Annotated in this window: 54 protein-coding genes and 1 tRNA gene (1 of these 55 running past the window's edge); 23 read left to right on the forward strand and 32 right to left on the reverse strand. The window is 40.8% G+C overall.

Annotated elements, in window-relative coordinates; all coding sequences use genetic code 11:
* Positions 1-372: 372 nt before the first annotated feature.
* Complete coding sequence (locus G3T18_RS24660) at positions 373-516, forward strand: hypothetical protein (protein WP_224413242.1); 144 nt, start codon at positions 373-375, stop codon at positions 514-516.
* Positions 517-640: 124 nt separating this feature from the next.
* On the opposite strand, the gene G3T18_RS24665 is transcribed toward G3T18_RS24660, so the two are convergent.
* The 4 genes from G3T18_RS24665 to sufB form a co-directional block, all read right to left on the reverse strand.
* On the reverse strand, positions 641-1,903 hold the full coding sequence (locus tag G3T18_RS24665; protein WP_224413243.1) for a SufS family cysteine desulfurase: 1,263 nt from the start codon (positions 1,901-1,903) through the stop codon (positions 641-643).
* An 89-nt stretch (positions 1,904-1,992) separates the two neighbouring features.
* Positions 1,993-3,378, reverse strand: coding sequence for a Fe-S cluster assembly protein SufD (sufD, locus tag G3T18_RS24670; protein ID WP_224413244.1), 1,386 nt, complete (start codon positions 3,376-3,378; stop codon positions 1,993-1,995).
* Complete coding sequence (gene sufC / locus G3T18_RS24675) at positions 3,378-4,166, reverse strand: Fe-S cluster assembly ATPase SufC (protein WP_224413245.1); 789 nt, start codon at positions 4,164-4,166, stop codon at positions 3,378-3,380. The genes sufD and sufC overlap by 1 nt, the downstream gene beginning before the upstream one ends.
* A gap of 329 nt (positions 4,167-4,495) precedes the next feature.
* Complete coding sequence (gene sufB / locus G3T18_RS24680; protein WP_224413246.1) at positions 4,496-5,935, reverse strand: Fe-S cluster assembly protein SufB; 1,440 nt, start codon at positions 5,933-5,935, stop codon at positions 4,496-4,498.
* 281 nt (positions 5,936-6,216) lie between these two features.
* Between sufB and sufR the strand changes: the two genes are divergently transcribed.
* From sufR to G3T18_RS24705, 5 genes are all read left to right on the forward strand, one after another.
* Complete coding sequence (gene sufR, locus G3T18_RS24685; RefSeq protein ID WP_224413247.1) at positions 6,217-6,876, forward strand: iron-sulfur cluster biosynthesis transcriptional regulator SufR; 660 nt, start codon at positions 6,217-6,219, stop codon at positions 6,874-6,876.
* A 93-nt stretch (positions 6,877-6,969) separates the two neighbouring features.
* The gene (locus tag G3T18_RS24690; RefSeq protein WP_224413248.1) at positions 6,970-7,233 is read left to right on the forward strand and encodes a hypothetical protein; all 264 of its coding nucleotides are present in this window, start codon (positions 6,970-6,972) and stop codon (positions 7,231-7,233) included.
* Between the two features lie 197 nt (positions 7,234-7,430).
* Positions 7,431-7,622 (forward strand): heavy-metal-associated domain-containing protein, encoded by a 192-nt coding sequence (locus tag G3T18_RS24695; RefSeq protein ID WP_224413249.1) that lies wholly within the window; start codon positions 7,431-7,433, stop codon positions 7,620-7,622.
* Between the two features lie 536 nt (positions 7,623-8,158).
* Positions 8,159-9,196: a GGDEF domain-containing protein gene (locus tag G3T18_RS24700; protein WP_224413250.1), complete on the forward strand. Its 1,038-nt coding sequence runs from the start codon at positions 8,159-8,161 to the stop codon at positions 9,194-9,196.
* A gap of 40 nt (positions 9,197-9,236) precedes the next feature.
* Positions 9,237-9,473 carry a hypothetical protein gene (locus G3T18_RS24705; RefSeq protein WP_224413251.1) on the forward strand — a complete coding sequence of 79 codons (237 nt, stop codon included), beginning with the start codon at positions 9,237-9,239 and terminating at the stop codon, positions 9,471-9,473.
* A 49-nt stretch (positions 9,474-9,522) separates the two neighbouring features.
* Here G3T18_RS24705 and G3T18_RS24710 read toward each other — a convergent pair whose 3' ends face one another.
* Entirely contained in the window at positions 9,523-10,062 is a 540-nt protein-coding gene (locus G3T18_RS24710; protein WP_224413252.1) for a GIY-YIG nuclease family protein, read from the reverse strand.
* A gap of 142 nt (positions 10,063-10,204) precedes the next feature.
* Positions 10,205-10,528, reverse strand: coding sequence for a hypothetical protein (locus G3T18_RS24715; RefSeq protein ID WP_224413253.1), 324 nt, complete (start codon positions 10,526-10,528; stop codon positions 10,205-10,207).
* A 227-nt stretch (positions 10,529-10,755) separates the two neighbouring features.
* Between G3T18_RS24715 and G3T18_RS24720 the strand changes: the two genes are divergently transcribed.
* The 5 genes from G3T18_RS24720 (at position 10,756) to G3T18_RS24740 (ending at position 16,268) form a co-directional block, all read left to right on the forward strand.
* Entirely contained in the window at positions 10,756-11,136 is a 381-nt protein-coding gene (locus G3T18_RS24720; protein WP_224413254.1) for a hypothetical protein, read from the forward strand.
* Positions 11,137-11,292: 156 nt separating this feature from the next.
* Positions 11,293-13,707, forward strand: coding sequence for a GH116 family glycosyl hydrolase (locus G3T18_RS24725; protein ID WP_224413255.1), 2,415 nt, complete (start codon positions 11,293-11,295; stop codon positions 13,705-13,707).
* 45 nt (positions 13,708-13,752) lie between these two features.
* The gene (locus G3T18_RS24730) at positions 13,753-14,256 is read left to right on the forward strand and encodes a hypothetical protein (protein ID WP_224413256.1); all 504 of its coding nucleotides are present in this window, start codon (positions 13,753-13,755) and stop codon (positions 14,254-14,256) included.
* A 136-nt stretch (positions 14,257-14,392) separates the two neighbouring features.
* Complete coding sequence (locus G3T18_RS24735; protein WP_224413257.1) at positions 14,393-15,679, forward strand: AAA family ATPase; 1,287 nt, start codon at positions 14,393-14,395, stop codon at positions 15,677-15,679.
* On the forward strand, positions 15,672-16,268 hold the full coding sequence (locus G3T18_RS24740; protein ID WP_224413258.1) for an RloB family protein: 597 nt from the start codon (positions 15,672-15,674) through the stop codon (positions 16,266-16,268). The genes G3T18_RS24735 and G3T18_RS24740 overlap by 8 nt, the downstream gene beginning before the upstream one ends.
* A 109-nt stretch (positions 16,269-16,377) precedes the next feature.
* Here the strand turns inward: G3T18_RS24740 and G3T18_RS24745 are convergent, their stop codons facing one another.
* The 5 genes from G3T18_RS24745 to G3T18_RS24765 all read right to left on the reverse strand — a co-directional run bounded on the left by G3T18_RS24745 (position 16,378) and on the right by G3T18_RS24765 (position 19,269).
* Entirely contained in the window at positions 16,378-16,746 is a 369-nt protein-coding gene (locus G3T18_RS24745) for an aspartyl protease (protein WP_224413259.1), read from the reverse strand.
* Positions 16,743-17,060: a hypothetical protein gene (locus G3T18_RS24750; protein ID WP_224413260.1), complete on the reverse strand. Its 318-nt coding sequence runs from the start codon at positions 17,058-17,060 to the stop codon at positions 16,743-16,745. Before G3T18_RS24750 ends, G3T18_RS24745 begins: the two co-directional genes overlap by 4 nt.
* A gap of 82 nt (positions 17,061-17,142) precedes the next feature.
* Entirely contained in the window at positions 17,143-17,505 is a 363-nt protein-coding gene (locus G3T18_RS24755) for an aspartyl protease (RefSeq protein ID WP_224413261.1), read from the reverse strand.
* Complete coding sequence (locus G3T18_RS24760) at positions 17,502-17,819, reverse strand: hypothetical protein (protein WP_224413262.1); 318 nt, start codon at positions 17,817-17,819, stop codon at positions 17,502-17,504. Before G3T18_RS24760 ends, G3T18_RS24755 begins: the two co-directional genes overlap by 4 nt.
* Before the next feature lie 82 nt (positions 17,820-17,901).
* Positions 17,902-19,269 (reverse strand): aminopeptidase P family protein, encoded by a 1,368-nt coding sequence (locus tag G3T18_RS24765; protein ID WP_224413263.1) that lies wholly within the window; start codon positions 19,267-19,269, stop codon positions 17,902-17,904.
* Positions 19,270-19,345: 76 nt separating this feature from the next.
* Between G3T18_RS24765 and G3T18_RS24770 the strand changes: the two genes are divergently transcribed.
* The 3 genes from G3T18_RS24770 (at position 19,346) to G3T18_RS24780 (ending at position 20,503) form a co-directional block, all read left to right on the forward strand.
* Positions 19,346-19,759 carry a DUF4332 domain-containing protein gene (locus tag G3T18_RS24770; protein ID WP_224413264.1) on the forward strand — a complete coding sequence of 138 codons (414 nt, stop codon included), beginning with the start codon at positions 19,346-19,348 and terminating at the stop codon, positions 19,757-19,759.
* An 82-nt stretch (positions 19,760-19,841) separates the two neighbouring features.
* Positions 19,842-20,135, forward strand: a complete 294-nt coding sequence (locus tag G3T18_RS24775) for a DUF433 domain-containing protein (protein WP_224413265.1) — start codon at positions 19,842-19,844, stop codon at positions 20,133-20,135.
* The gene (locus G3T18_RS24780) at positions 20,132-20,503 is read left to right on the forward strand and encodes a DUF5615 family PIN-like protein (protein ID WP_224413266.1); all 372 of its coding nucleotides are present in this window, start codon (positions 20,132-20,134) and stop codon (positions 20,501-20,503) included. The genes G3T18_RS24775 and G3T18_RS24780 overlap by 4 nt, the downstream gene beginning before the upstream one ends.
* A 195-nt stretch (positions 20,504-20,698) precedes the next feature.
* On the opposite strand, the gene G3T18_RS24785 is transcribed toward G3T18_RS24780, so the two are convergent.
* The 3 genes from G3T18_RS24785 to G3T18_RS24795 all read right to left on the reverse strand — a co-directional run bounded on the left by G3T18_RS24785 (position 20,699) and on the right by G3T18_RS24795 (position 23,914).
* Entirely contained in the window at positions 20,699-22,003 is a 1,305-nt protein-coding gene (locus tag G3T18_RS24785) for a glutamate-5-semialdehyde dehydrogenase (RefSeq protein WP_224413267.1), read from the reverse strand.
* 155 nt (positions 22,004-22,158) lie between these two features.
* On the reverse strand, positions 22,159-23,013 hold the full coding sequence (mazG, locus tag G3T18_RS24790) for a nucleoside triphosphate pyrophosphohydrolase (RefSeq protein ID WP_224413268.1): 855 nt from the start codon (positions 23,011-23,013) through the stop codon (positions 22,159-22,161).
* A gap of 337 nt (positions 23,014-23,350) precedes the next feature.
* Positions 23,351-23,914 (reverse strand): metal-binding protein, encoded by a 564-nt coding sequence (locus G3T18_RS24795; protein ID WP_224413269.1) that lies wholly within the window; start codon positions 23,912-23,914, stop codon positions 23,351-23,353.
* A gap of 50 nt (positions 23,915-23,964) precedes the next feature.
* Here G3T18_RS24795 and G3T18_RS24800 point away from each other — a divergent pair.
* From G3T18_RS24800 to G3T18_RS24810, 3 genes are all read left to right on the forward strand, one after another.
* Positions 23,965-24,036 (forward strand) — tRNA-Val (locus tag G3T18_RS24800).
* Positions 24,037-24,232: 196 nt separating this feature from the next.
* The gene (locus G3T18_RS24805) at positions 24,233-24,562 is read left to right on the forward strand and encodes a hypothetical protein (RefSeq protein WP_224413270.1); all 330 of its coding nucleotides are present in this window, start codon (positions 24,233-24,235) and stop codon (positions 24,560-24,562) included.
* Complete coding sequence (locus tag G3T18_RS24810; RefSeq protein WP_224413271.1) at positions 24,559-26,049, forward strand: glycosyl hydrolase family 57; 1,491 nt, start codon at positions 24,559-24,561, stop codon at positions 26,047-26,049. The genes G3T18_RS24805 and G3T18_RS24810 overlap by 4 nt, the downstream gene beginning before the upstream one ends.
* Positions 26,050-26,088: 39 nt before the next feature.
* Here G3T18_RS24810 and obgE read toward each other — a convergent pair whose 3' ends face one another.
* The 7 genes from obgE to G3T18_RS24845 all read right to left on the reverse strand — a co-directional run bounded on the left by obgE (position 26,089) and on the right by G3T18_RS24845 (position 35,460).
* Positions 26,089-27,099, reverse strand: coding sequence for a GTPase ObgE (gene obgE / locus G3T18_RS24815; protein ID WP_224413272.1), 1,011 nt, complete (start codon positions 27,097-27,099; stop codon positions 26,089-26,091).
* Positions 27,100-27,190: 91 nt separating this feature from the next.
* Positions 27,191-27,889, reverse strand: coding sequence for a Mo-dependent nitrogenase C-terminal domain-containing protein (locus G3T18_RS24820; protein ID WP_224413384.1), 699 nt, complete (start codon positions 27,887-27,889; stop codon positions 27,191-27,193).
* Between the two features lie 233 nt (positions 27,890-28,122).
* A complete protein-coding gene (locus tag G3T18_RS24825; RefSeq protein WP_224413273.1) occupies positions 28,123-28,389 on the reverse strand; it encodes an IS1/IS1595 family N-terminal zinc-binding domain-containing protein in 267 nt (88 codons plus the stop codon).
* Between the two features lie 176 nt (positions 28,390-28,565).
* The gene (locus G3T18_RS24830; protein WP_224413274.1) at positions 28,566-29,525 is read right to left on the reverse strand and encodes a hypothetical protein; all 960 of its coding nucleotides are present in this window, start codon (positions 29,523-29,525) and stop codon (positions 28,566-28,568) included.
* Between the two features lie 245 nt (positions 29,526-29,770).
* Positions 29,771-31,258, reverse strand: a complete 1,488-nt coding sequence (gene purF, locus G3T18_RS24835; RefSeq protein ID WP_224413275.1) for an amidophosphoribosyltransferase — start codon at positions 31,256-31,258, stop codon at positions 29,771-29,773.
* A 259-nt stretch (positions 31,259-31,517) separates the two neighbouring features.
* Positions 31,518-33,842: a phosphoribosylformylglycinamidine synthase subunit PurL gene (gene purL, locus G3T18_RS24840; RefSeq protein WP_224413276.1), complete on the reverse strand. Its 2,325-nt coding sequence runs from the start codon at positions 33,840-33,842 to the stop codon at positions 31,518-31,520.
* Between the two features lie 73 nt (positions 33,843-33,915).
* On the reverse strand, positions 33,916-35,460 hold the full coding sequence (locus tag G3T18_RS24845; protein WP_224413277.1) for a response regulator: 1,545 nt from the start codon (positions 35,458-35,460) through the stop codon (positions 33,916-33,918).
* Positions 35,461-35,954: 494 nt separating this feature from the next.
* Here G3T18_RS24845 and G3T18_RS24850 point away from each other — a divergent pair, with 494 nt between their 5' ends.
* From G3T18_RS24850 to G3T18_RS24860, 3 genes are all read left to right on the forward strand, one after another.
* Positions 35,955-36,338, forward strand: a complete 384-nt coding sequence (locus tag G3T18_RS24850; protein WP_224413278.1) for a response regulator — start codon at positions 35,955-35,957, stop codon at positions 36,336-36,338.
* Between the two features lie 210 nt (positions 36,339-36,548).
* The gene (locus G3T18_RS24855) at positions 36,549-40,991 is read left to right on the forward strand and encodes a PAS domain S-box protein (protein WP_224413279.1); all 4,443 of its coding nucleotides are present in this window, start codon (positions 36,549-36,551) and stop codon (positions 40,989-40,991) included.
* Positions 40,992-41,001: 10 nt separating this feature from the next.
* Positions 41,002-42,363, forward strand: coding sequence for a response regulator (locus tag G3T18_RS24860; protein WP_224413280.1), 1,362 nt, complete (start codon positions 41,002-41,004; stop codon positions 42,361-42,363).
* An 88-nt stretch (positions 42,364-42,451) separates the two neighbouring features.
* Here G3T18_RS24860 and G3T18_RS24865 read toward each other — a convergent pair whose 3' ends face one another.
* The gene (locus tag G3T18_RS24865) at positions 42,452-43,339 is read right to left on the reverse strand and encodes a sulfotransferase family protein (RefSeq protein ID WP_224413281.1); all 888 of its coding nucleotides are present in this window, start codon (positions 43,337-43,339) and stop codon (positions 42,452-42,454) included.
* A gap of 204 nt (positions 43,340-43,543) precedes the next feature.
* On the opposite strand from G3T18_RS24865, the gene G3T18_RS24870 reads away from it, so the two are divergent.
* The gene (locus tag G3T18_RS24870; RefSeq protein ID WP_224413282.1) at positions 43,544-43,858 is read left to right on the forward strand and encodes a hypothetical protein; all 315 of its coding nucleotides are present in this window, start codon (positions 43,544-43,546) and stop codon (positions 43,856-43,858) included.
* A 10-nt stretch (positions 43,859-43,868) separates the two neighbouring features.
* Here G3T18_RS24870 and G3T18_RS24875 read toward each other — a convergent pair whose 3' ends face one another.
* The gene (locus tag G3T18_RS24875) at positions 43,869-44,345 is read right to left on the reverse strand and encodes a hypothetical protein (protein ID WP_224413283.1); all 477 of its coding nucleotides are present in this window, start codon (positions 44,343-44,345) and stop codon (positions 43,869-43,871) included.
* 59 nt (positions 44,346-44,404) lie between these two features.
* On the reverse strand, positions 44,405-45,097 hold the full coding sequence (locus G3T18_RS24880; RefSeq protein ID WP_224413284.1) for a hypothetical protein: 693 nt from the start codon (positions 45,095-45,097) through the stop codon (positions 44,405-44,407).
* Positions 45,098-45,457: 360 nt separating this feature from the next.
* Here G3T18_RS24880 and G3T18_RS24885 point away from each other — a divergent pair, with 360 nt between their 5' ends.
* The gene (locus tag G3T18_RS24885) at positions 45,458-45,784 is read left to right on the forward strand and encodes a hypothetical protein (RefSeq protein ID WP_224413285.1); all 327 of its coding nucleotides are present in this window, start codon (positions 45,458-45,460) and stop codon (positions 45,782-45,784) included.
* Between the two features lie 82 nt (positions 45,785-45,866).
* Here the strand turns inward: G3T18_RS24885 and G3T18_RS24890 are convergent, their stop codons facing one another.
* The 5 genes from G3T18_RS24890 to G3T18_RS24910 all read right to left on the reverse strand — a co-directional run bounded on the left by G3T18_RS24890 (position 45,867) and on the right by G3T18_RS24910 (position 51,564).
* Positions 45,867-47,384, reverse strand: a complete 1,518-nt coding sequence (locus G3T18_RS24890; protein ID WP_224413286.1) for a flotillin family protein — start codon at positions 47,382-47,384, stop codon at positions 45,867-45,869.
* 48 nt (positions 47,385-47,432) lie between these two features.
* Positions 47,433-48,815 (reverse strand): flotillin family protein, encoded by a 1,383-nt coding sequence (locus G3T18_RS24895; RefSeq protein ID WP_224413287.1) that lies wholly within the window; start codon positions 48,813-48,815, stop codon positions 47,433-47,435.
* 78 nt (positions 48,816-48,893) lie between these two features.
* Positions 48,894-49,487 carry an NfeD family protein gene (locus tag G3T18_RS24900; protein ID WP_224413288.1) on the reverse strand — a complete coding sequence of 198 codons (594 nt, stop codon included), beginning with the start codon at positions 49,485-49,487 and terminating at the stop codon, positions 48,894-48,896.
* 280 nt (positions 49,488-49,767) lie between these two features.
* Positions 49,768-50,742, reverse strand: coding sequence for a quinolinate synthase NadA (nadA, locus tag G3T18_RS24905; protein ID WP_224413289.1), 975 nt, complete (start codon positions 50,740-50,742; stop codon positions 49,768-49,770).
* Positions 50,743-50,898: 156 nt separating this feature from the next.
* A complete protein-coding gene (locus tag G3T18_RS24910; RefSeq protein ID WP_224413290.1) occupies positions 50,899-51,564 on the reverse strand; it encodes an HAD-IA family hydrolase in 666 nt (221 codons plus the stop codon).
* 362 nt (positions 51,565-51,926) lie between these two features.
* On the opposite strand from G3T18_RS24910, the gene G3T18_RS24915 reads away from it, so the two are divergent.
* Positions 51,927-53,825, forward strand: a complete 1,899-nt coding sequence (locus G3T18_RS24915; protein ID WP_224413291.1) for a hypothetical protein — start codon at positions 51,927-51,929, stop codon at positions 53,823-53,825.
* An 89-nt stretch (positions 53,826-53,914) separates the two neighbouring features.
* Here G3T18_RS24915 and G3T18_RS24920 read toward each other — a convergent pair whose 3' ends face one another.
* The 3 genes from G3T18_RS24920 to G3T18_RS24930 form a co-directional block, all read right to left on the reverse strand.
* Positions 53,915-56,665, reverse strand: a complete 2,751-nt coding sequence (locus tag G3T18_RS24920) for a GAF domain-containing protein (protein ID WP_224413292.1) — start codon at positions 56,663-56,665, stop codon at positions 53,915-53,917.
* Between the two features lie 240 nt (positions 56,666-56,905).
* Positions 56,906-57,370 (reverse strand): NADAR family protein, encoded by a 465-nt coding sequence (locus G3T18_RS24925; RefSeq protein WP_224413293.1) that lies wholly within the window; start codon positions 57,368-57,370, stop codon positions 56,906-56,908.
* Positions 57,371-57,486: 116 nt separating this feature from the next.
* Positions 57,487-57,671 carry the 3' portion of a Sll0314/Alr1548 family TPR repeat-containing protein gene (locus G3T18_RS24930; RefSeq protein WP_224413294.1) on the reverse strand. 721 nt of this gene lie beyond the right edge of the window, so only the last 185 of its 906 coding nucleotides appear in the window; its start codon lies off the right edge, out of view; it ends in the stop codon at positions 57,487-57,489.

A 57,671-nucleotide genomic window follows, 5' to 3' on the forward strand; every position in this document is an offset into this window, starting at 1 on the left:
GATCCAAGGTAAGTAGTAGGGGTCAAGCGAGGTCAATTCTTTAGCTATAGATTTAATATTATTAGTCATGTCTCTTCTCCCGATCGAGGCTAAAATCACAGTTCACGAACCTCCGATCGCCTTAATCCCGCATAGTCTTCGAGAATGATTTTTACCTGAGTTTCCTAGATCGCTACTTGTAATCGAAATCACTACGATTTCCACTTGTAATCACTGTAACAGGAGAACGGCGATCGCCACATTTTGTTGATAATTTTCACAATTTATTGACAAAATCAGTCACAGCGTTTACGAGCAAAAGACAGGATATTAAAGATAGCATCAAAGCTAATTTCCCAACATCTAGTCCCGTTGCTGTGGAGTTGAAAACCAATGACTTTACCAGAGAAGAAACTACTAGCAAAGATTATTATCTGGATTGTAGCAGAAATTTTGCTCAACCTCCTAGGCATGGACGACTTAGCAGACTATAGCGAGTACATCTTCGAGAAAGAAGTAATCGTTTTGAACGGCTAAACAAATTTTCCCAGATCTTAAATATAGCTTCCTAAAGGCAAAAACTTATTTTTTTTTCTATTACCTAAAAATTTAGTGGGCATTTGCTGATTATTTGCCCACTAATATATCTCTGGAAAATGTTTTACTCCATCATCCTGCTGAAGAAGTCAATTGTATCCTTTAAAGCGACAATGAAAGCATCAATTTCTTCGCGGGTATTGTAGAAGTATAAACTTGCTCTTGCTGTGCCGGAAACGCCTAAAATTCGGTGTAGGGGTTGGGTACAATGATGACCGGAACGAATTGCTACGCCTTCGTGGTCTAATAAGGTAGAAAGGTCGTTGGCATGAATATTTGGTATGGTAAATGAGGCTAGTGCAGCCCTACCTTTGCTGTCGGGAGTTAGTTGGGGTCCGTGGATTTTTATGTCGGGTATTTGCTTGAGTTTCTCGAACAAATAGGCGGTTAATTCTTCTTCGTAAGCATGAATTTTATCCATGCCGATATTACTAAGATAATCTACGGCTGCGCCGAGGGCGATCGCTTCGGCGATCGCTGGAGTCCCTGCTTCAAATTTGTGGGGTAGATCGGCGTAGGTGGAATAATCGAGAAATACTTCGGAAATCATCTCTCCCCCACCCAAAAATGGCGGCATTTCTCGCAATAAGTCTAGCTTTCCATACAAAAAACCAATCCCAGTTGGGGCGCACATTTTATGTCCTGATGCTACTAACCAGTCGCAATCCATTGCTCGAACATCTATAGGCATATGGGGGACACTTTGGCAAGCATCTATTAATATTTTGACATCTTTTTCTCGTGCCAATTTAATGATTTCTGAGACGGGATTTATACAACCGAGGGTATTAGAAACATGGACAACTGTAACCAGTTTGGTTTTGTCGGAAAGCAAAGATTTATAATGATCGAAATCAAATTCTTCACTCGCAGTTAATTGGACGTGCTTAATTACTGCACCTGTTTTTTGCGCTATGATTTGCCAGGGAACTAAATTACTGTGATGTTCCATTACTGTCGTAATAATTTCATCACCTGGTTTTAAACTATTTAATCCCCAACTATAAGCAACTAAATTAATTGCTTCGCTAGCATTGCGTGTAAAAACTATTTCATTTCGTGAAGCAGCATTGACAAAAGCAGCAACTTTATCTCTCGCTGCTTCATAACCTTCTGTTGCTCTAATGCTGAGAGCATGAGCGCCACGATGGACGTTAGCATTGTCATAATTGTAATAGTTACGCAACTTATCAACTACGGCTAAAGGCTTTTGAGAAGTTGCCGCATTATCAAAGTAAATTAACGGTTTGCCATGCACTTCCTGAGCTAAAATGGGGAAGTCAGCCCGAACTCGGTCAGCGATAGTTTTTTCTTGAATAAATGTCATTTTTATGGTAAAAATAAGCGATTGCTAAACCTGAAAAAAGTACAAAGAATGAAGTTAATTTTCAGACTTTGTACCTCATCTTTGCGACTTTAATCGGTTCTACAAGCGACGCATTGAGATAACCTATAACGCAAAGATTCAACGGGAATGCGCTCCAGAATTTCCGCAGCAAAAGCGTCAATTAATAAGTGACGCGCATCTGCTTCATTCAAGCCGCGACTGCGTAAATAAAAAACTTCTTCTGGTTCTAACTGACTAACAGTTGCACCGTGAGAACATTTTACATTATCGGCAGTAATTTGTAGCTCTGGTTTGGTATCAACGCGAGCTTTGTTAGATAAAAGTAAATTACGATTAAGTTGAGCTGCGTTTGTTTGTTGTGCTTCTCTGGGTACAAAAACTTTACCATTAAAGACAGCGCGGGAGCGATCGCCTAAAATACATTTATGCAGTTGATCTGTACTACCAAAAGGTTTAGTTAACGCGATCGCGCTATGAGTATCAGATAACTGCTCTCCATCCACCATTGTCAACCCATTAAGACGAGTTTCAGTTTGCTCGCCAGTCTGATAAACTTCCAGATTATGACGAGACAACTTTGCACCCAAATTAATCTCATTACAAGTGTAGCGACTAGCTCGTGCTTGGGCGATCGCTGTTTTCCCAATTTGAAATCCATCTCCCGACTCTCTTTGGTTGCGAGTATGATTCACCTCAGCATTTTCCTCTAGCCAAATTTCCGTCACTGCATTAGTAAAATAAGGACGATTTTGGGGAAAATCCGTGCAACCAGGTGTAGGAATTGCCGCATAATGTTCGACAATTTGTAAGCTAGAACTTTTTTCAGCTACTACCAAAGTCCGTGGTTGAGTTAAAATAGGATCCTTCTCAACCGCCGTTAAAAACAACAAATGGAGCGGCTTTTCTACAACTACATTTTCTCCAGCCCAAACAATCGCCACATCACCCAAACCAGCAGTATTTAACGCCGTAAAAACTTCTTTTGCTCCCTCTTGTTGTCCCAAATACTTAACAATTTCGTAACTTTGTTTTGTCGGCAAATCTGCTAAATTACCCACAAAAACACCTGTGGGCAATCCCGAAACATCCGACAACTCAGGAGCATAAAAGCCATTCACAAAGACTAACCGACTTTGCGCCGCTTCCGGCAATTGTAAACCCGCGATCGCTTCGGGATCGACACTTACTTTTCCAGCAGCTTGAAACTGAATTGCTAACAACTCCGACAAGTCAGTAAAGCGCCAATCCTCATCTTTTTTCTGAGGTAACTTTTGTTGCGCTACCCCATAAGCAGCAATTTGGCGCAACTCTTGCAACCAACCAGTAATTTCTGTTCTAAAAACCACTCTAGCCGCTTCACACTGCCTTAACAAATCACTCAGGTAACTATCAGCTTTCAACTCTTCTTGTGGTAGAGAAATCGGACTAGAAGTAGAAGGAACCGGAGTAGACATTAAACGCTTACCTCCGTAGCAAATTCTTCATCGATAAAATCATAGCCAGTGGTTTCTAATTCCAAAGCCAATTCTTTACCACCGCTCTTAACAATTCGTCCATCATACATCACATGAACAAAATCTGGCTCAATATAATTCAACATCCGTTGATAATGAGTAATTATCAGCATCGCATTATCCGGAGTTGCTAATTGATTCACACCATGAGAAACAATTTTTAGCGCATCGATATCCAAACCCGAATCAGTTTCATCTAAAATTGCTAAAGTTGGTTCGAGTAACGCCATCTGCAAAATCTCATTCCGCTTTTTCTCGCCACCAGAAAAACCTTCATTCAAACTACGCTCTAAAAAGCTGGGATTCATCTTCACCACATCCAGCTTTTCTTCGATCAAATCTTCAAAATCAAAAGCATCAAGTTCTTCTAAACCCTGATATTTCTGACGAGCATTATAAGCCACGCGCAGAAAATCTAAATTGCTCACTCCAGGAATTTCTATCGGATACTGAAAAGCCAAAAAAATACCTTTCAGCGCTCGTTCTTCTGGCTCCAATTCCAGGATATTCTCACCTTGATAAATTATCTCTCCACCTGTGACTTCGTAGTCAGGATGTCCAGCCAAAACCTTAGAAAAGGTACTTTTACCCGAACCATTACGCCCCATGATCGCGTGAATTTCCCCAGCTTTAATTTCCAGGTTGAAGCCTTTGAGGATTTTGTTTCCCTCAACTTCGGCGCTGAGATTTTTTACTGCTAAAATTACTTCGCTGTCTTCTCTAATCATTGGTTTTTGTTATTTCTCCATTCCCAAACATGAGCTTCACTCTTTGTCTTCTCAACAGTTCGTAGTGAGGACTTTAGTCCTCCTGCTTCGCGAGTTCGTAGTCAAGAATTTAGTCCTCTTTTTTAACAAGCTTGTAGTGAGAAATTTAGTCCTCCTGCTTCGCGAGTTCGTAGTCAAGAATTTAGTCATCCTTTTTTAACAAGCTTGTAGTGAGAAATTTAGTCCTCCTGCTTCGCGAGTTCGTAGTGAGGACTTCAGTCCTCATTCTCCAGCGCTATAGACGCGCAAAGCATGGCTTCAAAGCAGAGTAGCGCTGATTACAAATTGCCTTAGCCAACCGTATTTTCTAACTTCAAACTCAACAATTTATCCGCTTCGGCGGCGAATTCCATTGGTAATTCGTTGAGGACATCTTTACAGAAACCACTTACCAACATTGAAACCGCATCTTCTTCAGAAATACCTCTTTGAGCGAAGTAGAAAAGTTGATCTTCACCGATTTTAGCAGTAGAGGCTTCGTGTTCGACTTTTGCCGTATTATTATCTACTTGAATGTAAGGAAAGGTATTGGCTTCAGCAGTATCGCCAATTAGCATCGAGTCACACTGGGAGTAGTTGCGCGCACCTTTGGCTTTGGGTCCCATTTTCACCAAACCTCGGTAGCTATTTTGCGATTTTCCTGCCGAAATTCCTTTGGAAATAATCGTACTGCGGGTGTTTTTGCCGATGTGGATCATTTTGGTTCCAGTATCAGCTTGCTGTACGTTATTAGTCAACGCGATCGAGTAAAATTCACCGACAGAATTATCTCCTGCTAGGACGCAGCTTGGATATTTCCAGGTAATTGCCGAACCTGTTTCTACTTGCGTCCAAGAAATTTTCGAGTTTTTGCCTTTACACAAACCGCGCTTGGTGACAAAGTTGTAAATGCCACCTTTGCCGTTTTCGTCGCCAGCAAACCAGTTTTGTACTGTTGAATATTTAATTTCAGCGTTGTCGAGGGTGACTAATTCCACTACTGCCGCGTGTAACTGATTGGTATCGTACATTGGCGCGGTACAGCCTTCCAGATAGCTCACGGAGGAACCTTCTTCAGCGACAATTAAGGTACGCTCGAATTGTCCCGTGTCTCCAGAGTTGATGCGGAAGTAGGTAGATAATTCCATTGGACAGGTTACGCCTTTGGGAATGAAGACGAAGGAACCGTCGCTGAAGACTGCTGAGTTTAAGGCTGCAAAGTAGTTGTCTCCGACGGGAACTACGCTACCAAGGTATTTTTGCACCAGTTCGGGGTGTTCTTGTAAAGCTTCGGAGATCGAGCAAAAAATTACGCCTTCTTCGGCAAGTTTTTCTTTAAAGGTGGTGGCGATGGAAACGCTGTCGAAAATCGCATCGACGGCAACGTTACTCAGTCGCTTTTGTTCGGAGAGGGGAATACCTAATTTCTCGAAGGTTTCCAAGACTGCGGGATCGACTTCTTCGAGGCTATTAAGCTTTTCTTTCTGTTTTTTTGGCGCTGAGTAGTAGATAATATTCTGATAATCTATGGGAGGATAGTTAACGTGCGACCAGTTGGGTTCCTCCATTTTCAGCCATTGGCGATAAGCTTTCAGGCGGAACTCGAGCATGAATTCTGGCTCGTTTTTCTTGGCGGAAATTAAACGGATTACGTCCTCGTTTAGCCCGCGAGGAATGATGTCCGCTTCGATGTCGGTGACGAAGCCGTATTTATAGGGTTGATTGACTAAGGTTTTGACTGTAGAACTCATTTTAATCGCGTTCTCTGTTGTTGTTCTCTCTAAAGATGGCAGTTAGGTCTGTCAGACTACTATATAACTTAAACAACTTTTTTGTTGCTTAACTATATTTTACGTTACATTAACAACAAAGATGTTGTCAAAGTTAAGATCCTGGTAATTTCCCGAAACTTTTGCCAGCTATCCCCAATTAATTGACAAAATTTGTCTTTTATGGTAATAAATCTGGTTGGTTTATTGAGGAAATCCACCGATCTAGCTTTGACAGGAGTAGAACTACTCACACCCGAACGATGACAACTACAGAACATACTTCAACCAAACAAGATATCCTGCAATATTTACTCAAACGAGGTCAAGGGACGGCGGTTGAGTTAGCGGAGACTTTATCGATAACTCCTCAAGCTATTCGGCGTCATTTGAAAGATTTGGAGTTAGAAAATTTAATCGAATACGAGACAGTCCAGCAAGGGATGGGTCGTCCCCAACATATTTATCGGTTAAGTCGGACGGGACGCGATCGCTTTCCCAACCGCTATAGTGAATTTGCTGTTTCTTTTCTCGATACCCTTGCGGAAACCGCCGGAGAGGAACAGGTAAAAGCAGTTTTACGCAAGCAGTGGGAACGCAAAGCAGCTTATTACCGCGATCGTCTCGGTAAAGGTGGTTTAACACATCGTCTTGCTAACTTGGTCAAACTTAGGCAAGAAGAAGGCTATATGGCAGAATGGTTTCCGGTGGAAGCTAATGGATCTCGCGCTGCTGAAAAATATATCCTTTATGAGCATAATTGTGCTATTTCTGAGGTGGCGGAATCTTATCCTAGTGTCTGCGGACATGAGTTAGAAATGTTTGCCGCAGTTTTGCCTGATTGCCAAGTTGAACGGACTCAATGGCTTAATGAGGGAGAACATCACTGTGGCTATTTGATTCAAGCAAATCCCAGTAAATAATTTTAAGTATCATAAACAAGTAAATCTGTCAAGGAAAATTAAATTTCGATTTAAGCTACCAAAATCAAGAAGAAAACCTCGCGCACAAAGATTATGGCTCAACTACCACAACCAGGAAGCGAATTTTTAACTCCTGAAGAGTCAGCAGATGTAGACAAAGCGCTGCTGTCTTCTTCAGAAAAGTTTCTCACTCGTTTGACGATTTCTTCTTGGAGACTATTGAGAATCATTGCTGAAGATGCGGGTAAACCGATTGAAGAACTAACTTATCAGCAGATTATCGATTGGTTTGAGAAAGACGGAAAAGTACGCCGGGAACAAGGCGTTGATGCGGCTGTTCTCAAGTGGGAAGTGTAGGGGAGTGGGGATTTCAGTGAGCAGTTATCAGTGAACAGTTATCAGTTAGCAGTGAGCAGCTAGCAGTTAGCAGTTAGCGGTTAACAGTTATCAGTGAACCCAGTCCCCAATCACTCCACAGATATAAGCATAAATCCTCGTCCGAAAGGTATTATTATGACATTGGTATAATTATTGAAAGAAGTTCAATTTGGATAATGAAAATTAAGGTTCCGAGTATAGTTTGTCAGGGTTGTGTAGATACGATTACCAAAGAAATCAAGACTCACGAGCCAGAAGCTAAGGTAGAAGTAGATTTAGAAGGCAAAACTGTCACTGTTGATGAGACGAAAGCTTCGGAAGAGTCGATCAAACAGATGATTACCGCAGTTGGTCATACTGTGGAATAGGTTAAGAAAAAGACTACTTTTCCTGAAGTTGGCTGAGTAGCGTCGAAAAATTGGCTGGATTCTAGGAATTTTTCGGTTTAAAATGGGACTATACTAGAAATCCAGCCGTTTTGCTGGCTACGAGCAACTAGGTACTATTACCCAGTTTGCTTGAAGCGATCGTATTATTGAATAAAGAAGCTATATTATTCCTTCTCAAAGCCCTTTTAGCTCTTTATGGCGGCTACTCTGGGAAAAGGGTAGTCCAACAAGAAGATCTTAGAGTTTGGCAGTAATTTTGCCAGCACAATTAGCTCTATTAGCTTGATTTTGGTGCATCCTCCACAAATATTACGTTTATAGGTTTGAGTTTAGGTCGAACTTAAACCAAACTTATTGTTTAGAATTTCGATCTAAAACCAAGAGACAAATTTCACAAAATCTTTACTAAAAATTAACATTTTGTGAATTTTTAGTAAAGATGCCAGTAATTTATTTCTTTACTTGAGGAATTATCTTATTCCTAACTGTAGCAGCCGTAGAGGAGGAGTCAAAGGGTGAATTTAACCTGTTTTCAGGATGCTATCTTAAATAATTCCTCTCTGAAAGAGGAGAGTTTATATTTGTCCAGACTACAGGCAATAATGGACAATGTTTTGGTAATTGGAGGTGAGAATTTTCTCGCTACCCTTTGGCTTGAAAATATTCGTTATGCAAAAGTTGTAGCTACAGAGATAACTTACCGGGCGCAACTACTTGAATTTACTGAAATACATCAACCGAAAGTATTAATTATTGATGCTAGTTATCCGATTATTCTTGGTTGGTATAACGAGCTTAAACAATTTTCTCAGTTTCCGTACATTTATTGTCTGGCGATCGCTCAAGAAAATTCCGATTCGCCCAGGGAGATTGTCTCTCAACTATCCAGAGAGGCTGAAGCTTTGGAAAATGGTGCAGACGTTTATTTAAGACTAAAGCGATCTTCGGTGGCTACTGAAGCCCAAAGACGGCTTCTAGAAGCGCAAATTAAAGTGGGGTTGCGCCAGGTGGAAAAATATCGAGAACTTTTGCAGACAAATGATTATTTGTCGAGTATGGCTTTTGCCGATCCTTTGACGCAAATTAGTAATCGCCGTGCTTTAGAATGGGAGTTACCCCGACAAATCGAAAATGCTCGCAACCAACAGATTCCCTTAAGTTTGCTGATTTTAGATGTAGATTACTTTAAGTCGGTTAACGACAATCACGGTCATTTAGTTGGCGATCGCGTTCTTCAGTTACTGACTACTCGCCTGAAACATCATTTACGAGTTCAAGATACCATTTTTCGCTATGGAGGGGAAGAATTTGTCGTTTTGCTCAAACAAGCAGACGCACCTACAGCTTACGCGATCGCCGAACGCTTGCGTCAAGTTATCTGCGACCAAGCTTTTCAAATTGACCGAAATTTATCTCTTCTAGTTACTATCAGTATAGGAGTTTCTACCTTAACTGCGACAGACGATCCCGAAGGATTTGACTTACTCAAAAGAGCTGATGATAATCTTATTCGAGCCAAATCTACAGGTCGCAATCAGGCGATCGGTCAGTAAGTTAACCAGTTAATTGTCTCAATTGTACGGGGATTTATTTATGAATTCCAATTCCCAAAAAAAGCTACTTCAGGGAAAAGCAATTTACTATCGCAATTGGTTAATTAAAACTAAGGTGATTAATGGTAAACTGTGGTTACGCTGGCAGCATCCAGCCGAAAATTTTCCCCGTTATAGTTATCCGGTAGGCGAACGAGGACTTTCAGATACTATTCGTTACGTTCGCTTGCTAATTGACTTGGCAATTACCTTGGAACAAGGGGCAACTGATGACTAATTATACCACAATAATTGCTGTTTGACAACTTTTTTTTATCAACAAATTATTATTTTAGATCGAGTAAACCTTGTTCTTTTAGTTTCGGATTAAAACGAGTTTCCATTTGGACATTTCGAGACTTCAATTGTTCTAAAATCTCGGCTTCTAATCGTCGCGCAACGTTTTTCAATAACTTAATTTTTTTGATGTCTTCAGCTTGCTGATATGCTTCTTTTTCTTCCTCAGTCATGGTTACTTTAGCGTCAATTGGTTGATTCCAGTTTGCTTCGTCGCTACCATTACCAACAGGAAGAGAGTTATTTTCCGCAATCCAGCGATCGCGGATTTCTTCTAAAAATGTTCGACGCGGACGTTCAATTGTTAATATTTTCAGCCAATAGCATTTTTGAATTTGGCGCACCAAATGCTGTTTTAAACTAAGATAAATATCGCGAGAATAGCCTACATACTGTAAAATTTTGTTTTCATCAAAAATCGCATATACGCCAATTTTACCGGGCAATTCTTCAGAAATTTGACCATTTTCGTTCAAGTAAGGAAGATATTCTAAACTTGCTAGCGTAGGAATTTCCGTTTGAGTATTCATGGTAATCATTAATTAAAGATTGGGATTTTTTTGAGTTGATTTTTTAGTAATTTTTCTAGCTAAATCTGATAATTGACAAAATGACTAACTACAAAGCAAATTTTCGAGGATTTTGTTTTGTCAAGAAAACCAGAGATTTTAATTAAGCCAGTTTGCGATAAATAGCACAAAGACGACTAGGCTTAAATATTTTACATTGAAACATCAGATTTGGGGGCACATTCACGATCGCATAATCTTCATTATTGTAATAACTTTCCAATTCAGCAGGCATTCCTTTAGGAGTGCTAATACTGTAAGGAACAGGTTGAAAAAGTAATTCAGTAAATTCTAATTTTTCTGCCTTGACTTGCTGACAAATTTGCTGTATAAACTTCTCATTTTTCAAGAAAGTAAAAAGAGTTTCTTGAGTTTCTGAGGGAAGGGTAAAACTCCCATCAAAATTTTCAACAATTTTGAGAGCCATTGCTAATTTGGGAAATAAAGGACTAACTTTAGCAATGATACCTGAGAGAGTAGGGGATATTGAAACAACTAGAGCCAAATTTGTAAAAATATTTAATATTTATGACTTGCGATTGATGATTGAGTAGATCGAAGCCTTATTATAGTATGCGCTTTCGTATTTGTTAAATTTGGAAAAGTTTCTTTAGATAGACAGCGAGATCCCAAAATACCTTTAAAGTAAAAATTATGATTGAACTGACAACAATTTGGGAATTTTCCCGCAACCACTGCGCGGCAATTTGCGCTTTCCTCGTACCAGCAATACTGCTGGCAACTTTACAAACCTTAATCTTGCTCTTTCTCAAGCGAGATCCAACTCAAGTCCGTCTTTGTGCAACTTTAGCATCCGGCTTGGCTGTAGTAATGTATACTCACGTTGGAACTTGGTTAGCGATTGGGGTAGTGATGGCTCCTACCTTTATTTTGGTAGGATTAGCAACTGTAACTCTAGGAATCAATCTTTGGGCGAGTACCTATCCCGATAATGTAGTAGAGAAAAGTACCCAGATAATAGGTAACTTATCTACAGCCGTGATGTGCAGAGGAGGAAAGAGTATCATCAGGTAAAGCCAAACCTCATCGATGGTAGAAAGGAAAAATCAGCGATCGCGCCAGTTTCCTTAATCTACCTCACTCTAACTCAGTTTCTCAGTTTCTCTAGCAAAACAGAGAATTTTCTGCAAGTCCTAGTGTAAGTAGCAGGAAAACTTTACAATTTAAAGCATGAAGTACCAAATTCCTCGTCCTTTGATTCCTGCTTGCACTTGGAAGCGTCCCATCGGTCTTGGTTGGGACAAACCTTATACTGTACGCTACAGTAGTAACCTAGATGACGGACCTTGGCATGGAATGCCATTAGGTGGTTTAGGTGCGGGTTGCATTGGGCGAGATTCGCGAGGTAATTTTAATCTATGGCATCTGGATGGCGGCGAACACATTTTTCGCAATCTTCCTGCTTGTCAGTTTAGCGTGTTCGAGCAACCAGAAGGCGGCAAAGCCCAAGCTTATGCCATGTCTACCGCAGCGCCTGAAGATGGTAGTTTATCAAGTTGGTTATGGTATCCTCCAGAAAAGGGAACTTATCACGCCCTTTATCCGCGCAGTTGGTTTGAATATGAGGGCGTATTTAAATCAGAGTTAATTTGCGAACAGTTTTCACCGATTTGGGCAGGATCTTATCAAGAATCTAGTTATCCGGTAGCAGTTTTTGAGTGGACGATACACAATCCCACCGACTCGCCGATTACTATGAGTATCATGTTTTCCTGGCAAAATGCGGTAGGTTGGTTTACCAATGCGATTAAAAGCCCCGAAGTAAGGGTGAGAGACGATGGTAGCCCAGTATATGACTATCAGCCGCGTTGGGGAGATAGTACGGGTAACTTCAATCAATGGATTACGGATAATTTTCGCGTCGGCTGCTTATTTAATCGAGTACGTCCCCATACAGATTTAAGGGAAGGTGAAGGACAAATGGCGATCGCCAGTATCACTAACCCTAGTTTAGAGGTTTTCTATCAAACTCGCTGGAATCCTCACGGTGATGGCAGCGACATCTGGGATTATTTTGCCATGAATGGTTCTCTTCCAGATTATCAGGATGAAACCCCCGCCGAACCAGGAGAACAAATCGCCGCAGCAATGGCAATTCGCTTGACAATTCGTCCCGGAAGAACTCGCAAAATACCTTTTATTCTCGCTTGGGATTTCCCAATTACTGAATTTGCCCCCGGTGTCACTTATTATCGTCGTCATACCGACTTTTTCGCCCGTACAGGTAATAATGCTTGGACTGTTGTCCGTACTGCCCTCAAGCATAGCGATCTTTGGCAAGAAAAGATTGCCAATTGGCAAAATCCGATTTTGAGACGGGCAGATGTGCCAGATTGGTTGAAAATGGCACTGTTTAATGAGTTATATTTATTTGCAGATGGCGGTACTTTGTGGACGGCAGCAACAGAAAATGACCCGGTAGGACAGTTTGGGATTTTAGAATGTTTGGATTATCGTTGGTATGAAAGTTTAGATGTGCGGTTGTATGGTTCATTTGCTTTAGCAATGCTATTTCCGAGATTGGATAAAGCGGTGTTAGAAGCATTTGCGCGGGCAATTCCTACAAGTGACGACACAACTCGAATTATTGGTTATAATCAAGCAACGGCGATTCGCAAAGCCGCAGGTGCAACCCCTCACGATCTTGGTGCGCCAAACGAGCATCCGTGGGAGAAAACTAATTATACTAGTTATCAAGATTGCAATCAGTGGAAAGATTTAGGTAGTGATTTTGTTTTGCAAGTATATCGAGATTATCTGTTAACTGGTGCGGAAGATACCGAGTTTTTGTGGGAATGTTGGGCTGCAATTACGCAGACTTTGGCTTATTTGCAAGCATTCGATTTAGATGGAGATGGAATTCCGGAGAATTCCGGCGCACCGGATCAAACCTTTGACGATTGGCAATTACGTGGTATAAGTGCTTATTGTGGAGGATTGTGGATTGCAGCCTTAGAAGCAGCTAGCGCGATCGCCGAAATTTTACTCATTAATCCGCCTTTAAATCCTCAACTGCAACCAGAAAATTATCCTCAGTCTGTAGAAGAATATCTCGCTACTTACAAATCTTGGTTAGCAGCAGCCAGATCGATTTATCAAGAAACACTTTGGAACGGAAAATATTATCGCCTCGACAGCGAAAGTGGTTCCGATGTTGTCATGGCAGATCAACTCTGCGGTCAATTTTATACCACTTTATTAAACTTACCTGACGTGGTGAAAAAAGAATATGCCCAAACAACTTTAAAAACCATTTATGAAGCTTGTTTCCTCAACTTTCACGCAGGCAAATATGGTGCAGCAAATGGAGTTAAACCCGACGGTTCCCCAGAAAACCCCAATGCAAGTCATCCCCTCGAAGTTTGGATCGGAATTAACTTTGGTTTAGCCGCATTTATGTTACAATTAGGAATGAAAAAAGAGGCTTTTCAATTAGCAGAAACCGTAGTCAAACAAGTATATGAAAACGGCTTACAATTTCGTACCCCAGAAGCAATAACTGCCACGGGAACATTCCGTGCTAGTCACTATTTACGCGCGATGGGTATTTGGGCAATTTATGGTGTTTTGACCGAGTTCAAGTAGAACTAATAGGCTAAGGTAAGATAAATTCTTATCAGGATAAAAGTTATGCTTAAACAGCAGTACGCAGAAAACGATCGTCAACTATGGCAGCAGGTTTTTACAACTGAAATTAACTACATTGAAAAACGTCAACAATTTCTTAATAATTGTACGAATAGAGTAGCACTAATTCGCCAAGCCATTCACAATCCTGCATCAAGAGGTACAGCTTTGCGCTTGGTAGAGTATTTAAAGCTAGAAGAAATACAACTGTTATTCGATGATTTACTTGAACTTGCTTCGGTTTCTCACTCAGATATTCAACTATGCCGAGAAGCAATTCTTTTGCTTCCCAAAAAGTGGCTTGTAGCCAATATAGAAAAAAGTGCCGCACCTTTGCTTATTGAGGGAACAGATGAAGAATACAGACGGCTACTTGAGTTATATATCGAAATTGACTGGGATTTAACTTATAAACTTGCTACTAAGGCTTTAAACCATGAAGATATAGATATTCGCGAAGCAGGTGAAGATTTTCTGAGCTACTTACATTCTGAGGGAAAAAGTTGAAGATTGTCTCGTTCCCTGGAGGCTCTTAGTGGCTGATTTCAAATTTCAGCAAAATTTTCCGCCAATCGCTGCTAATCTTAAAATATATATCTGTGATTTTTCCACAATTTTCGCTTTTAAGCTGAAACTCTAAGCCATGCTTATCGAATTTAGTATTGGTAACTACCGATCTTTTAAAGAGCCAGTCACCTTTAGTATGGTGGCAGCTAACCTCGTCGCTAAAGAGAAAAAGCTCGATGAAAATAATCTTTTTGCCGTAGACAAGGAATTAAAATTGCTTAAAAGTGCTGCTATATATGGAGCCAATGCTAGTGGTAAAAGTAATCTAATCAAAGCCTTAAACTTCATGAAATGGTTGATGGTTAATTCATCTAAAAATACTCAAAGTACAGAGGAAATAGAGACAGAACCTTTTCGACTGAGTACCGAGACAGAAACAAAACCATCTTACTTTGAGTTAGTATTTATCATGAATGGGCAAAAATATAGGTATGGATTTGAAGCAACCCGAAAAAGAGTGACATCTGAATGGCTATTTTACGTCCCTAAGAGCAGGGAGACAATGCTATTTGAACGCGAACTTGACACTATTAAAACTTCTAAAAAGTACAATGCCGATGGGATTCAGCAAAAGACTAGAAATAACGCACTTTTTCTCTCTGTTTCGGCTCAATTTAATGTGGAACTAGCAGAGCAAATTTTATATTGGGTTACTGACAAATTGAATATCATTTCTGGTTTACACGACCAAACATACTTAAATTATACAGTTAGGTGTTTACTCGGCAACAAAAATAGAAATGACATTATTCAGTTAATCAAAAAATTGGATTTAGGAATTAATGAAATACAAGTCGAACAGGTAGATTTTACGAGTGATTCTCTACCTAAAGAAATCCCAGATGAACTTAAGAAACTCATTGTTAAAACAGAAGGAGGTAGGGCAACTTCAATAAAAACTATACACCGAAAATTTGATGAGAAGGGAAACTATCAGTCACTCGAAGAGTTTAATTTAAGAAGTAATGAATCTGAAGGAACACAAAAAGTTTTTGCCTTAGCGGGTCCACTGATAACCGCTCTCAAAGAGGGAGAAGTTCTGATTATTGACGAGTTTGATACAAGGCTTCATCCTCTAATTAGTTTGGCAATTGTTGAATTATTTAATTCTCAAGAAACAAATCCAAATAATGCTCAACTAATCTTTGTAACTCATGATACTAATTTGCTCAGTAATAAAATTTTTCGTAGAGATCAGGTTTGGTTCACTGAAAAAAATAGATATGGTGCAACCGATTTATATTCTCTAGCAGAGTACAAAATACGCAATGATGCTTCATTTGAGAGTGATTATATTAAAGGCAAATATGGTGCAATTCCATACATTGGAAACTTGAATCATTTAATTGACTCTCATGGCTAAAAGAAAGAAGCATTCTCGTGGATATTCGCCTAGGAAAGTTAATAATCGAGAAGTTAAGCAAAGATTCTTGATTGTTTGTGAAGGAGAGAAAACTGAGCCTAATTATTTTAGGAGTTTTCGAGTTCCTAAAAAAGTTATAAATGTTAAAGGATTGGGAAAAAACCCTAGTAAATTAGTTAATCGTGCGAAAGAATTGCAAGAGCAAGAAGATTACGATCGCGTATGGTGCGTTTTCGATCGAGATTCTTGGACTGTAGAAGATTTTAATAACGCGATCGCAAATGCTAAAAATGAGTGTATTGAAGTAGCTTATTCTAATGAAGCATTTGAATTATGGTACGTTTTGCACTTTGAGTTTCTCAATACTGGTATTCCCAGAAAAGATTATATTAAAAAATTGAATTCTCTCCTTAAACAGACGTATCATAAAAATAGCGAAACAATTTATGATGAGTTATTTGACAAACAAGCTATTGCTATTAAAAATGCTACAAATTTACTTAAACAATACGAGCCTCCCAATCCTTCTCAAGATAATCCGTCTACCACTGTGCATTTGTTAGTGCAAGAACTAAACAAATCTATTTAACTTCAAAAAAGCTGACTTTAGTCACCTGTGTTTGAAATTCTTCAATTCGCTTTCGCTTTGTTCAAGAGGAAATTAATAATTTGGAAAGGAAAAAAACGATCGCTCGCTCTTACCCCAGTGTCAACTCTCCTGTAGGAAAATCTACTACTAATCGCTTTCTTCTCAACCACTGTAAACCCAACAAAACTTCGGGAATTCCTTCACTAGCGTGGACTGGAATTATAAACTCTCTTCTATCTATCACCACTTTTCCTTCATACAAATCAAAAAATTCTTCTCCTCGTACTGTCTGCATTGAGCGACTAAACTCCATCACTAACCAACCTAAACTTTCTGCATCCTGAATATTAACTGCTAACCAACCTGTAGTAAAACCTGTATCCAGTAAGCCATCAACGATAATACTTTCTGCATCAATGCTAATTAAGTCGAGGGGAAAAAACAATTCTCCTGCATTACCAAAACTACCAGAAATCATATTTTCCCACAGGTTCCTGTTTCGTTAACCTGGAAAATTACCATCCACATATTCGCATATTTTTGACGAGCTTTTTCCATAGCAATATTTTCATCAAGATCGAGAAAATAATCGCCACTATTTGGTTCAATAACGACAAACCAATTAGCTTTATTCTCTTTTAATTCTGGATAGATTTTCTCAAAAATTTCCCGACAACGTTGACCGCGTTTATTTCGTTCGTCTTTGCGTCTAGCTAACTCTTCGGGAGAAATAGTGTTTTCTGGGAAGATTCTGCCGCGACGAGCATTTATTTGCGAGGATAATCCTGTCATTACGAAATCCTGAATTTAGTATAGTTATATTTTACTGTAATTTATCTATTGAGCAGTTAATTTTTGTCAACTTTAATCCTACTTACCCAAGTGTCAACTCTCCTGTAGGAAAATCTACTACTAATCGCTTTCTTCTCAACCAAGGTACACCGATGATTGTTTCTCTAAAATCTGCTCCCGCAACTGCTGGAACAATGAATTCTTCCCCATCAATTATCACTTTGGCGGCGTAATTTTCAAAAGTTGTTATTCCTCTTGCTGTTACTACTTGTCTAGTGCCAATTTGCTCCCACTCTAGAGCCTCTAAATCTTGCTTGTCGATTGCTAGCCATTCAGTTGAACCAGTATCTAACAAAGCATTTATTGAGAAAATTTCACCATTACCAGCTACCAATTCAATCTCAAAAAATAGCTGTCCAATTTCATCAAACTCACCTTGAATCATATTCGTCCGCAAACTCCGGTTTCATTGAGCCGAAAAGTACCAAATAATTTATGAGGATGTTTTTCTCGTGCTTTCTGGATAACATTAACATCTTCGCGATCGATAAAATAGTCTTCGCTTTCTGGTTCAATGGCAATAAACCAGTTATAATGTTCTTCAATTAATTCTGGACGAATACGCTCGAAAATTAAACGACAGCGTTGATGAAAGGCTTCGATTTCTGCTTGTTTTTTCGCTCTTTCTTCGGGAGAAATAGTTCTTTCGGGGAAGATTCTGCCGCGACGCGCAATTCGCTGAGATTTGATTTCACTCACGATTAAAATCCTCGCAATCTTGAGTTATGTCTTCAATTTTAACATTAAGTGTAGAGACGTTGCATGCAACGTCTCTACAAATTTATCCTCTCACCAACTCTTCGATTTCATCAACTCGATTTGGCAATTCTTCGGTCAATACTTCGCTACCAGATTCTGTCACCAAAACATCATCTTCGATGCGAATTCCGCGCACGTCAGCGAAGATTTCTAAGCGCTCCCAATTAACAACATCGGCGTATTTTTCCCGCATTTGAGCATTATTTAATATTCCAGGTACTTGATAAAATCCCGGTTCTATGGTAACAAGCATATTAGGACGAAGTGGACGATTTAAACGCAGGTAATTTAAGCCAAATCTCTCGCTCCTTTCTCTACCTTCCTCATATCCTGCTAAATCGCCTAAATCTTCCATATCATGTACGTCTAAACCCAAAAGATGACCGATACCATGCGGGAAAAATAAAGCATGAGCATCTGTTTCTACTAAGTCGCTAACATTGCCTTGTAAAATGCCTAAATTGACTAATCCTTCGGCGATTATAGAAGCAGCAAGTAAATGAATATCTTGATATTCTACACCAGGATGAATCTTGTCAATACAAGCATCGTGGGCGGCTAAAACAATTTCGTAAATATCTCTTTGGGTTGAGGAAAATTGACCGTTTACTGCCCAAGTGCGAGTAATGTCAGATGCCCAGCCTGACTCGGTTTCTGCCCCAACATCTGCTAAGATTAAATCTCCTGATTGTAGCCGATTATCGTATTTATTATTATGCAAAATTTCGCCACGGACAGTGACAATACTGTTATAAGAACAGGTCATATTATTAGCAAGAATAACCGCTTCCATTGCTGCACGAACTGCTGCTTCTGTTTTGACTTTTGAAGTTACTTTCATTCCCGCTTTGTGGGCGGTTACGGCTACTTTCGCGGCTTGACGCAACTCGGATAAAGCTGTTGCATCATGAGATAATCGTAGCGAAACAATTGCTTTTGCTAAGGCTAAATCAATTCCTTGGGGTGCATTTGCTGGGGCGACGGGGCGATCGCATAATTGAGATTGTTGCAAACAAGTGCTAGAATCTTGAACAGCGACGGTAGCTGCATTGGCGGTGCGTTTGCTTAATTCTGTCAGAGGATAAGCAGCGTCAGCCCCAATTTTAGCGGCAATTTCGTCTCTCGTGGGCATTTCCCCGTGCCAAAGGGCGCTATCTGGGCTAGGATTGTCGATAAATAATTCTAGTTTGCCATTTTCCAGACGAATAACTGCATTTTCGAGCGGTAATCCGGCAAAATAGAGAAAGTGGGAACTAGCGCGAAAAGGGTAAGTATTAGCGGGAAAATTGCGGACTTGGGCGCGTCCTGACCAAAGTATAACAGGTTGGTCGAAGATTTCGTCAAGACGTTGACGGCGTTGTTTGAGAGTTGTGGGTAGAGAAATTTGCATACTTATTTGAGGCAAAGGTGCAATGAGTTTGTTGCTAAGATAGGTCTGTTTACTAGGTTAATAGATCCCTGATAAGATGAAAAACACGATGCGTTGTTATTGGTCAATTGAAGAGTTACCTGGTTTGAGTGCAAAAGAGCGATCGCTGCTAGCTTCGCATAAAATTAATACTACCCAGGATTTACTCGCCCATGCTAGCACTCCTCAACAACAACAGGAATTAGCCGCCGAGTTACAAATTCACGCTCAATATGTGAAAAAATGGGTAGCAATGGCAGATTTAGCTAGCATATCTAGTGTTGGTTGTCAATACTGCGGGCTAATTTTACACGCGGGAATTGCTTCGGTAGCCCAACTTGCTCAAACTCCCGTTCACAGATTACACCGACAGATTTTACGCTTGCAAGTAGCCACGATGCAAAGAAAAGATTTGTGTCCCTCAGTCGATGAAGTGCAAAAATGGGTTGAAGAAGCAGCGCGATCGCGTTGAGAACTTCTCAAGTAAATTAAGATTGGGAGTGATTTTACCAAGATTTGGCGATCGCAAAAATTATCATTAACTCGCTCAAAATATGTCTACAATTACTGATATCGGTACGCTAATTGTTACTACTCCAGACACTTGTGGAGGTCGTCCGAGAATTGCCGGAAGAAGACTTTCAGTACAGCAAATTGCCGTTTTAACGAAACAGGGATTAACTCCGCCAGAAATTGTGAGAGAATATGAAAATCTGACTTTAGCAGAAGTTCATGCAGCCTTAGCTTATTATTATGCTAACCAAGAGCAAATTGAGCAGTATTTAGCTGAGGAAAAAGCCCAATACGAGCAAATGTTAGCAGAATATGAGGCTGGTAAACCCAAGTGAGTCAAATTTGTTTGTATCTTGACGAAGATGCTAGTCGAGGAGATTTGATTAAAGCTTTACGCAATGCTAATATTGATTTAATAACTACTTCGGAAGCTGATAATTTAAGTTGTAGCGATCTAGAACAGTTAGTTTGGGCAACTGCAAACAATAAGGTTATTTATACCTATAATATGGGTGATTATTGTCGATTGCATACAATTTACATGGTTGAAAGTAGAGAGCATACAGGCATTATTGTTGCTGAAAGACAAAGTTATTCGATAGGAGAACAGTTGCGAGGATTACAAAGATTAGTTTTAGCTATATCCGCAGAGTCAATAAGAAACCAGTTGGTGTTCCTTGGAACTTATATTCGGAATGAATAAACCTACAAGCAATTTTAATCTAAGAAACAGCGAGATTATCGAGAACTTCTCAGCTAAATTAGGATTAGATGAAATACATAAATCTTTGCTACGCAGCATCAACTTGTAGAGACGTTGTATCCAAAATCTCTACATAATATCTGTATTGCTCTTAAAAGTAATTTTACCAAAATTTGGCTCTCGCGCAACCCCCAACTAAACTAAATCTTGATGAGTAAAAGCTTTCGCATTTGCACCTGTATAGGTAGCGACAACATGACCATTACCCACAAGCTGATATTTGTAAGTAACTAACCCTTCTAATCCTACCGGACCGCGAGGAGGCATTTGCTGCGTACTAATACCAACTTCTGCACCGAAACCGTAGCGGAAACCGTCAGCAAAGCGAGTCGAACAATTGTGAAAGACTCCGGCTGCATCAACTTGGGCTAAAAAAGTTGCCGCCGTTGTGTTATCCTCAGTTACGATCGCGTCCGTGTGTTTGGAACCATAGGTATTGATATGCGCGATCGCAGCTTCTATATTATCTACTACTTTGATCGCCAAAATCAAGTCACTATATTCTGTTTTCCAATCATCCTCCGTAGCTGCGGGAATATCCAAAAATGAGCGAGTAACCTCATCTCCCAGCAATTTTACTTCTTTTGCTTGTAAAGCTGTAGCTACTTGCGGTAAAAATTCCTCAGCAATATCTCGATGAACTAACAAAGTTTCAATTGCATTACAAGCAGCAGGATAATTCGTTTTCGCATCAATAGTTATCTCAATTGCTTGCTGAAAATCTGCGGCTTTATCTATATATAAGTGACAAATTCCATCTGCGTGTCCCAATACCGGAATTTTCGTATTTTCTTGAACGTAACGCACGAAAGAATTAGAACCTCTGGGAATAATTAAATCCACATATTCATCTAACTCTAATAAACCGCGAATTTCTTCCCTCGTTGTTAACAGTTGTACTGCATCAGGATTAACCTTCGTTTTTGCTAAAGCTGCTTGAATTACCTTAACTAATTCAGTACAAGAACGAATTGCTTCTTTACCACCTTTGAGAATAACACCATTACCCGATTTTATTGCCAACGTCGTAATTTGAATTAACGCTTCTGGACGTGCTTCAAAGATAACTCCCAAAACACCAAGGGGACAAGTAACTCGCTTGAGAATTAAACCTTTATCTAACTCGCGCTTAATTTGCATTGCACCCACGGGATCTGGTAAATTAGCCACATCACGTACTCCCGCGATCGCCGATTTTAACTTACTTTCGCCCAATTGCAAACGTGCATATAAAGCCGCAGAAATATTATCGACTGACGCTTGGCAATCTTCAGCATTAGCAGCTAAAATGTCTGGTGTAGCTTTTTCCAAGGCAGTTGCGAGAGTTGCGATCGCCTCATTACGATCTTCTGTCGATAACACTGCCAACTGACGTGCAGCCTCACGAGTTGCTTGAGCAATATCTATCAGAGAACGAGTATCAACAACAGAAGCAGTCATATCCAGAGTCACTAATTTGTGCGGGTAATAGTCAGTTTAGCAAAAAGTGAGTAACTGCGAGATCCATAAACAAGAAAAATCTGCTTCACATTTTTGCCAATTTGTCAAATAAAATTGCAAATTTAGTTTATTTTGTCCAAAAACTATAAGTAATTTCAATTAGGAATCGATTGCGAAGATTCCTGAATTTCTTTTTTCGCTTGCTTCCAGAGATGATCCAACTCATCAAGAGTATATTCCGTCAGAGGGCGATCGGCAAAAGCCTCCATTTTTGACAAGCGTTGAATAAAGCGATTATTAGTTCCTTGAAGCGCTTCATTTGGATCTAATTGATACCAACGAGCAATATTAATTAACGTGAATAATAAATCGCCTAATTCCGATTCTTGATGATTTTTATCCTCAGTTTGCAAAGCTTCTTTAAATTCGCCCAACTCCTCTTGGAACTTCGCCCAAACTTCCTCAACGTTTTCCCATTCCAATCCTGCTGCTGCGGCTTTTTTCGACATTTTCGTACCTGCCATAAGTGGTGGTAAAGTGCGAGATATTTGACTAAGTTTGTGACTGAGTAACTGAGATTCTTCCGGAGTTTTACCCTTTTCTAAAGCCTTAATTTGTTCCCAATTAGCGCGAACTTGTTCGACATTTTCTACTTGAACATCACCAAAGACATGAGGGTGACGACGAATCAATTTTTCCGTAATACTATCAGCCACTTCAGTTAAACTAAATTGACCATATTCGCTAGCAATTTGTGCTTGCAAAACCACTTGTAAAAGTAAATCTCCTAATTCCTCAGCGAGATCGTCAGCATCTCCAACTCGCAACGCATCAACCACCTCATAAGCTTCCTCAATCACATACGGAATCAAGGTTTGCGGCGTTTGAGCCAAATCCCAAGGACAACCCTCGTTAGGATCTCGCAACTTAGCAACCACCTCAATCAGCCGTTTTAGAGCTTCTAATACAGCTTCAGACGTATCTTGAACAGTTTCAGTTGAGTTAGACATCGAGCAAAAACCAGAAAACCCTCTTAACTATTCTTAACCTGAATCTCCTGATTTGTCATGTATTAGGGATTGGGGATTGGGGATTGGTGACTGGGGATTGGGGATTGGGGATTGGGGACTGGTGATTGGTGATTGGGGATTGGGGACTGGTGATTGGGGACTGGTGATTGGGGATTGGTGATTGGGGACTGGTGATTGGGGACTGGTGATTGGGGATTGGTGATTGGTGATTGGGAAAACTTTGCTGCAAATTTCTCCTTGTCTTCCAAGTCTCCAATTTCTACTGATAACTGGTAACTGATAACTGGTAACTGATAACTGATAACTGGTAACTGACTCACTTCCTTCTGCGTCGGGAAGACTTGCGCTTCGGTTTAGGTAGTACAGCCTGCCAACCCTTTTTCTGATAACGTTTATAAGCAGAGCCAGTCCAATCACAGAGCGAGTGACTCATTGCACCAATTTCCAAACCGAGAAAAAGAGCGATCGCCTCTTGATGGTAAACAATGAGTAAAGCGATCGCGTCTTGCGCAAATTTTTGCCAATTCCAAGGAAAACCCCAAATGAGTTGCGCGATCGCCACAACAAACATTGCTACCCCCAGCAGTAACACCAGCAGATAAACTACTCGTAGTAACGTCCCAATAATCAAACCATGAGATAAGACAGAGCGATGGCGTAAACCTTTTTGATAAGGAATCCAAATAAAGCGCAACCAACCCCAGCGTTTGAACTGAATCGAGATAATATCGAGATCCGGACCAAACATCAAACCGCTAAACAAAAACGCTCCTGCGGTAATTAGAGTCAACTCTCCATTGCGAGTCAGTGAGAAACTCACAGCCACCACCCAAGGTAAGCTCCATAACGTTATGCGATCGTGCGTCCGACCAGAAGGCATTAAATTTAATTGCTTATTCCAAAAAGATGTGCTAATCTAAATATGTTAACGGGCGATTAGCTCAGCGGTAGAGCGCCTGCCTTACAAGCAGGACGTCACTGGTTCAAATCCAGTATCGCCCATACTTTCAGCTTTCAAAACCTATAGAAAATTCTCTAGAAATTATCTGGAGGTTACTATTATGTGCGATGAAGACTTAAGCCAACAAGAATCTTACTGTCAATCAAGGCTTAAGTCTCCAGGCGATCGCCAGTTAATGTATCCTAGCAAGTGTAACCAAAGCTATAATTTTTCCAGCCAATAAAATAATTAAGTATCATGACAGACTTTGTGCTAATCGATCTTACTTCGCAAGCAGATGCAGTCTGGAAACATATTTTTAATTTGAGTAAATCGGAAATTTTGGCTTGGTTGAGCAAACGTGGTACAGTCGAAGAAATTCAACATTCTTTTGAAGTTAATTCTTACTTATTTCGTTCGATAGTTGACAGAGAAACTTTTTTTTGCTTAACCCCAAATAGATCGCTTCTAATTTATCTTGGTGAAGATAATTTCTATCAACCGAAACGTGAGGAAACAAGCGAAAAAAGTTTAAATTTAACGCTAGCTAAAATCTACTCGAAAGACAATATTCCGAAAATCAAATGACAACAACAACTAATTTAACTTCCTTACCAGAAATACAAGCCAATTCACCCAATATTTGCGGTTATGAAACCGAAATTAGTTCGGTAAATAACAATGATGAACCGATATTTATCCCAACTACAAATCTAAACTTAGCAGATATTAGCGCCGGAATGTGTTGCGCTTTACATATGCACCAACCGACAATTCCAGCAGGTGCAAATGGGGAATTAATTAGCAATCTTCAATATATGTTTGAACATCCCCAGTCAGGAGATAATCATAATGCCGAACCTTTTGCTTGGTGTTATAGTCGAATGGGTGAATTTATCCCTCAATTAGTAGCAGAAGGATGTAATCCACGCATCATGCTTGATTATTCAGGTAATTTGTTGTGGGGATTGCAACAAATGGGAAGAGAAGATATTCTGAATAATCTGAAAAAAATTACTTGCGAATCTCAATACCAACCTCATGTAGAATGGTTAGGAACAATGTGGAGTCATGCAGTCATTCCCTCTACTCCTATACCGGATCTCAAGCTTCACATTCAAGCTTGGCAACATCATTTTGCTGCTATCTTTGGTTATGATGCTCTCAAGCGAGTTAAAGGTTTTTCGCCGCCGGAAATGCACTTACCGAATCATCCCGATACTTTATTTGAGTATCTTAAAGCCCTCAAAGAATGCGGTTATCGGTGGTTAATGGTGCAAGAAAATTCGGTAGAACGTTTAGATGGTTCTAGTTTACCTCATGATGATAAATATATCCCCAATCGTCTAGTTGCCCGCAATTCTCATGGCGAAACTATGGCGATGACAGTCTTGATTAAAACTCAAGGATCTGATACAAAATTAGTAGGGCAAATGCAGCCTTATTATGAGGCAAAAGGGCGCGGTAAACAACAAATTGGCAATCTTAGCGTTCCTTCTTTAGTTACGCAAATTGCTGATGGTGAAAATGGTGGCGTAATGATGAATGAATTTCCCCGCGATTTTTTACGAGTTTGGCGAGAAATAGGGGCAGAAAGTGGGGGAAAATCAGGTGTAGTTGGCTTTAACGGTACGGAATATTTAGAACTAATTGAAGCTGCTGGAGCTGATGCACAAAACTACCCAATTTGTCAAGCAGTTAATCAGCATAAAATTTGGGCAAAAGTTGACCCAGATAATGCTACACCAGAGAAAGTTAGCGACGCGATCGCGCAATTAAACGAAAGCGATCCTAATTTTCACATGGAAGGTGCTTCGTGGACAAATCATTTAAGTTGGGTGAAAGGTTACGAAAATGTTCTCGAACCAATGAACCAACTTAGCGCAGCTTTTCATCAAAAATATGACCCAATTTTAGCCCACGATCCCGGCATAACTAAGGATGCAAAATATCAACAAGCTTTACTGTATAACTTGTTACTCCAAACCAGTTGTTTTCGCTACTGGGGACAAGGAACTTGGACAGAATATGCGCGGACAATTTTCCAGAAAGGTGAAGCTTTACTGAAAGATTAAGAGTAAAATAAGCTTGTAGAGATATTCTCAAAAATGTCTCTACATCACCTCAGAATGTACCGTATTATCTAAAGTCTGCCAAACGTTTTGTAAAAGAGGATCGAGTCCCATTCCAGCAACCGCCGAAATGCCAAAAATTGGGTTATTAGTAAACCGCATTAATTCCTCTTTAACTAAAGTAAAAGTTTCCGAATCAACTGCATCCAACTTGTTAAGAGCTATAATTTGGGGGCGAGATCCCAAACCTCGCCCATAAGCTTGTAATTCTGCTTGAATTGTCTGATAATCTTCTAAGGGATCGGCAGCAGTAAGATCGACCAAATGCAAGAGTAAGCGAGTCCGTTCGATGTGACGTAAAAAATCATGTCCCAAACCAATTCCTGCACTCGCTCCGGCAATTAATCCGGGAATATCAGCAAAAACCGTCCCATCTCCCGTAGGTTTCCGGACTACGCCCAAATTAGGGACTAAAGTAGTAAAAGGATAATCAGCAATTTTTGGACGCGCTGAAGAAACTGCCGCAATAAAAGTAGATTTACCAGCATTTGGTAGCCCAATAATACCCACCTCAGCCAGTAACTTTAACTCCAAAATTAAGCGTTTTTGTTCCCCAGGTAAACCCGGTAAAGCATATTCCGGTGCGCGGTTACTATTACTCAAAAAATGCTTATTTCCTAAACCACCTTTACCACCTTGAGCAACACAAATAGTTTGATTTGGTTTAACGAGATCGCCAACAACTTCACCAGTATCGGCATCGTAAACCACCGTACCACAAGGAACTTCAATTACGCGATCGCTACCCGCCGCCCCAGTACGATTACTCGGTCCACCGCGCTTCCCATCCTCAGCCTTAAACAGCCGAGAATACTTAAAATCCAACAAAGTTTGTAAATTTTCCGCCGCTTCTAAAATAACCGAACCACCGCGTCCACCATTTCCTCCAGCCGGACCCCCAGCCGGAACATACTTTTCTCGGCGAAACGCGACAATCCCGTCACCTCCCTTACCAGCTTCAACTTCAATTTCCGCACGATCTATAAATTGCATAACTAGCTAATAAGTTTTTGTTAATTAGTAACTGATGAAAAACCAAATTATCCGATACGGACGCATTTTGTGCGTCCGTACCACCAATTAATTATATATACTTGCTAACATCCTCGTTGCATTCATCTGCAAGATAGGACAAAGAGCGAAAGCGCAAGCCGACTAATTGTTCGTAAAGAGGATTAAGCTTACACATCGGTGGAATGTGGACAATTTTGCGACCAAAGAGCTTGATATCTCGTTCAAAAGGACATTGAGAAGGAACAGTTTTGCAGATAAAACGTGCCAATCTAGGATCGTCAACATCCATCTTATCCAACCACTTTTTAACTGGCTGTAAAACATCTGAATGAGGATAAGTCGAGGTTCCTGCTTCTGCATCCGCAGGGATATCTTCCTCTAAAGAAGGAACTTTATCCGGGTCGTAAAGAGTATGCTCTAAAGCCTTTAAAGCTTCGATTTCTAGCCCTAAAGCTTCATGAAACTGGTGGATTATTTGTGCTTCTTCTACGGAATAAACTCCGTCGGCAACTGCCATCATGACTGCGGTTCTTAAAAAGTTTTCCGCAGCATTTTTGTTTCCGGTGAAAGCATCTGCTAATTCAGCAGGAGTAATTTGTTCTAAATTGTTAATGTCTGTGCCAAGAGCTAACTCTTCTTCAGTTAATTGGGTAATTAATTCTTGTTCTTCTGGATCGAAGTGTCCATCTGCCCAAGCAATAGTTAGCAAGCCGCGCAGCCAAGCGACAATTTGTTCGTTAGTGTATGGAGATTTGACGACACTCTTCATAGACATTTGCTTTGATTTCACTATCGAAATGATTTCTGCCACATCAATCCTAACTCTAGTCTCGCAGTGAATTTGGTTTGGGTGTAGGCGATCGCCCAAAGCTACGCTTGATTGTTGCTGAATAAGTAATGAATTTCGCGATCGCGGTAACGGTTTGAAACTTGAGAGCGAAAAGTAAAATCCGCGCGCTTTTTCTTTTTCTTGCTACCCACTCGGTAATTCATCAATTTTACTTATGGCAGATCTGATAGTTTTAATTCCGCTTCCCGAATCCAATGAATTATCGTAGTATGGTGGATTTCTGTGACTCGCTCGATTCCTCGCAAACTCATGCCATTTAAGTACATTTTTAAGCATAACTGCCTAACTTCCCGGCTATAGCTTCTCGAAATTGGGTGTTCGACAAACTGACGACCGCAATCGCAACATTGGTAACATTGTTTGCCACGACGATGACCATTTTTTCGGGATAAAGTTGAGTGGCATTTTGGACATTTCATTTCTCTATTATACCTCTCTATTATACCAGATTTACCATTATTCATTCAGCAAGACCTTTTTCTTCTCGCTCTTTGATTTTCTTCGGTAAAAATACTGTTAGATAATTTCCTCAATTTCAGCGATCGCCTTGACGCAGGTTAGGCAAATTTACCAAGACTGTTATCAAAGTGAGTCATCAAGAATTCTTCGGCTTTTTCAGCCCTAATTTTGCAGCCAAACTTTTCAGTGTATCTCTAGGAAACCAGACCTTGAAAATGCCTTCTTTATCAAAGACTGCTAAGTTCCAAATATAGCCGAAATTGGGGAACTGTTTTAAGAGCAAAATTTCAGCGAGCATATAACGCCGATATTTTCGTGGGAAACTGGGAGGATTTTCTTCAGTGCGAAGTTGTTCCGGTAAAGGTAGCCAATGACCAACGATTTTTCCCGACTCAAAAAATCTGGACTGCACGGATAATCCTACTAATCGGTCAGCCGTCCAAAAAGGAATATATTTAAATGGACCAAATAAAGTAAAGGTAGGTGTGACCCCCTTTAGTGCTTCTTTAACTAGAGCATTTTTCCAGACTTTTTTGTCAAAGTTTTCTTGATGAGGTCCTCTATGATCTTTACGTCCCCGGAAAAGTCCGAAAAAGTCAGGTTTATTCTCTAAAGGAACTATGGGAATTTCTCGCATCATCCGTTTTTTTTCCTCTGGAGAGTAATGTTTTTCTGGGTCGCGCTTTTTGACTGGGATATTTTGCAGATTATCTAGAGAACCCCAAGGTCGAGTGATTGAGCGATCGCCAAAAGAAAATGTGACTTGTTGTAACCTAAAAAAATAGCTATCAGGAAAGTTACTAAAATAATCTTCTGTAATTGTTACAATCTGTGGATGAAGATATTCATCACAGTTAATAGAAAGCACGTATTCCCCTATTGCATTAAGTAAAGCCGTTACTCTTTGAATGACTTCTCCCCTTAGAGGACAGCTAAATTGACGTAGCCGAGGATCGCTAATTTCTAGGAAAGGAACATGAGGTGGATAAACTAAAATTAACTCTACGCTACCTTGAATTTTCAAGTTTTCTTGTAGCCATGAAATTTCAACATTTTCCCTCATCGGGATAATAATAGAAAGCGTAGGCTTAGTCATAGATGATTAGTCCTCAGTTAAAACAATGGTGCTTTCCCGGAGTGTTAAGTTATCATAAGAACCTGATTTCTAAACAGTTAAGTGTGCTTAACTATTAGTTATTCAACAGCCTAATTTTAGCTCATCTGATTTAGAAATTCTGATAATCAATTGTAATAAAATTATTAAAAATGAACGAGCAAGGCTTTTCTGTTGTGCAGCCTTGCTCGCTTGATGGCTAATTAACCTGATTTGAGATTATGTTGTTAGACTTTCGCTTTTTCTAGCATCAATTTGGAGCGCTTGATTTGTTCGGGAATTTCAATAGGATAATCTCCCGTGAAACAAGCAGAACAAAAACTATGAGGATCTTCGCCTGTCGCTTCGAGCATTCCTGACCAACTCAGATAAGCTAAACTATCAACGCCAATAATTTCTGCTATTTCTGAAACCGATTTAGTTGCGGCGATTAAATGATCTTGGCTATCGGTATCAATTCCATAAAAGCAAGGATGAGTTACTGGAGGTGAGGAAATCCGCAGATGCACTTCTTTTGCACCTGCATCCCGGAGTGCTTGGACGATTTTGCGGCTGGTTGTACCTCTGACGATTGAGTCGTCTACCATGATGACTCGTTTACCCGTGAGTACGTCTTTGAGGGGATTCAGTTTCATCCGTATACCCGATTCGCGCATACTTTGAGTGGGTTGAATGAAAGTACGCCCTACATAGCGGTTTTTAATCAATCCTTCTGCAAAAGGTATGCCAGATTCGGCGGAAAAACCGATCGCTGCGGGAACGCCTGAGTCGGGTACGGGAATGACGATATCGGCGTCTACGTATGATTCTTGGGCAAGTTGACGACCTAATCCTAAACGATAACTGTAAAGTGTCTCGTCGTGCATGACGCTATCTGGTCTGGCAAAATAGATCATCTCGAAGATACACAGTTTTCGTTCTGGCTTTTTTACCCAGTGCAAGGATGCCATTCCTTCTTCGGTAATCCAAACTAATTCTCCGGGTTCGACATCCCGCAAGTATTCAGCACCGATAATATCTAAGGCGCAGGTTTCTGAGGCTAAAACGTAGCGTTGGGGGTTACTATCCAGTGTACCGATAACTAGAGGACGAATGCCGTGGGGATCGCGTACTCCCATTAGTCCCGCAGGTGTGGCGATCGCTAAACTGTATGCTCCTTGACAGTATTCAAAGGCGCTTACTGCTGCTTCGAGCCAGTCTTTGCCACTATCTACTTCTTGGGCGATCGCTAAGGCGATCATTTCTGAGTCTGTGGTTGTCACAAAGTCGCAGTTTTGTTTGCTTAAATGTTCTCGTAGTTCTACAACGTTGACTAAGTTACCGTTATGTGATAACCCTAGTGACCCTAGGCGAGTTTCTACTACTGCCGGTTGAGCATTGGCTACTCGTGAAGATCCTGTGGTTGAATAACGAGTATGACCGACTGCTATTTGTCCTGGCAAATTGTTTAAAATTGTTTCATTAAAAACTTGGGAGACTAAGCCCATGTTTTTATGTAAATGTACTGTTTCTCCATCAAAGGTGGCTATCCCTGCTGATTCTTGCCCTCGATGTTGTAAGGCATAAAGTCCAAAATATGTTAGCTTGGCAACATCTTCTCCTGGGGCGTAAACTCCAAATACTCCACAGGCTTCTTCTGGTTTATCTACTCTTTCTTTGGGAAAGTTGTCGTTGATGAAATGCTCGTTCGAGTATTGAGATGGGTTGGGAATCATCCTCTATTTGTCCTCGCGCGATCGCGGCAATGATAGGTTAACGGTATTGAGAGTTACCTAGAGAGGTTCCTAGCTCTAATCAAAATTAGCTCTAACCTCCCTAATTTCCAGATTAACTCAACTTAATATTTTCTTAACAGTTATTACAATAGCAGTTCTTTGGTTGATTTTCGCAAAGCGAATTATTTGTGCGATCGCCAAATAGCTTGAACTCAGAAAATCTCCTCGTTTCACTCTTGACATTTTGCTTCAAATATGCTTATTCAGTTTTTAGGCGCTGGGCGATCGCCTGATGCCAAATCTTACTTACTTCATAGATCTTAACGTCAAGCAACCGTACTTTGTCAGCCGTGAAAACCCCCAAATTACCGTTTTGATTAGTAACAACCCCAATTTTTTGCCAAGCATTACTTAACTCTTTCTTAAGATAAGCTTCCCAAGTTGATTGATATTCACGATTAACCGAAACCAAGATGCGCGAAGCTGCTTCCCCAAAGAGAATTTCATCCCAACGAGAATCAGTTTGCACCGAATCAACATCTAAGTGAATTTCCGCACCAAACAAACCATTAAAACAACATTCTAGCAACGCGATCGCCAAGCCACCCTCAGCACAATCATGAGCCGAATGCAACCAACCTTGATTAATTCCCCAGCGACAACCAGCTTGTATTCGACGTTCTAAAGCGAAATCTACCACAGGCGGTTTACCTGCCACCACACCATGAATTGTCGCCAAATATTCCGAACCACCCAAACCAGCAGCCGAACTACCCAATAAATAAATTAAATCGCCCGAACGCTGAAAACTTTGTCCGCAAACCTTAGTCACATCCGGAACTAAACCCACCATCCCAATCGCCGGAGTCGGATAAATCGGTTGAGGTTTACCTTCCGCAGACAAAGTTTCATTATACAGCGAAACATTCCCCCCAGTAACAGGCGTTTCCAACTCCCGACAAGCATCAGCAATACCACGACAAGCCTCTGCAAGTTGCCAATAACCCACCGGATTTTCTGGACTACCAAAATTAAGATTATCAGTAACCGCCAAAGGTTCAGCACCCACACAACTTAAATTCCTAGCTGCTTCCGCCACGGCTGCCTTTGCTCCCTCATAAGGATGAAGATACACATAGCGAGAATTACAATCAATAGTAGCCGCCACACCTTTTTCCGTCATCTTTCCCGTCAAAGACGTTACCGGACGAACCCGAACCACAGCCGCATCAGCACCGCCTGGTAAAATAACCGTATTATTTTGTACTTGATGGTCATACTGACGATAAACCCAAGCTTTATCAGCTAAAGTTGGATTAGCAAATAACTCGAAAACAACCTTATTCCAACTTTTAAATTCACCCTCAACAGTAATTCCCTCAACAGTAGACTCAGGTAAAGAATCAGCCGACCATTGCCAAGCTTTCCTCACATATTCTGGCGGTTCTGCTAACAATTCTCGCTCATAAATCGGCGTATTATCTGCCAAAGCCGTCGCCGGAATTTCTGCTGCTACCTCTCCTTGAAACAATATTCGCACGATCGCCTCAGCAATCACCTCTCCTGCGACTACCGCTTGAAGTCCCCAACGGTGAAAAATCTCAATTAACTCTTGTTCCCTACCCTTTTTCGCCACAAACAACATTCGTTCTTGAGATTCCGAAAGCAAATATTCGTAGGGAACCATTCCCGTTTCCCGCACCGGAATTTTATCCAAATCTAACTCAATTCCCACACCACCTTTCGCAGCCATTTCCGAGGTAGAACAAGTAATTCCGGCTGCACCCATATCTTGCGCGGCAACCACTGCACCTGTGTGAAAAGCCTCCAAACAAGCTTCAATCAAGGATTTTTCCAAAAAAGGGTCGCCCACTTGTACCGCAGGGCGGTCTTTTTCTGATTCATCACTTAATTCTGCACTCGCGAAACTCGCACCACCCATACCATCTCTACCAGTTGTCGAACCCACATACAACACCGGATTACCAATTCCCGATGCGCCAGATTTGACAATTTCTGGGGTTGACATCAAACCTAACGCCATCGCATTAACCAGAGGATTGCCTGTATAAGCAGCATCGAAGTAAATTTCGCCGCCAACAGTAGGTACGCCGACACAATTCCCGTAATGGGCGATTCCTTCAACTACGCCAGCAAAAATTCTGCGGGTGCGAGGATTGTCTAAGGAACCAAAGCGTAAAGAATTGAGGATAGCAATGGGACGCGCCCCCATTGTAAAAATATCGCGGAGAATACCGCCAACCCCTGTAGCTGCACCTTGGAAAGGTTCCACGGCGGAAGGATGGTTGTGTGATTCAATTTTGAAAGCAAGTTGTAAACCGTCGCCTAAGTCTACTACCCCTGCATTTTCTCCCGGACCGACCAGAATTCGTTTACCTGTGGTGGGAAATTGTTTTAACAATGGTCGGGAATTTTTATAACAACAATGTTCCGACCACATTACGCCAAACATTCCCAATTCGGCTTTGTTAGGATGGCGGTCTAAACGCTTGACAATTTCGTTGTATTCTGCTTCGGTTAGTTTTTCCGCAGCAATTTCTTCAGGAGAAAAGGGACTAGACATGAGAGCGGTGAGAACTATAGCACAGAGTTTTATTGTACTGGTTTTCGGCGATCGCTGTTAATCCCAACTTTTTTTAGATAGCTTGTTGTTGAGTTTTCAAAGTATCTAGGGATTTGAGGATATTCCTGGGTGTGACTCCCCGCAAAAATCGGTTACGCTCGATCCGAGCAATAATTCTCGTCACTAATTCAGTACCGATAAAAGGTTTACTTACGAAGTCATCAGCACCAACATTAAATACTTTCTGCAAATTTTCTGTACTGTTGTAAGCCGTCAGAAATAATACCGGAACTTTCGCCCATTCAGAATGCTTGCGAATTAGTTTACAAAGTTCGATCCCGTCAAAGAAAGGCATTTTTACGTCTAAAATCACTAAATCAGGAGCGACTTTTTCGAGAACTTCCCAGAAAAAGCAAGGATTTTCTAAGGTAGTAGTTTCTAAACCTCTAGAGTCTAAAAGTTTCTTGATAATCCGTAAAATTTGGGGATCGTCATCGACAACGAGTACTTTGATTTTTTCGAGATTGGTTTTCCGGACAATTTCTTCTGAGTTAGCTTCGGGAAAATAAGGTAAAGAGGGTTGAGAAAAAGTTAATTCCTGCTCAATATTTTCTGTCCACCTTTGGCAAAATGCCGCTTCCTGTTCGTTAAAATAAGATGACTGCTCTAACAAATCTTCGATTTGACGTGCTAAATAACTAGCTTTGGTAAAGCCAAAAGTTCCCACGAAACCAGCAAGTTTATGAGCTTCGTTAATTGCTTGGGAATGTAAGTCAGGATCTATTTTACCTGAATCTAATAACTGTCGAGCGGCTTGTTTGAGAATAGCAACTTGTGCGAGCGTGTCTTGTTTCAGATTTTCCCAACTTATAGCTAAAGCTTGTTGCAAATTAGCTGGTAAACTTCCGTTGTTTTCGTTAATTTTTGATTGGGAGATAGCTAAGCGATCTTGGGGTTTGAGACGATAACCAAGTCCATAAACTGTTTCGATGATATTTCCAGCATCTACTTTGCGTAATTGCTGTCTTAGTCCTTTAATATGCGCTCTTACTGCTTGTTCTCCTGGGGATTCATTATAAGCCCAAAGTTGTTTGAGAATCAGTTCGCAATTGAGAATGCGATCGCTGTAGCGCAAAAATAATTCTAACAAACTATATTCTTTTGGTCTGAGAGATACTGGTTTTCCAGCATAAGTTACTTGACAGGTAGCCGAATTTAAAGATAATTTTCCCCATGATAAAACCCCAGATTGAGAAGAACTGCGCTGATGCAACCAAAAACGAATTCGAGTTAGTAATTCCGACCAATCAAAAGGTTTAGTAATATAATCATTGGCTCCTGTCTCTAAAAGGTGAGCTCGATCTATATTATCATCCCTATCTGTCAACAATAAGATCGGTGTAGTTATTTGGTGTTTGCGCAATTTCCGACACAGGGTTATTCCGTCGATTTTTGGTAAGACTACGTCGAGTATAATCAAGTCATAATTATAGGATTGTCCTAATTCCCAACCTGTTTGACCGTCACCAGCTAAGTCAACTACGTGATTTTGTCCTCTCAAAGCAGTTGCTAGTGCTTTAGTCATTGCTCGATCTGGGTCGATGATTAAGATTCTCATCGCTCTTGTCCTCTACTAATTAATCTGCATTTGTCTTTAATTGCCTTTGTAGTAGTATTACTATTGATTGCTCGATCTCGCGGCTAACCGACTGCAATCAACTGTTTCCGGCTAGAGACTTTGGGTTTTCACAATTGTAAAAAAAACTCGGAGATTTCTCTGTACGAAATCGGACAATAGATAGATAGATAGTGTGGTTTTTCATCTTTGTAAACTTGAGTTGACTGCAAAAGTGTCTAAAATTAGATCTGAAGAGAGTTGTGGAAAAACTACTAAGCTGATGACGAAGTTGCTCGATTTTACCCTATAGGTTAAAATTAGCAAATAATATCCAAAAATTAAAACTTTCCAATTGGCAAATCTAATGTTTTTTCATCCTGTTTTTCTAGAAGTAACTTAGCTCTTAGAGCTAAATGAGAATAGTTAGGGAAAAAGAGATCGAGTTAAGCAATACTTAACTGACGATCCGCAATTATCAACTAGCGTTAACTTTGATGAAGAAGCGAATTTTAATTATTGACGACGAAGCCGCTATCCTGCGAATTATGCAAGTAACTCTCAGTATGACTGCTGATTGGGAAATTTTAACCGCCCAGTCTGGTTGGGAGGGTATAGAAAAAGCTCTTTCAGAACAACCAGATGCTATTTTGCTCGATCTAATGATGCCCGAGCTAAATGGGATAATCACTTTGGAAAAGTTGCGCGCCCAGGATACCACTTGCCAAATTCCCGTAATTATTATGAGTGCCAAAAGTAACCTGAGTCAAGAAAAATCTCTCTGTGAGTTAGAGATAGCAGGAGTTATTACTAAACCTTTTGACCCACTTTCCCTCGCAGATCAAATAAGTGATGCTCTCAAATGGAGTGAATTGTCGTAAATTCCTGGATTAGCTTTTGTATTGAAAGTTAGGGACAGTGAGTAAGATAAGGAGTTAGTTGGTTAGGGTCGGCGGCGCGATCGCTTTTACAGTATCACAATTTGACTTGTTTGGCAATAAGTGTATTTACTTAATATTTCTTGTCAGCTCGAGTTAAAAATTAGCTAAGTAGCTGCAAATAAATGTTAATATTTATCTTTAAACTAGAAGATGGAATTCATCAAAAATTTTTGGACACAAGGAAATTTCATTCCCCACGGACATTGTTATTTGTGGAAGCCGGGATTAGTAGGACTGCACGTAGGTTCGGATTTGCTAACGGCACTATCTTATTATCTAATAGGTGGGATGCTAATTTCCCTGCACAGAAAGCGAGAAGATTTGCCTTTTGATTGGCTTTTCTGGTATTTTGCTGCTTTTATTATTTGTTGCGGGACAACTCATTTACTAGAAGTTTGGACGCTGTGGTATCCTACTTATTGGTTTTCGGGATTTGTGAAAGCGATTACGGGTGTAGTTTCTTTTCTCACAGCTATCTTAGTAATCCGAGTTTTTCCTCAAGCATTAACAATTACTACTCCCAGACAACTGTTAGCATTAAACCAGAAATTAGAAGCCGCGATCGCGGAACGGAAGTTAGCAGAAACAGCACTGCGTAAGTCCCAACAAATGCTTTACGTGGTGATGGATACAATTCCCGAAGCAATTTTCTGGAAAAATCAAGAATTAGTTTATCTCGGTTGCAATCAGAACTTTTCTCAATTGGTAGGTTTGAATAACCCGAAAGAAATTGTTGGGAAAAAAGACGAAGATTTACCTTGGGAAGCAAACGAAGCCGAATTTTTTAGCGAAGGCGAAACGGAAGCTTTAGCAACAGGTAATCCCCAAAATCGAGTGAGTGAAAACATCAGCAAAAGTAACTCAGAACCAAGGTGGTTTGAACTGAACAAAATCCCCCTTCACAACGAAGAAGGAGCAGTTTTTGGGGTTTTGGGTACAATCGAAGATATTAGCGATCGCGTCTCCTCCCAACAAGCTCAAACACGACTCACCGCAATTTTAGAAGCAACCACCGACTTAGTTAGTATCGCCGATAACTCTGGTAAGATTATTTATCTCAATCAAGCAGGTCGTCAACTGCTCGGAATCGATCGAGACGAACAACTTACCAACTTGCAAATAGCCGATCTTGTACCCTTAGAAGAGGTTGACAAAATACGCAATCAATGCACTAGCGGCAAAGAAAATGAATCAGGAATTTGGGTAGGAGAAAATACCCTAAAAAATCCAGAGGGAAGAGAAATCCCCCTTTCCCAAGTAGCGATCGCCCATAAATCAGAAAATACTCAAAAAGTAAAATTCATTTCCACAATTGCCCGCGATATTAGCGCCGCCAAACTTGCCGAAGCAGCACTTTTGCAAGCAAAAGCCGAATTAGAAAATCGCGTGGAAGAACGTACCGCCCAACTTCAACAAACAATTAAACAACTAGAAATAGAAGTAAAAGAACGCACCGCCGCCGAAACAGCTTTACAAGAAAGCCAAGCCCAGCTACAAGCAATTTTAGATAACGCACCTTCAGTAATTTACTTAAAAACCCTGGAAGGAAAATTATTATTAGTTAACCGTAAATTTGAAACCCTATTCAAGATAGCAGCAGCAGCAGTAATCGGCAAAAACGACTACGACCTATTTCCCAGGGAAATAGCCGATAAATTTCGCGAAAATGACCGAAAAATTCTCGAAAACAAAGTAGCAATGAAATGGGAAGAAATCGTCCCTCACGATGATGGAATTCACACTTATCTGTCAGTGAAATTTCCGCTATTAAACAGCGAAGGAATGGTTTATGCAATTGGGGGCATTTCCACCGACATCACCGAACGCAAACAAGGAGAAGAAGCACTCCAGGAAAGCGAACATCGCTACCGGACATTAATCGAAGCCACAACCCAAATTATTTGGCATACCCCAGCCAATGGAGAATTTATCAGCGAACAACCACGTTGGAGTAGCTTCACCGGACAAAGCTTTGAGGAATACCAAGGTTGGGGCTGGTTAAACGCAGTTCATCAAGGCGATCGCGAAAAAACGCAACAAGCTTGGTCAAACGCCCTCAACAACCATACTACTTACGAAATCGAACATCGCTTACACCGTCATGATGGCGAATATCGCTACATGAGCGTTCGGGGAGTTCCCGTTTTAGCCGAAGATAATAGCGTCCGCGAGTGGATTGGCATCCACACCGATATTACCGAACGCAAGCAATACGCAGCCGCCCTCGAACGAGAAAGACAACAATTACGACAAATTGTGACCCACGCCCCCGTCGCAATGGCAATATTCGATACCGAAATGCGTTATGTTGCCTATAGCGACAGATGGTTAGAAGAAAACGATTTAGTGGGAACATCTCCTGTCGGTCAAAATTACTACGAAATTAGCAAAAAAATAGGCAAACAATGCCGCCAACTGCATCAAAGAGCCCTCAAAGGAGAAATTCTCTCTGCTTCCGAAGAGTTATTAGAATTTGCCGACGGAACAGAAGTTTATCTGCGTTGGGCAATTCATCCGTGGTATGCTCCGAACGGCGAAGTTGGCGGCATCGTGATTGTCACTACTCGCATTGACGAACTGGTAAATGCAAGAGAAGCTGCATTGGAAAACGCCCGCCTCAAATCTCAATTCCTTGCTAATATGAGTCACGAAATTCGCACGCCGATGAACGGAGTCCTAGGTATGGCGGGACTGTTGCAAAGAACTGAACTCACACCAAAACAGCAAGATTTCGTCCAAGGAATTTCTACCAGTGCCGAACATTTGCTGGCAATTATTAACGATATCCTCGACTTTTCCAAGTTAGAAGCCGGGGAAATGGAGTTAGAAACCTTAGATTTTAATCTCGATGGTTGCTTAGAGGCAATTATCGACCTCTTAGCCACCCAAGCAGAAGAAAAAGGACTCGAATTAGCAATTTTAGTCGATCGCGAAGTACCGAGACACCTGAAAGGAGATCCCGGTCGCCTGCGTCAAGTATTACTCAACTTGGTGGGAAATGCGATTAAATTTACTTCTGAAGGTGAAGTAGTGGTCCGAGTTCACTGTCAAGAAAACTCTCATTTGGTAGTTTGCTTTGAAGTTAGCGACACGGGAATTGGCATTCCTCAAGCAGCCCAATCTAAGTTATTTCAGTCGTTTTCCCAAATTGACGCTTCGACTACTCGCAAGTATGGCGGTACGGGATTAGGACTTGCCATCTGTAAGCAGTTAGTTGACTTAATGGGAGGAAAAATTGGCGTAAAAAGCAGGGTGGGAGAAGGTTCGACTTTTTGGTTCACTGTGCAATTTAGCGAACCGGAGACAACTGCTGGATCTGATTTACCACCCAGCTTGACAGAATTGAAACTCTTAATTGCCGATGCTTCGGCGACGGTACGTCAATCAGTGCGCTATTTGGCTGCGGCTTGGGGGATGAAGTTAGACGAAGTAGCCGATGCTGATGCAGCTTTAAGTGCTTTGCAAGAAGGTGTTGCTAGTGGTAAGCCTTATGATGCGGTTATCTTTGACCAACAGTTATTCACGAGGAATGGAGATAGTTTAGCAGAAGTGATTAACAGCGATCGCGCTTTGGTAGAAACAAAGTTGGTATTGATGACTTCGATGCAGCAACCGGAGGATACCTCGGAATTATCGGATTTAGGTATTTCTAGCACGATCGGCAAACCCGTGCGAGCATCTCGCTTGTTTGACGCATTATTGACAGCGATGGAAAACGATTTTGCCGAAATTTTGCAAGCAAGGCGAAAACGCAGCCAACAAAATTCAGCTTTTGTTCCTCGCTGCGATCTCAATATTTTATTGGCAGAAGACCATCCGATCAATCAAGAGGTGATTTTGAATCAATTAGATTTGTTGGGTTATGAAGCAGATTTAGCTGTTAATGGCGAACAAGCTTTGCAAATGCTGGCAGAGAAAGCATACGATCTAGTCTTGATGGATTGTCAGATGCCTTTGCTAGACGGTTATGCAGCTACTAGACAACTGCGACAGTGGGAAAGTGAGGGTAAATTCGGTAAACAAAGTCATCAGGTTGTAGTTATTGCTTTAACTGCCCATGCTTTGCCCGAAGATCGAGAAAAATGTCTGGCTGCGGGGATGGATGATTATCTGAGTAAGCCAGTTAATCAAGATGATTTAGGAACTAAGTTGCAGCAATGGGCGACGCAGTTAGAAAAATTGCCCAGACAAAGAGAGTTGCGTCAAAAAAGAACACAACCACAGCCGAGGAAATCTTCAATTGGGGAAAGTTCGGATGTAGTTTTAGATTTTGAGCGCTTGAGGGCGATTTCTCGCGGCAAAATTGCTTTTCAGCGACGGCTATTGACAATTTTCCTGGAAAAAAGCCGATCGGATTTGGGGGAAATTAGAGAGGCGATCGCGGTTCGAGATTTTACGAAAATTCAAGGATACGGTCATCGCTTGAAAGGATCGAGTGGTAATGTCGGAGCGCGTAAGTTAAGCGATTTGGCTAACCGGTTGGAAAATATCGGTCGAGATCGCATAATTGCAGGTAGCAGCGAAGTTTTGGAGGCTATTGAGGAACACTTAGAACAAATCGCTATTTTGCTGCAAAATCAATTCCCAGAATAATTTATAACTTATGGCAAAAATTCTTGTTGTTGATGATGATTTTACTACTCAACTTATTCTTGAAGAGGCTTTGCAAAGCGAAGGTTATCAAGTTAGAGTTGCTCAAAATGGTAAAGATGCTTGGCAGATCGTCCAGCAATGGCATCCAGATTCGATCGTTTGCGACTGGATGATGCCCCAAATGGACGGTTTAAGTTTTTGTAAGTTGATTAAAGCCGATCCAGATTTGACGACCACGTTTTTTATTTTACTAACGGCACGAGAACAAGTTAGCGATCGCGTTCAAGGGCTTGATGGTGGTGCTGATGATTTTCTCTCTAAACCAATTGAAATTGAAGAATTGTTAGCCAGAGTGCGATCGGGACTGCGATTGCAAAGTTTGACTCGACAATTGTCTCAAGCCAATTTACGCTTAAATCAGGCATTTTCTGAGTTACAGCAAACTCAAGCCAAACTGGTTCAAAGTGAAAAAATGTTCAGTTTGAGCAAAATGGTTGAAGGAATTGCCCACGAAATTAATAATCCAATTACTTTTATTTACAGCAATCTTCAATACCTAGAAGATTATCATCGTGATTTATTCGAGTTATTAAGTTTATATCAGCAAGAAGTTACTAATCCTAGTTCTTTCTTACAAGAGAAGTTAGCCACGGTTGAACTAGATTTTTTAGTTAGTGATTTACCTAAATTACTAATGTCTATGAAAACTGGTGCCGAACGCATTCGTCAGATTATTCTTTCTGTACGCAATTTTTCTCGACTTAGTGAAGAAGGACTAAAAAAGGTCGATATTCACGAAGGACTTGACAATACTTTATTGATCTTGCAGTCGCGATTGTCAACGGCAAATTCTCGTTTTATTCGTGTTGTGAAAGAATACGGCGATTTACCTCTAATTGAATGTTATCCGAAGGAGATGAATCAAGTATTTTGGCAGATTATTACTAATGCAATTGATGCTCTGGAAGAAAAACAAAAAGCTATCGAAGCTAATTATCTTTGGTGTCAAGGAAAGGTGAAAAGTAAGAGTTGCTGCCCTTCTTCAGAAGTAAGTAAAGAAGAGGTTTTTGATTGGACACCGAAGATTACAATTAGTACCAAATTACTCGATCGCGAGCGAATTTTAATTCAAATTATTAATAATGGTCTGCTTTTACCAATAGAGATTCAAGATAAAATTTTTGAGCCATTTTTTACTACTAAATCTATTGGTAAAGGTAAGGGTTTAGGTTTATTTATTAGTTACCAAATCGTTGTCGAACAACATCAAGGTAGCTTAAAGACAATTGCTACTCAGGAAGGGGGAACTGAATTTCAAATTGAACTACCAGTTTCCTTAGTTGCTAATAAAAATAGCTTCAAATTCGATTAATCTGAGTTAGCTGAAACTGACATTTTTGCTTAAGCGAGCGAAATTGCTCTGAAGGTGAAATGTCAGTTTTAGATTGTAGTAGTTTGGTTTATTTATAACCTAATTCAGTCAAAAGATTACCACTGTATTGCTGAAAAACTTTTAAACTTGAATCGTTGAAATAGTTTTTCCAGTCGCCGATAATTCCTTTACGAAAAAAAGAGGTTTTCTTTTCTTCACCTTTTTCTCTACCTCCCGACCATTTTTTAAAGTCTGCTGTTTCTTGACAAGTAGCGATTAATTCTGGGGTTTGACTAACTTTGAGGAAATCGAGTAAATTAGCGATCGCTGTTTCTCCATTTTCGTGTAAGTCTTCGTAGCGAATTTCGAGATAGCGATTCGGCTCCATTTTACCAAAATTACGCGCTGCTTGCACGTTTTCTGCCCAAGTTTTGGCAAAATTGGCGGTGTATTGTAAGAATTTAGGTGAATTGGTTTGTAAAGCTTCTTTATCTCCAGCCCGATAAGCATGATGACAAACAGAGACAACTACGTCTCTTCCGTCGCGGATAACGTGGATAAATTTGGCTTTAGGGAGAAGATTGCCGAGATATTCTAAGTAAAAAGTATAACGCGGGGTTTTATCGCCGATACACTTGACATTTTCCTCGATTTGGCGCTGATTTATTACTAAACACATCAGGGAAAGGACGGTAAAATCAAAATGTTCTGGACTTAAACCGTTGTAGTAAGGTTTGTTTTCGTAAACGCGATCGCTGACTAAACGCTGATGTTCATTGTAACCTTTAAATACGTTCGCTAAAGGTTCCGCAAGTTTATCGGGGAAATGTCCTTCTCCCGAACAAACAATTTCTGGATGCGCGTCTAATAACCTTTGTACCCAAGTTGTCCCAGATTTGGGAGCGCCTGCAATAAAGAATAACTGATGAGATAATATCTTGGCAACTTGTTGGTGAAGTTCTAACAGACGTTCCATAGTTATTCTGGAAAAGCTAACTGGGTAGTCAGTTTTGACGTAATTTAGATTGGCTCATTATAGCATTTTTTTTCACTTTAAACAAACTTACAAGTGAAAAATTTTTTAGCTAAATTCCCACTCAAAGTCAGGTCAATTATTTTCATTTTCTCAAAGCTCAGTGTACAATTTGACGGATAATCAAATTTATTTGGAGTTACCACAATGACCGAAATTCCCGAAAATACTCTGCTCAAAATTCAACATCATTTTCATCAGCTTATCCGTCAACGATCCGGAATTGAGCTTGATGAAAAATCATTAAAACTTCCAGGATTAAATGAGTTATTACAGTCTCAGGATACTAAAGCCTGGTTTCCTATTCCAGATATGTATGGAGGCTTCATTTATCGCTTACAAACTGAAGGAGAAGAGGTAAAACTGATTACTGAAAGTTGGTCGAGAGTTGTCACTGGTTCGGGACAGCGTCACGAAATTACTGCTCAAGGAATCTACTTAGTAGAACAAGGATTTGTGTAATTAAATCGCTCTACATTTGTGTTAACTTCTTGAGCAATTCAGCAGCTAAATCGAGTAAACTAACTTCATCTTGGAGATTTTTCGCAATTTCTTCGTTAGGTTGCAGTTCTATCGTGCTATCAGCTAAAACAGTTTTTACTGCAAATAAGCGCTCGTTATTTTCCAAAGGGAGACTGAGGCTTTTTTCCAATTCTGCGGCAATTTCTCCTAGCGATCGCTCTCCTAAACGCTCTCGGACTTGCACCGCTACCGGATCGTCTCCTTGTAAAAAGGCTGTCACCGAACAGGTAAGATTGCTATGGTGAGATAAATTCTTTTCTTCCTCGCACCAACAATCAAGCCAATCGCTATCTAGATTGTCTACATAAAGATGAACAAAATCAATCCCTAGTTCCAGCCAATCTTGTTGCATTTGACGGACAGATTCTACTGCTTCCAGGACTTTTTCGAGCCGAACTTGAGTTGTCTTTGCTTTTTCGATAACCATAGATGCTGATTTTGAGAATGTTAATAAAGTTTGTTAAATTTGTTGGCAAACCAGACTTTTTACGGAAATTTTAAATAAGTTTTCACCTGCAAATGATCGCTGTTATAAAGTGATATATTAACCAAAATATTTAGATACTCTGTATCTCCGGGGTTATAACTTAAAAATAGTCCTCTTTGGATTTCCCATTTTTGTAATGTATCTTTCCATTTTTCATACTTAATTTGCGCAAATTCATCACTAACGCTAGTAATTTGCACGCAAAGAGGTTTTTCTTGACGATTACTAACTATTAAGTCAGTAGCCATCGAAAGATCTGCCACATAGCGGTGTAAAAAAGTCCCATTACGACGGACGATATCTTGGGCTAAAGATTGTACTATTTGAGCATCAGCTTGATTAAATTCTCCCGCCATTAATTTTTGTTTCCAAAGGAAAAATTTTGGATCTTTTTCGTGGAGCCATTTAGGGAAAATATAACCGTACCAGTATCTTTCCGTTGGTGTCATCAATTCAAAAGCTGCTTGCTGTTCCTCTTCCGAAGACAAACTATGTAATGTTAACCAAACTTTAGAATCTTTAATAAGCTGTAGCAAAAAAGCAGTGACAAATTTTTTCGCAGTTAGGGAACCGGGCTTAAGGTCTTTTAGCCAACGGTTTACTTGCTCTAATCTCTGCGCTAAACTGGGGTCTAGCTCCGATGCTTCAACAATCAGGGTTTGAATCTGCTCCTTAACTTGTTTTCCTTGCAAAGAATGTCCTGCTCTCGTCTAACTCAAGCTTAGTGTTCGTAACTTTAATTTTATGGGAATTTTCCTTTTTTCTCAACCCTCTTCCTTTGAGTTTAACTTTAGTTTAAGGTTACTAAAACGAGAGTGAAAAGCTTTTTCTGGGCGATCTAATTAGTTAATTTATGTAGCAAACAATTGCGATCGCTAACGAAATGGTGTTAAAAACTGAAAGCCAAAAACATCTCCTGAAAGAAAGTATTTATTTGGCTAATTTTGTGGTATTTTAGGTTAAATTTAGAATTCAGGTGGCGCGATCGCGCGTGTGCTCGACTCCGATCTGATAAGATTACTTCTTATTCGATAAAAACCACAGGTATGGCAATGAACAAGCAAGTATTGATGGAAGAATTAGATCGGGCGATCGCCAAAGCTCGTCCCGACAGCGAAAAGTTATTTTTTCGTTTGCTCAAGGAAGTGTGGCAAATTGACTGGACTGTGGCTCCTTATGATGTTTATGGACACATGATAGAATTCGATATCCCCTACTTTCTTCGTTTTATGCGGATGGATTTAGGAGATGAAGCTGAAGAACACCAACTGATCCTAGACTGGATTCAAAGTCGTACAACCCTTCGAGACACTAACTCTCGCGACGCTCTGATTTCTTTGATGGATGAGTGTAACCAAATCCGAATCCAAGCAAGATAAATCCAGCAAAGGGTCATCGGTTGCGGGTTTGCGGCAAGAGCGCTCGTGCTGCCAGCCCCAACTACACTATTCATAACAACCATTAAACATCTTGATCCAGCCAAGCTTCAACCATTGTTGTCGGAATGTGAATAACCGGGTGAGCAAAAATCGCATTTAAAGCTTCTTTACCGCCAGCATTCATTGCCTTTTGTAACCGTTGTCTCAAACTAGGACTGCGTTTAATCGCTCGTTCCACCGATTTTTCCGCTTCCGGAATAGTTTGTTTAGCTTCAGCCAAGCGATCGAGAAACTGCTGCATATCACTCCGAAGACGATTCCAAGACTGCTCATCTGGGGTGATAACCTCCACAGGTTGAATAACTTGAGTTTGATTATTGCCAATTTTGCGAACTGTCTCAGCCAAATCTACACCCGTCGTCTGACGTAATTGTTCCAGGAAAGAGACAATTTTCGTAACATTGCTACCGTTATTCGTATCAATTACCGTCACATTATCCACGTCCACATCAGGTACAGTAGAAGCCATTGTTTTGAGTAAAGTTTCCAGCTTTTGGAAGAGGAAAATTTCTCGAGCCGAAGGTCCAGCAGTTTTCCAAGACTCAGCCAAACGGCGCGTACCTTCAGCTTGCGCCTTACCATCCTCAATAATTATCGCCGCATTACCCTTTGCTTGGGCGATCGCCCGCTTAGATTCTGCTTCTGCGGGAGCCACCACATCTGCTTGTAACTGTTGCTCTACTTGCTTAATCCGCTCGGTTTGTACCCCTACTTCTGCCTCAGTACGAGCGACTTCCGAAGCAATTTCCGCTTTCGCTTCCGCAATTAACGCCTCTCGCTTGGTAAGCGCATCCTTAAGGCGGCGATCGGCTTCGGCTTTGGCTATGGCAATTTGGGTTTCAATACGTCGCAGAGAAGTTTTCTTATTATTTTCTGCTTCTTGAATTACCGATTCAGCCTGCGCTTGCGCCTCAGCAATCCGTGCATCTCTTAACAAATCTGCTTGTTGTTTGCGTCCGATCGAGTTGAGATAACTCACATCATCAGAAATATTTTGTACCTGCAAAGTATCCAAAACCAAGCCTAACTTTTCTAAATCATCCTCAGCTTCTTCCAGCAAACTTTTTGCAAAAGCAATCTTATCTTCATTAACTTGTTCCGGAGTCAAACTTGCCAAAACTCCGCGTAAATTTCCTTCTAAAGTTTCCTTGGCAATTTGCTCAATTTGCTTGCGAGTTTTCCCCAACAAACGCTCGATCGCATTATGAATTGTTGGTTCCTCACCAGCAATTTTAATATTTGCCACCGCCTCTACCGTCAAAGGAATACCACCTTTCGAGTAAGCATTAGTTACCTTCAGCTCGATGATCATATTGGTTAAATCCATGCGAAACGCACGTTCTAACACTGGAACTCGTAAGCTACTACCTCCTTTAACCAAACGATAGCCTACCTTTCGACTACCTTTAATTTTCGAGGAACTACCAGCAAAGATTAGCACTTCACTCGGCTGGCAAATATAGTAAAGATTGCGAATTGAAAAAACTATCGAACCAGTACCGAGTCCTAGAATTCCTAGTAAGATAATGATTATTTCCATCTCTAACCAACCTCAAATTTTGCTTGTTTTCCGATCGCCAATTACCCTTTAACTTTTACCATTTCTATTGTGACTGGTAAGCGTACCTGCAACATCAATACCGAGAGTTTTATCAACTTGGGTTAAAAACTGACTGACAATTTCTGGATAAGCATTTGCTAGGGAAGCAAGGGCTTTTCCGTCGCCATTATCGATAACATTGATTTTGTTTAAACGCACGCGACCGGGAATTTGTGCTGCTTGTTGTAAGACCATTTCTATCTGCTGAATTAAGAATAATTCCGCCGCATCAGTACCTGTTTCTTGCCAAACTTGAGAAAGCATATCGTTAACTAAAGCTGCGGCTTTAGCATTTTCAGCAAATACGGCTGCTTCACCTTTAGCAAGTAATTCTTTAGCTTGTCTGGCTGCTTCTGCGGGTAAAACTTCATCAGCTTCGAGGCGTAATCTTTCCAATTCGGCGCGAACTGTTTGGAGTTTTTGTTCGGCTTTGGCTCTAGCTTCTTTGGCGGCTGCTGTGGTACGTTCTTCTTCAGAACGGGCTAATTGTTCGAGTTCTGCCTTGATTTTGCGTAATTCGTTTTCTTTTTCCTGAATAAAAGTTTTGGCTTGAGTTTGGGCGACTTCTGCTTGGCGATCGCAGTCGGCTTCGATTTGTTCGGCTTCGGCGATCGCATTTGATTCGGCGATTTCTGCGTCGCGCTGAATTAAGGCAATTTGACGGCGACCGATGGAACTGAGATAATCAACATCGTCGGAAACGCTTTGAATTTTCAGCGTATCTAGATGTAAGCCGAGTTTCGAGAGATCGCGAGAAACATCATTAGCAATACGTTCGGCGAAACGCAAGCGATCTTCGTTGAGTTGTTCGGGAGTCAAAGTAGCGACAACACCGCGCAAATTACCTTCAAGAGTTTCTCTCGCGACACGGGCAATTTCTTTGCGATCGTGATCAAGAAAACGTTCGATCGCGTTACCAACTATTTTCGGGTTACTGGAAATTTTGACATTGGCGATCGCTTGAATATTTAGTGGCGTTCCTCCTTTAGAATAAGCATTGCGTACCTCTACTGGTACTGGCATGGTAGTTAAATCCATGTTTTTCACTTGTTCGAGGATGGGAATGCAAATTGTTCTCCCGCCAAAAATTACCCGATAACCAATTTCTTGTCCTTCTTTCGTGCGTCGCTTGCGACCTGCTAAGACTAAAATTTCATTAGGTTTACAGATTCGCATAAACGTATTGAGAAACCAGATAATCAGGATGACACCAAACAAAGATAACGCGATCGGCAAAGCGGATATAACTTGACTGCCTAAAGTGTCAGTTTGCGCTATAACTGGTTGCAATTGCGCCACTTCAGTTGTCGTAATTTCCTCTGCTGGTTTAGTAGTAGCAAGATATTCTACTGATGCAAATTGATTTTCCATCGTTTTATCCTCAAGATGCCATTAGTCATTGAAAATGAACTAATAACTAATAACTAATCACCAAAAACTAACAACCAACTAATCCTTAATAAAATTTTCTTCCGACACTACCCAGACGCGATTTTCTTCCATTCCCACGACATAAACCGTTTCTCCCACAGCAAAATCACGATCCTCTTCGGTGTAAGCGAGTAAAGCTACCGTCGAACCCTTGACACTAACGCTAACTTTTCCCCGACTATCAGCAGCGAAAGGTATTTCTACCCTAGCTTCCAAACCGATCAAATCGTGGGAACGCACCAGACTATCTACCTTGCGTCGTCGTAAACCGCGTAACACCCACGCGATCGCTGTACCGCAGAAAATACCAATTGCTAAGGAAATATAAGCAACTTGTTCTGGACTCAGTTCTAACCTTGACAACAAAATACCTGTCAGTCCAAAAAAACAAGTCCCAAATGTCCAAAATCTTAAGCTAAATATCGGTAGCCAAACACGTCGATACTTGAGTTGGGTTCTTCTTCCTGACTCTTCTTCTTCATCTGGTGTGTCAGTAATTTCTAAATCAGTATCAAAATCGTTATCAAATTCAACACCATCAAACCCTGCTACTACTGAGAGAGCAACAAAAATGCCACCAATTAGGAAACAAAAAAAGTAGACTGAAAGCATCTCTTCAGGGCTAACTAATGCCTTATGTTCCAATATGCGCCCGACTCTAAGCTAACTCACACTTTTCGGAACGGCAAGATCGGTTATCAGTGACCAGTGACCAGTTATCAGGGAACAGTTAACAGTAAACAGTTAGCAGTTAACAGTGACCAGTGACCAGTTATCAGGGAACAGTTAACAGTAAACAGTTAGCAGTTAACAGTGACCAGTGACCAATGGCTAGTTTAATATAATTGTCATCCTTCGCGAAGCGAAGGATGACACTACGAAACAACTAACTTTATGCACTCATTTCTAACATTCGCTGCATTGGCTTGAGGGCAGCTTTACGAGTTTCTTCGGGTAAAATAATCTCCGGGGTGCGATTTTTCATCGCTAAATAAATCTTCTCCAATGTGTTCAAACGCATATGAGGACACTCATTGCAAGCACAACTTTTCATCGGTGGGGCTGGGATAAACTTTTTGTGGGGTGTTTGCTTTTGCATTTGGTGAATGATCCCAGGTTCCGTAGCGACGATGAAAGCTTTGGTATCGCTTTCGTGGACATATTTCAGCAAAGCTGATGTGGAACCGATGTAGCTAGCATGACGCAAAACTTGGGGTTCGCATTCGGGATGGGCTATTACTTCGGCTTCTGGATGTTCAACTTGTAACTGCACGATTTTCTTTTCGGAAAATAGTTCGTGTACCATGCAGCTACCTTGCCATAGAACCATTTCGCGATTAGTTTGCGCCATTACATAACGACCGAGATTTTGGTCTGGTGCAAAAATAATTGGTTGGTCTTTGGGTATTTGGTTAACTATGCGAACTGCATTGGAGCTAGTACAGATAATATCGCTCATCGCCTTAATTTCGGCGGTGCAGTTGACGTAAGAAATAACTAAATGATCCCGATGTTGGGCTTTGAATTTGGCGAAAGCATCGGGCGGACAGCTATCTGCAAGAGAACAGCCTGCGTTTAAGTCTGGTAAGAGAACCAGTTTATCAGGATTGAGGATTTTTGCTGTCTCTGCCATGAAATGTACTCCAGCAAAGACAATGACATCAGCGTTGGTGGTGGCTGCTTGTCGCGAAAGCCCCAGTGAGTCGCCGATATAGTCGGCGATGTCTTGAATATCTGGATCTTGATAGTAGTGGGCTAAGATAACCGCGTTTAACTCTTGTTTGAGATCGGCGATCGCTCTAAACAAGTCGCTGGGAATCGCGGTTACTTGGTTTGGTGCTGGTTTAGGAAGTACAGTGGTAAACAATTTGCTTGATCGGGATCGGCAATGTAAATTTTTCTATCTTAATTATAGTTATTTTTACCAAAAATTGCACCTGTTTCGGAATAGAGGGGAAAAGATTGGGCTAGATCCCAGCGCTGTAAACGGTTCTAGCGGGCTAATCGAGAAAACCGAGATTCGTTAAAATCCTGGTAAGTTCCAAAACTCAGGGTTAAATTCGCTTAAGGAGTTGAGAACTAGATCGGCATTTTGGTATAAACTGCGATCTATGTCAGGATCGGGAACTGCAACCACCGACATTCCGGCGGCAAAAGCGGCTTGTACGCCAGAGAGAGAATCTTCAAAAACTAAACATTCTTCTGGAGAAGCACCTAAACGTTGGGCTGCGAGGAGAAAAATATCTGGTGCGGGTTTACCTTGTTTTAAATCGGGGTCATCTCCGGTTACGATACAGTTAAACAAACTAAACCATTGTTGATGACGGCTGGTTTTTAAGGCAAAGGTATGTTTGGCGGTGCTGGTAGCAACGGCTTGGGGTAAGCGATGCTGATGAAAGTGTTTGGTGAGATTTACTGCTCCTGGAAGAGGTTGAGCTTGGGAGTATAATTTCTGAATAATCTTTTCTCGCTCTTGGAGATATTTCTTTGGAGAAAGGGGTATTTTGAGGATTTCGACGATAATGGTGGCTGAATCGAGGGCATTTCTTCCGGCAATTTTCGCTTTTACCGATTTATCGAAAATTTTACCGTAACGAGCAGCGATCGCCTGGTTAACTTTAGCGTTAATTGATTCGGTGTTTAAAAGTAAACCGTCTAAGTCGTAGATAAGATAAGCTATTGTAGGCACATTTATTTCCTCTAAACCTTTCTCTATGGACTCTTCAGTCTATAACCCTGCGGAAGAAAATCTTTTTTCTCATCCGTTACTCAACCAATCTAATTGAAATACATCTGTAACCCACCATGTTGCCGAGAACCTCGATACCCACTATTACTCATCTTATAATCCGCACCCCCTACCTTAGGGAAATTAGCTTAGCTTGATTGTGCGAGAAGCCCTACGTCCATGGGTAGGAAGTTCAGCGTTGCGGAATAATGAAGCTGATTCAGCAACACCTTTTGGCTTAAACTGAAGATCGCACAATTCCCTTTTTGCTGTGTAAGTCCTAAACTGAATTTGTTACTTAAAATTTGCAGACAGAGGGGCAGATGGCAAACTACTCTTGCATCGCAATTGGCATCAACCGCTATTTATATCTTCAACCTCTCAATTATGCTCAAGCAGACGCACAGGCGATCGCCGAAATTTTGGCGAATGTTGCCGAATTGCCACCAGAGCAATGTTTGCTGTTGACTGATGCTTCTAATTGGGTGGAAGAACAACCTACTTATCCGACGCGAGAAAATATCCTCTCCTGGCTCGATAATATCCAGAATAATTTAGCAATTCAATGGTTCTTTTTCAGTGGCTATGGGGTTAACTGGGAAGGCGTAGATTATTTAATGCCTGTAGATGGTAATCCGGCAGATATTCCGGGGAGTGCGATCGCTATGCGAGAGTTGTTTGAGTCACTACGGGATAATGGGTCCGATCGCCTTTTAGTCTTGCTGGATATCAACCGTTCGCCAGGATTATTTGCTGGCAGTTCGGTGGGTGTGGAAACAAAAGAATTAGCTGAAGAGATGGGGATCTCGCTGGTACTTTCTACCGAACCAGGGGAATTTTCCCATGAATCAGCCGATCTCGCTCGTGGTATTTTTACTGCTGGCTTATTAGAAGCACTAAATTACTTTCAAAAAGATATTAATTTAGAAAATCTCGACCGATATCTGCGCGATCGCTTGCCGGAATTGAGCGAACATCACTGGCGACCCGTGCAAACTCCTGTAACAATTATTCCTTCACCTCAAGCTGCACTCCAACCACTTCTTCCTCAGCCAGAAAGAGAAAACGATCTTTGGCAGCTTGATGGTAATGTTCCAGATACAGTAGAGGCTCTGGCTGTTAATTCTCAAGCAGAAAGTAATGGTACTGGTACGATCGCTCCAACCGCAGTTTCGACGTTAGAAAGACCAACGGCTTCAATTGTTTCACCAACAAAAGTACCTGCGGTCAATAATAATGCTTTGACTGCCTATGATTCACCAGATTCGCCCCCAGGGAAAAAACCAACCTGGCAAGTTTTGCTTCTAATCGCGGGTAGTTTAGCTATTTTTGCTGCCGCAGTTTTTGCCGCAGTCTTACTTGGCGATCGCGATCGGCTTCCGGAGGAAACTTCTGCCGATCCTGCTCGAACTACAGTTTCTCCGATTACTGAACCACCACTGGATTCAGATGTAACTGAGGTCCCAGCCAACAGCAATCAAACTATACCTGCTCCAGAAGCTACTGAAGTACCACCTACGGTTAGTGAAATTGCACCTTCTCGGGGAGCTACAGACAATGCTACAGTTGCTCCTTCTCCTCCCCCAAACCCGACTGCATCGCCAGCGTCAACAGCAACCTTAGAAGCAAATCGAGAGTTATTAAATCGAGCCACCACTTATATTCAATCCAATCAAGCATCTGGCTTTAGTCGAGCAATTAACGAAGTCCGTCAAATTGAACCAGGTGCGCCTCTTTACAACGAAGCCCAAGCGGCGATCGCTCGTTGGAGTCAAGTAATTTTAGATATTGCCCAAGGACGAGCCGAAGAAGATAATTATGCTGGCGCGATCGCGGCTGCTAAATTAGTTCCCAATGATGTACCACAAATCAAAAATGCTGCGAATCAGGCGATCGTTAAATGGTCGGAACTTGCTGAGCTAAAATGGACAAACCAAAATACTATCGCCGCCGCTCAGGAACAGATTAATCCTGCTCAAGCTTCTTCTTATAGTTTTGGGATTAGCCTGCTGCGGAAAATCAACTCAGGCGAACCAGAATATCGCCAAGCACAGCAATTAATTGAAGAGTGGAGCCGACAAATTTATCTGATGGCTAATTCTCGCGCTGCCGGAGGCAATTTGAATCAAGCAATTGAGACAGCTAAGTTAGTCCCCCGTAATACTCCATCCTACGACCAAGCACAAAACGCGATCGCTCGCTGGCAACAAGGACAAAGGTAATTCAAGCGAACAGTTATCACGTAGCCGCAGTTATCAGTTAGTAATTGGTAGTGGGTAGTTTGTGTTACCCAATCACCAATCCCCTTTAACTATTTAATCGGAATAAAAATTTCAAACTTAGTTCCTTTTCCTACTTCCGAATGACATAAAAGATTACCACCGTGTTTTTCAACCACAATTTGATAGCTAATTGCTAGTCCTAATCCGGTTCCCTTACCAATTGGTTTCGTTGTAAAAAAGGGATCGAAAATTTGCTTGCAAACTCCTTCTGGCATTCCCTTGCCATTATCACTAATTTCAATTTTCACCTGTTCGCCAACCACTTGAGTACGAATAGTAATTTTACTAGGTGATGCTTGAATTTCTGCTAGCGTTCGGCACTCATCTTGTTCTTCAAGAGTATCAATAGAGTTACTGATAATGTTCATAAATACCTGATTAATTTGACTAGCATAACATTCAATCAGGGGTAAATCGTCATAATTTTTCTCAACTTCAATCGTTGGATGGTTGTTTTTTGCCTTCAAACGATGTTGTAAAATCAAGAGGGTACTGTCTATTCCCTCATGAAGATTTACAGCTTTTCTTTCCGCTTGATCGTGGCGGGAGAAATTGCGTAAAGATAAAACTAACTGACGAATACGTTCTGCTCCTACTTTCAGTGAAACTAAAACTTTTGGTAAATCTTCTTGCAAAAATTCTAAATCAATTTCTTCGCAAAAATCGACAATTTTTGACTTGGGATTTGGGTAATCTAGGCGGTATAAGTTCAATAAATCGAGTAGATCTTGAGTATACTGACTAACATGATTAAGATTACCGTAAATAAAATTTACTGGGTTATTGATTTCATGGGCAACACCAGCTACTAATTGTCCCAAGCTAGACATTTTTTCAGTTTGAATAAGCTGGGTTTGAGTTTGCTGTAATTCTTCTAATGCTTTAGCAAGTTCTTCGGCTTGTTGTTGAGTTTGAGTTAGCAGAGAACTTTGTTTGAGCGCTACTCCTAAATGTGTAGCAATTTGCCTAACAAAGTCAATTTCTGAATCTTGCCACTGGCGAGGTCGATCGCATTGATGAAGGCAAAGCAATCCCCACAAATAATCTTCTTTCATTAGTGGCACGATTAAATTAGCTCTAACTTGAAATTGGCTGAGAATGTTTTGGTGACAGTCGCTTAATCCTGCGGTATAAATATCGGCAACTGCCTGAATTTTACCTTGAGCATAGTCTTGAGCATACTTTTCGCCAAAACAGCGATCGCGGACTTGAGCGGTAATGGCTGAGTCAAAACCTGGTTTGACATCTTCGGAAACAAATTTACCATAACCCCAAACGGAAGTTGAATCAAAGGAAAACACTGCCACGCGATCGCATTTAAGTAATTGTCGTACTTCTGTCACGGTTGTTTGAAAAATCTTATCTAGTTCTAAAGATGCTCGGATTTTCCCCACTACCCGAAACAAAGTTTTTTGTTGTTCGATTGATTTTTCTAACTCCCAGGTACGCTCTTCTACTTGACGCTCTAAATTACTATTCAAGTTTTTGACTTGGGCGTAAAGCAGATATTGCTCGATTGCGGTAGCAAAATTGTTAGCTAAAGCTTTTACTAAGGAGATTTCTTCAGAAGACCAAGGTAATGTTTGACCTCTTTTTAATTCTCGCCAAGCTTCAAAAGATTGTCTGGGTAGTTCTTGTTTGCGATCGGGATTAAAACGACCTGCCCAAATGGTTTCAGTATCGATCGGATCGCGGAAAATACTCAGATAGCCTAAAAAAGAAGACCGACTATACAAAGGAACAACCAGGATGCCACGAATTTTTGTAGACTGGAAAGCTGGGGTAAGAACGCGAAATTCCGGAACTTTGTAAAGATCGACAATTACTTTTGGACTAATTTTGTTCTGGCTTAATTGCTTGTTAGTTTTTTCCGGATGAAATAGTAATTGCCAAAGAGAATGTTCTTCGATCGGTTTTTTTTGTTGCTCTTTGCTAAAAGAACGTAACAGACTACCACAAGTATAAATTTCTGCTGACTTTTCTTGCTGATAAGGAGCAATATAAATTCTTCCAGCAGAACCTTTGAGCGCAGCAACTGTTTTTTCTAAAGCTGCTTGTAGTTCAATTTGTGGGAAAGAATGAAGTAAATTAGATACTCGATTAATTGTTGCTTCTCGCTGGGCTTGTTCTCTAGCGGCGGAGAGTAATTTAGACTGAGCGATCGCGATCGATACTTGATCGGCTACCAACTGCAAGTTTTTCAATTCGGTATTGGAAATATTTCGCGCTTCACTATGGTGAGAAATCAGTAAACCCCACAGTTGATTAGTAGTTTTCTTTTTTCTTAAATTATGATGTACAATTGGTACGACAACCGAAGACTGAACTCCCATTGCTCTGAGATATTCTGAGTGGCATTCGTCAAGATTGCGGTAGGTGATTTCCCAGCTTTCCCCCGCTATACTTCCCCCTTCATTTTCTATAGCACTTAGCCCAATTTTCTTTTGCTCGACGTTGACAATAGAGCGTAAACCAACCTTAAGAAACATTTCCCGCAAATCTACAGGAATGTCGTCCGCCGGAAAACGAAGTCCAATTAATGAAGGAAGACGTCGCTCGTCTACCGATTCGGCAATTACTTCTCCACTGCCATCCTCATGAAATTTGTAAATTTTTACTCTGTCAGTAGCAAGGGCATCCCGAACTTCTACAACGGCAGCAGCTAAAATTTCTGGTAGTTCTAGAGATTGACGAATGCTTTTAACGATCCGTTCTAACCAAACGGCTTGATTGATTGCGACCGAACTGACTTGAGTTTGATTATCTTTTATTTTATTCATTATTTGATTACCAACCGCAAGAAGTGTATTAATATATACTCTACCTAGATAAATATTCTGTTACTGAAGAAATCTTCACCGATATCCGAGAAAACCATACCTCGTCCGGCGATACTCGCTCTACCGCTAACGCTATATCCGCTACGCGATCGGATTCTGGTTTCTCGATTGCTTCAATTTCCCTGTTTTAATCTTTGGTAGAGGCAGTGGAGATACACCTGCTTGCACTAAAGTTAAATTTTATTTTGATTCTTTGAGAAAGTTTGCGCGAATTTCTGCTCTTACTGCCATTAATATTTTACCTAATTCATTCATTCCGGTTCGATTTTGACCGCAACCCCAGTAATAATCTTTGGGGGAGTCTTCGACAATGATCTCGTCACCCGTAGATAGCAAAATTTTTTGAATGTCACGATGGGTTAGAAATTTGGTTAGCACTCCTTTCCACATTACTTGTTTTTTCACTTGTTCCCAATCGTCGCGTAAGCTAAGTTCCGGATTTCTACCTAAAGCTGCTGCTTCTTCTGGCGTTGCTGCTTGGCGAATTTCTGAGATTATTGCTTCATTTTTGCTCCCCAGGTATTTATGCGCTTGATAGTAATGTTCGACAGTTTTCCAATCAAGATTTTCTAAATAAATTGGATGAGGAGAGAAGTTAGAAAAGCAGCCATAAGGAGCATTAACTTTATAGAAATAAATGGTCATTTTTTTGCTTTGCTGTGGAACTTGCCACGTTCAAGAGTAAATGGGCAAGAAAAATTAACTTAAAAAGGCTATTGTTAAGGGAAAATGTGACTTTCTTTCAACTAAATAAGCATTATTTAATCGATTTCTTCTACCTCTGTTTGAGCTTTGCGACGTTCGCGCTCAATCTGCTTGACAAGCGAACTGGGTAGTTGTTCTGCTTTTGCCAAAGAGCGATCGAAATAGGCTACTGCTTGTTGGAGAAATGAGAGATTATTTTCATCCTGACCTTTTTCTAACAAGATTTGTGCTTTTAAATAAA

The organism is Oscillatoria salina IIICB1 (assembly GCF_020144665.1).
Classification (GTDB): Bacteria; Cyanobacteriota; Cyanobacteriia; order Cyanobacteriales; family SIO1D9; genus IIICB1.

Excerpts from the sequence above, each read along its gene's own strand:
- G3T18_RS24660 (WP_224413242.1), top strand. The coding sequence starts at position 373 with ATGACTTTACCAGAGAAGAAACTACTAGCAAAGATTATTATCTGGATT.
- G3T18_RS24665 (WP_224413243.1), bottom strand. The coding sequence starts at position 1,903 with ATGACATTTATTCAAGAAAAAACTATCGCTGACCGAGTTCGGGCTGAC.
- sufD (WP_224413244.1), bottom strand. The coding sequence starts at position 3,378 with ATGTCTACTCCGGTTCCTTCTACTTCTAGTCCGATTTCTCTACCACAA.
- sufC (WP_224413245.1), bottom strand. The coding sequence starts at position 4,166 with ATGATTAGAGAAGACAGCGAAGTAATTTTAGCAGTAAAAAATCTCAGC.
- sufB (WP_224413246.1), bottom strand. The coding sequence starts at position 5,935 with ATGAGTTCTACAGTCAAAACCTTAGTCAATCAACCCTATAAATACGGC.
- sufR (WP_224413247.1), top strand. The coding sequence starts at position 6,217 with ATGACAACTACAGAACATACTTCAACCAAACAAGATATCCTGCAATAT.
- G3T18_RS24690 (WP_224413248.1), top strand. The coding sequence starts at position 6,970 with ATGGCTCAACTACCACAACCAGGAAGCGAATTTTTAACTCCTGAAGAG.
- G3T18_RS24695 (WP_224413249.1), top strand. The coding sequence starts at position 7,431 with ATGAAAATTAAGGTTCCGAGTATAGTTTGTCAGGGTTGTGTAGATACG.
- G3T18_RS24705 (WP_224413251.1), top strand. The coding sequence starts at position 9,237 with ATGAATTCCAATTCCCAAAAAAAGCTACTTCAGGGAAAAGCAATTTAC.
- G3T18_RS24710 (WP_224413252.1), bottom strand. The coding sequence starts at position 10,062 with ATGAATACTCAAACGGAAATTCCTACGCTAGCAAGTTTAGAATATCTT.
- G3T18_RS24715 (WP_224413253.1), bottom strand. The coding sequence starts at position 10,528 with ATGGCTCTCAAAATTGTTGAAAATTTTGATGGGAGTTTTACCCTTCCC.
- G3T18_RS24720 (WP_224413254.1), top strand. The coding sequence starts at position 10,756 with ATGATTGAACTGACAACAATTTGGGAATTTTCCCGCAACCACTGCGCG.
- G3T18_RS24725 (WP_224413255.1), top strand. The coding sequence starts at position 11,293 with ATGAAGTACCAAATTCCTCGTCCTTTGATTCCTGCTTGCACTTGGAAG.
- G3T18_RS24730 (WP_224413256.1), top strand. The coding sequence starts at position 13,753 with ATGCTTAAACAGCAGTACGCAGAAAACGATCGTCAACTATGGCAGCAG.
- G3T18_RS24735 (WP_224413257.1), top strand. The coding sequence starts at position 14,393 with ATGCTTATCGAATTTAGTATTGGTAACTACCGATCTTTTAAAGAGCCA.
- G3T18_RS24740 (WP_224413258.1), top strand. The coding sequence starts at position 15,672 with ATGGCTAAAAGAAAGAAGCATTCTCGTGGATATTCGCCTAGGAAAGTT.
- G3T18_RS24745 (WP_224413259.1), bottom strand. The coding sequence starts at position 16,746 with ATGATTTCTGGTAGTTTTGGTAATGCAGGAGAATTGTTTTTTCCCCTC.
- G3T18_RS24750 (WP_224413260.1), bottom strand. The coding sequence starts at position 17,060 with ATGACAGGATTATCCTCGCAAATAAATGCTCGTCGCGGCAGAATCTTC.
- G3T18_RS24755 (WP_224413261.1), bottom strand. The coding sequence starts at position 17,505 with ATGATTCAAGGTGAGTTTGATGAAATTGGACAGCTATTTTTTGAGATT.
- G3T18_RS24765 (WP_224413263.1), bottom strand. The coding sequence starts at position 19,269 with ATGCAAATTTCTCTACCCACAACTCTCAAACAACGCCGTCAACGTCTT.
- G3T18_RS24770 (WP_224413264.1), top strand. The coding sequence starts at position 19,346 with ATGAAAAACACGATGCGTTGTTATTGGTCAATTGAAGAGTTACCTGGT.
- G3T18_RS24775 (WP_224413265.1), top strand. The coding sequence starts at position 19,842 with ATGTCTACAATTACTGATATCGGTACGCTAATTGTTACTACTCCAGAC.
- G3T18_RS24785 (WP_224413267.1), bottom strand. The coding sequence starts at position 22,003 with ATGACTGCTTCTGTTGTTGATACTCGTTCTCTGATAGATATTGCTCAA.
- mazG (WP_224413268.1), bottom strand. The coding sequence starts at position 23,013 with ATGTCTAACTCAACTGAAACTGTTCAAGATACGTCTGAAGCTGTATTA.
- G3T18_RS24795 (WP_224413269.1), bottom strand. The coding sequence starts at position 23,914 with ATGCCTTCTGGTCGGACGCACGATCGCATAACGTTATGGAGCTTACCT.
- G3T18_RS24805 (WP_224413270.1), top strand. The coding sequence starts at position 24,233 with ATGACAGACTTTGTGCTAATCGATCTTACTTCGCAAGCAGATGCAGTC.
- G3T18_RS24810 (WP_224413271.1), top strand. The coding sequence starts at position 24,559 with ATGACAACAACAACTAATTTAACTTCCTTACCAGAAATACAAGCCAAT.
- obgE (WP_224413272.1), bottom strand. The coding sequence starts at position 27,099 with ATGCAATTTATAGATCGTGCGGAAATTGAAGTTGAAGCTGGTAAGGGA.
- G3T18_RS24820 (WP_224413384.1), bottom strand. The coding sequence starts at position 27,889 with ATGAAGAGTGTCGTCAAATCTCCATACACTAACGAACAAATTGTCGCT.
- G3T18_RS24825 (WP_224413273.1), bottom strand. The coding sequence starts at position 28,389 with ATGAAATGTCCAAAATGCCACTCAACTTTATCCCGAAAAAATGGTCAT.
- G3T18_RS24830 (WP_224413274.1), bottom strand. The coding sequence starts at position 29,525 with ATGACTAAGCCTACGCTTTCTATTATTATCCCGATGAGGGAAAATGTT.
- purF (WP_224413275.1), bottom strand. The coding sequence starts at position 31,258 with ATGATTCCCAACCCATCTCAATACTCGAACGAGCATTTCATCAACGAC.
- purL (WP_224413276.1), bottom strand. The coding sequence starts at position 33,842 with ATGTCTAGTCCCTTTTCTCCTGAAGAAATTGCTGCGGAAAAACTAACC.
- G3T18_RS24845 (WP_224413277.1), bottom strand. The coding sequence starts at position 35,460 with ATGAGAATCTTAATCATCGACCCAGATCGAGCAATGACTAAAGCACTA.
- G3T18_RS24850 (WP_224413278.1), top strand. The coding sequence starts at position 35,955 with ATGAAGAAGCGAATTTTAATTATTGACGACGAAGCCGCTATCCTGCGA.
- G3T18_RS24855 (WP_224413279.1), top strand. The coding sequence starts at position 36,549 with ATGGAATTCATCAAAAATTTTTGGACACAAGGAAATTTCATTCCCCAC.
- G3T18_RS24860 (WP_224413280.1), top strand. The coding sequence starts at position 41,002 with ATGGCAAAAATTCTTGTTGTTGATGATGATTTTACTACTCAACTTATT.
- G3T18_RS24865 (WP_224413281.1), bottom strand. The coding sequence starts at position 43,339 with ATGGAACGTCTGTTAGAACTTCACCAACAAGTTGCCAAGATATTATCT.
- G3T18_RS24870 (WP_224413282.1), top strand. The coding sequence starts at position 43,544 with ATGACCGAAATTCCCGAAAATACTCTGCTCAAAATTCAACATCATTTT.
- G3T18_RS24875 (WP_224413283.1), bottom strand. The coding sequence starts at position 44,345 with ATGGTTATCGAAAAAGCAAAGACAACTCAAGTTCGGCTCGAAAAAGTC.
- G3T18_RS24885 (WP_224413285.1), top strand. The coding sequence starts at position 45,458 with ATGAACAAGCAAGTATTGATGGAAGAATTAGATCGGGCGATCGCCAAA.
- G3T18_RS24890 (WP_224413286.1), bottom strand. The coding sequence starts at position 47,384 with ATGGAAATAATCATTATCTTACTAGGAATTCTAGGACTCGGTACTGGT.
- G3T18_RS24895 (WP_224413287.1), bottom strand. The coding sequence starts at position 48,815 with ATGGAAAATCAATTTGCATCAGTAGAATATCTTGCTACTACTAAACCA.
- G3T18_RS24900 (WP_224413288.1), bottom strand. The coding sequence starts at position 49,487 with ATGCTTTCAGTCTACTTTTTTTGTTTCCTAATTGGTGGCATTTTTGTT.
- G3T18_RS24915 (WP_224413291.1), top strand. The coding sequence starts at position 51,927 with ATGGCAAACTACTCTTGCATCGCAATTGGCATCAACCGCTATTTATAT.
- G3T18_RS24920 (WP_224413292.1), bottom strand. The coding sequence starts at position 56,665 with ATGAATAAAATAAAAGATAATCAAACTCAAGTCAGTTCGGTCGCAATC.
- G3T18_RS24925 (WP_224413293.1), bottom strand. The coding sequence starts at position 57,370 with ATGACCATTTATTTCTATAAAGTTAATGCTCCTTATGGCTGCTTTTCT.